Raw genomic sequence first — 57,671 nt, forward strand, 5'->3', positions numbered from 1 at the left:
TCAGCGGCAATACCGTCTTCATCACCGGCGGCACCTCCGGCATCGGCCGCGCGCTCGCGATCGCGCTCGAGCGGCGTGGCAACAAGGTGATCGTCGCCGGCCGGCGCAAGGCGCTGCTCGACGAGATAGCAAAGCTGCACCCGAATATCGACACGGTCGAGCTCGATGTCGGCGACGGCGCGCAGATTCGCGCGGTCGCCGCCCGATTGATCGACCGCTATCCGGCGCTGAACGTCGTGATCAACAACGCGGGCATCATGCCGTTCGACGACGCGGGCGGCCCGCTCGACGACGCACAGGCCGTCCGCCTCGTCGATACCAACCTGCTCGGCCCCGTGCGCGTCAGCGCGGCATTCGTCGAGCACCTGAAGCGGCAACCCGACGCGACGATCATCAACAACAGCTCGGTGCTCGCGTATGTGCCGCTCGCGTCGACGGCGCTCTATTCGGCAACGAAGGCCGCGATTCACTCCTACACGCTGTCGCAGCGCTTCGCGCTGCGCGACACCGGCGTGCGCGTGCTCGAAATCGCACCGCCGTGGGTCGACACCGATCTCGTGCACAAGAGCGGCGACCCGCGCGCGATGCCGGTCGACGCGTTCGTCGCCGAAACGCTGGCGCTGCTCGAAACCGCGACGACGGAGGTCGTCGTCGAGGCGGCCAGGCCATTGCGCGACAACGCCGGGCCGAACGAGCACGCATTCGTCGAACAATTCAACCAGTTCATCGTCGACAACCCGATTCCCGTCGAATGACGTCGTCCGGGAACCCCGTCATCGGAGCACACATCATGACGACCGCACTGGAAGAGAAAAACACGACCTTCGTCCTCGAAGCGCTGGATACGCTGTTCAACCGGAAAGACTACGAGCGCGCCGCGCAATTCCGGGCCGACGATTACGTGCAGCACAGCCGGTACGTTCCGGCTGGCCGCGCGGGGCTGTTCAGCCTCGTCGATTCGATGCCCGACCTGCGTTTCGAATCCGACAGGATCTCCGCCAACGGCGACTTCGTGTGGGTGCACAGCCGGTACACGAACTCGGCAAGCCCCGTCGCGCTGATCGCCGTCGAGATCCTGCGGATCGAGGGCGGCAAGCTGGTCGAGCACTGGGACGTGCTGCAAGACGAGGCGACGCGCGCCGAATCGGCCGGCGGCCATCCGATGTTCGGCGACGCATTTCCGGACGCGGGTTGATGCGGTCGTTCGTCTGACGAAAAGCCCGGCGCCGGCGCGTCGGGATGCCGCCGGGGATTCATTCCCCCAGCGGCACCAATAGGCGCCGTCGAACGCCGATTCCCGCCCGCTTGCCAGGTATTTTTCGCAACAGTAAGCTCTACCGCTGCAGTTTCCGAAGCAGCGCCATATCGGGCGCAATCCGTCCGATCATCCGGGCAATCGACCGTTGCGGAATTCGACCATGCGGCTTCGTAGGTTCACCACCGAGACCGGCAGCGTGCCTGTCTCACCGCCTGTCTCACCGCCTGTTTCCCCGCGCGTATCGGCGGGCCATTCGCCGGATCTTCCGCCACTCCCCGAACTCGAAACCGTATGCCGCGTGGCACGCGCGCATTTCGGCACGGCCGGCGCGTTCGTCGTGCGCGCGCAAGCCGGCGCGCAATGCTTGCTGGCGTCCGACGGGACGCTCCCCGAAACGCTTCCGCCGGATACCCTCCCGCCAGGCGTCGAGCGAGATTCGCCTGTCGGCAGACGACTCGTCGTGCCCGACGTGGGCAACGGCCCGTTTCACACGCCGCAGGTCGTCGCAGCCTGCGAACTGGCCGCGCCTGACGGCACCGCGCTCGGCACGCTATGCCTTGCCAGTTGCACGGGCCTGGCACTCGACGCCACCCGGCGCGCATTCCTGCACGACCTCGCGTCGCTCGCGGAACGTGCATTCGCCCGCGCCATCGCGGAAGCCGCGTTGCGCGAACGGCTCGGCATCGTCGAGGAGCACAGCACGCTGACGACGCTCGCGCTGACCGAAAGCGGCACCGGCGTGTGGGATCGCAACGTGGAAACCGGCGAGATCCATTACTCGCCGACCTGGAAGGCGATGCTCGGCTACGCGCCGCACGAGCTGAGCTGCCGGATCGAGGACGCGTACGAACGGCTGCATCCGGACGATGCCGACGACGTGAAGACGGCCATGCTCGCGCACTTCGAGCGCCGGACCGACAGCTACGAGGTCGAGCACCGCATCCGCTGCAAGGACGGCACGTACAAGTGGATCCGCAGCCGCGGCAAGGTGATCAGCCGCGACGGCAACGGCCGCGCGCTGCGCATGGTCGGCACGACCACCGACATCACGGCGCTGCGCGAGCTTGCCGCCCGGCTGCGCGACTCGGCCGCGCTCGTTACGGATCTCACCGACCAGGTTCCCGGGCTCGTATTCCAGCTACGGCAGGCGGCCGACGGGCGCCGCACCTTTACCTATGCGAGTGCGGGTATCAGCGACATCTACGAACTCACGCCCGAGCAGATCGCCCGCAACGCGGAGGCGGTCGAGACGCGGATCCATCCGGCCGACCTGATCGCGTATCGGCAATCGCTGCATGAATCGTCCGCAAGACTGACGCCGTGGCGCCTCGAATATCGCGTGCTGCTGCCCGGCCAGGGACTGCGTTGGCGCGAAGGCGATGCGCGCCCGCAACGCATGGCCGACGGCGGCACCGTGTGGCACGGCTTCATCACCGATGCGACCGAGCGCAAGCGCATCGAGGCCGAACTGCAGCGGATGGCGACGACCGACCATTTGACGCAACTGTCGAACCGCCACGCGTTCATGCGGCAAAGCGAAGCCGCACTGCGCGGCGTGCGCGCGACCGGCCGGGCCGCCGCGGTGCTGATGCTCGATCTCGATCACTTCAAGGCGCTGAACGACCGCTGGGGCCATCCGCTCGGCGACCGCGCACTCCGGCATTTCGCGCGGCTGCTGCTCGCGGAAACCGGGCCGGACGGCATCGTCGGCCGGATCGGCGGCGAGGAATTCGCGATCGTGCTGCCGGGCTCGGATCTCGACACGGCGATTGCGTTTGCGCGGCGCCTGCAGCAACGCGCGATGCTGGCGCGGCTCATGCATGAGGATCAGCAGGTCGAGCTGACCGTCAGCATCGGCATCGACGCGATGCGCGAGTCCGACTTCGGCGCGTACCAGGCGCTGTCGCGCGCCGACAAGGCGCTCTATCTCGCGAAGGATCGCGGCCGCAACCGGATCGAGGTGTATCAGGCGTAATCGAAGCGGTACGGGCCACCCGCGCCGAACCCGACGGCGACAACACCAGCCGCGCGATCGCCCGACCTCACTCTCGACGCTGCGCGCCCGCGTCGCCGCGCGGCACGCCCAGCAACATCGCGACCGCGCACGCGGCCAGCAGCGCCGCGATCATCAGCATCGCCGGATCCATGCTGCCGGTACGCGTGCGGATCAGCCCGACGATCCACGGCGTGATCATCCCGCTCGACACGCCGATGCTGCTGATCAGCGCGATCCCGCCCGCCGCGCCGGCGCCCGAGAAATACGCGGACGGCACGGCCCAGAACACCGGATGCGCAGCGAAGATCAGCAGCGCCGCGACCGACAGCAACGCCATCATCGCGACGATGCTCGGCAGGTGCAGCGTCAGCAGCACGAGCGCCGCCGCGCCGCCGAACGCGCACGCGGCGAAATGCCGGCGCCGTTCGCGCTTGCGGTCCGAGCGCCGCGCGATCGCGATCAGGCCGGCCGCGCCGATCGCGTTCGGCACGATCGACAGCAGGCTGATCTGCACGACGTCGTGAATGCCGAATTCGCGGATCATCAGCGGCATCCAGAACAGCAGCATCAGCAGCGCGGTGGTCAGCGAAAAATAGATGAACGCGAACAGGTATGTGCGCGGTTCGGCCAGCACCTGCCGCAGCGAACGCGGCGCATGCGCGCCGGCACCGGCGTGGTCGGCGGCCAGGTCGGCCGCGAGCCGCTGGCGGTCGGCGTCGGACAGCCAGCGTGCGTGCTCCGGACGATCGCACAGCCAGAACCACGCGATCACGCCGAGCAGGATCGCGGGCGCGCCCTCGATCGCGAACATCCATTGCCAGCCGTGCAGCCCGAGCACGCCCGACATCCCGCGCATCAGCCAGCCCGACAGCAGCCCGCCGACCATCCCGGCCACCGCGACGCCCGCATAGAAGATCGACAGCACCGACGCGCGCCGCCGCGCCGGATACCAGTACGTCAGGTAGAACACCACGCCCGGGAAGAATCCGGCCTCGAACAGCCCGAGCAGGAAGCGCAGCACGTAGAAATGCTTCGCGCTGTCGACGGTAATCATCGCGACCGACACCGCGCCCCACAGGATCATGATCCGCGCGAACGTGCGGCGCGCGCCGAAGCGGCGCAGCAGCGCGTTGCTCGGCACCTCGAACAGCACGTAGCCGACGAAGAACAGCACCGCGCCGAGGCTGTACATCGCGTCGGTCAGGCCGAGATCCTGCCGCATCTGCAACTGCGCGAAGCCGATGTTGCTGCGATCGAGGATCGACACGATGTAGCAGATGAACAGGAACGGCACGATCCGCATGCCGATGCGGCGGTACAGTGCGTCGTCGTCCGTCGAGCCGGCACCGGACGCGGGGGCGCGCGCGGCGTCCGCTTGAAGAGGGGCTGACATCGATCGTCTCCTCGATGGATTCGGATGCGGGACGCTCACGAGGTACCGGCCGCCGCCGCCCGCGGGCAGCGGCCGGCCGTCGTTCAGCCGCGCTGCGCGGCTTCGCCCTTCACGCCGAGCATCAGCGCGACGCCGCTGGCAACCAGCAGTGCCGCCAGCAGGTACACGGCGAGATCCATGCTGCCCGTGCGCGTGCGAATGATCCCGATCACCCACGGGCTGACGATGCCGCTCGTGATCCCGATGCTGCTGATCAGCGCGATCCCGGCCGCGGCCGCGTTGCCCGACAGGTAGCGGGTCGGCACGGCCCAGAAGATCGGCAGCGCGGCAAAGATCAGCGTCGCCGCGATCGACAGGCACGCGAGCATCGCCGCGAAGCTGTGCAGGTGCAGCGTCAGCGCCGCGAGCGCGAGCCCGCCGCCGATCGTGCAGCACGCGAAATGCTTGCGGCGCTCGCCGGTGCGGTCCGAACGGCGCGCGATCAGGATCAGCCCGACCGCGCCGACAGCATTCGGCACGACCGTGTACAGGCTCACGGCGACGACGTCGGTCACGCCGAAGTCGCGGATCATCAGCGGCATCCAGAAATTGAGCGTCAGCGATGCGCAGGTCAGCGAGAAATAAATGAACGCGAACAGGTACACGCGCGGGTTCGCGAGCGCGGCCGCCAGGCTGCGCCCGTCGTGCGCGCCGCCGTGTCCGCGGCCGTCCGCGCACAGCGCGGCGACGCGCGCCTTTTCATCGGACGTGAGCCAGGCGGCGTCCTGCGGCCGGTCGACGAGGAACGTGAACGCGGCAAACGCGAGCAGGATCGCCGGTGCGCCTTCGATCGCGAACATCCATTGCCAGCCGTGCAGCCCGAGCACGCCGCTCATGTCGCGCATGATCCAGCCCGACATCAGGCCGCCGAGCACGCCTGCCACCGCGACGCCCGCGAAGAACACCGAGATCGCGGCCGCGCGCCGGTTCGCGGGGAACCACCAGGTCAGGTACAGCACGATGCCGGGGAAGAAACCGGCTTCGAACACGCCGAGCAGGAAGCGCAGCACGTAGAAATGCGACGGCTGCGACACGAACATCATCCCGGTCGACGCGATGCCCCACAGCAGCATGATCCGCGTGAACGTACGACGCGCGCCGAAACGCGCTAGCAGCAGGTTGCTCGGTACTTCGCAGAACACGTAGCCGACGTAGAACACCGCGGCGCCGAGGCCGTACATCGCATCGCTGAAGCCGAGATCGTGCTTCATCTGCAACTGCGCGAAGCCGATGTTGATGCGGTCGAGGAACGACACGACGTAGCAGAGGAACAGGAACGGGACGATCCGCCACGCGATCTTGCGGAACAGCAGCGCGTCGCCGGATTCGGACGTCGATGAGGATACCGAAGCGCTCGCGTGCGCGAGCGTCGCTTCGGCGGGAAGCGATTGGGGCATGTCTCTCTCCAAACGGGCCGCGCGATTCGAGCGCGCGGCAGTCTCCGAGGGCGTGCATGCGCCCTGCTTTCTTGTGAGACCGGATATGGCTGCGGGAACCGCGGCGCAACGCCGCCGCGAAACCCGCAGCCCTCAGGGAAACAGCGACGCGTTCAGACGAACGCCCCGCCGCCGCGTGCCGCTCAGTCCTGCAGCGCGGCCCACATTTCCTTGTCGCGCTGCGCCGTCCAGATGCGCGGATGCTTGATGCCGCTCGCCTCGTCGAACGCGCGCGACACGTCGAACGGCAGACAGTGCTCGTAGATGAACACGTGGCCGAACTTCGGATCCATCGCTTCGCGCGTGAGCGCCATCGACGCCTTCAGGTCGAGATTGCGCTCCACGGCCTTGCGGCCCTGCGCGAGCAGCGTCGTGACGAAATCCTTCGTGTAGTCGAGGCCCTTGTTCACGTCGGCCGGATTCAGCAGCGCGGGGCCGCGGCCCGGCACCAGCTTCTCGGCGCCGAGCGCGCGCAGCGCCTCGAGCGTGGCCGGCCATTGTTCGAGCTGCGCGTCGCCGCAGTAGCACGCGGCGTCGTATTCGACGAGGTCGCCCGAGAACAGCACCTTCTGCGACGGCAGCCAGACGATCGTGTCGCCCTTCGTGTGGCCCGAGCCGACATGCATGATCTTCACTTCGAGCTTGCCGAGGAACAGCGTGATCTCACGCTCGAACACAAGCGTCGGCCAGGTCAGGCCGGGCACCGTCTCGACGCCGGCGAACAGGCGCGGGAAACGCTCGATCTCCGACTTCATGTCGGCCTCGCCGCGCTCGACGATCATCTCGTAGGTGCCGCGGCTCGCGATCACGTGCTGCGCGCCTTCGTCGAAATACGCGGACGCGCCGAGCACGCGCACCGCGTGGTAGTGCGACAGCACCACGTGCTTGATCGGCTTGTCGGTCACGCTGCGGATCTTCGCGATCAGGTCCTGCGCCATCGCGGGCGTCGCGGTCGTGTCGACGATCAGCACGCTGTCGTCGCCGACGATCACGCCCGAGTTCGGGTCGCCCTCGGCGGTGTACGCGTATGCGTTCTCGGACAACTGCGTCCACGTGACTTTCTTCTCTTCCAGATCGGCTTGGGAGGCGAATGCTTTGGCCATGTTGCGTTCCGTGGCTGCGAGCCATGTGTTGAGGGGTGTGAACGGATGATCTTCCTGCATCGATTATTTGTCAATGACAAATCAACTTGCTATTGTCTAATACGGGTAAACCTGCGGGCTAGCGCGACAAATGGCGTCGGATACCATGCGGGGTTTCGTCAACGGAAGATTCATCGCGTGCAGAACCACGAAGTCAGCGCGGACGACGCGCCGCCCAAGGCGCAGCGCGGGATCCAGAGTGTCGAGGTCGGCGGCCGGCTGCTCGACGCGCTCGCGCGCCGGCGCAAGCCGCTCGGCCTGTCGGAGCTGGCTGCGGCAGCCGACCTGTCGACCGCGCAGGCGCACACCTATCTCGTCAGCTTGACGCGGCTCGCGCTCGTGAAGCGCGACGCGATCACCGGCAACTACGAGCCGGGCCCGTTGTCGCTGCGGCTGGGGCTGATGTCGATCGAGCGCCAGCCGGCCTACCGCGCGGCGCTGCCGCACGCGGCGCGGCTCGCGGAAGCGGTGGGCTTGAGCGTCGCGCTGTCGGTGCCGGGCGTGCTCGGCCCGACGATCGTGCGCATCGAGCACGGCGGCTATCCGTTGCACGTGAACCTGCACGTCGGTTCGGTGATGTCGCTCGACACGACGGCGACCGGCCGCGTGTTCCGCGCGTTCGGCGATCCCGCGCAACTCGACGCGATGGCGGCCAGCCAGGCCGGCGCGGGCGATACGCTCGCGGGCGCCGAAGGCACGCAGCCCGCGCCGGATGCCGCAGCGCAACTGGCCGAACTCGACGCGATCCGCGCTCGCGGCATCGAACGCAGCGTCGATCGGCCGAGCCCCGGCGTCAGTGCGATGTGCGTGCCGGTATTCGACACGCACGGGCGCCTGCAGCTCGCGTTGACGGTGATCGGTTCGAGCGGATCGATCGATGTCGGCTGGGACGGCCCGATCGCGACCGCCTTGCGCGATGCGGCGCGGCAGGCTACCGCGTCGCTTGGCGCGGCAGTTTCGGAACCGCCGCCAACCGCCCCCTCGGCGGGCGCACCGCGCATGCCGCCCGCGCTGGCCGACGACGCGAAAGCGCAGCGCGGAATCAACGCGCTCGACAGCACCGGCGAGCTGCTGCTCGCGCTGGTATCGGCGGGCCGTGCGCTGCCGCTGCGCGATCTCGCGGCGGCGGCCGGCATGCCGGCGGCAAAGGCGTTTCCGCATCTCGTCAGCCTGCAGAAGATCGGCCTGCTGAGCCGCGACGACGCCGGCTGCTTCGACGGCGGCCCGCTCGGGCAGGCGCTCGGCCTGATCGCGATGCAACGTGTGTCGCCGACGCGCGACGCGGAAGCCGAGATCGTCGCGCTGGCCGGCGCGACCGACATGAGCGTGGCCGCGGCGACGCTCGGGCCGCTCGGCCCGACCGTGATCCGCCTCGAGGAATCGGCACGGCCGCAGCACGTGAGCCTGCAGGTCGGCACCGTGATGTCGCTCGTCAATACGGCGATCGGGCGGATCTTCGCGGCCGGCATGTCCGACGACGTGCTGGCCGACCTGCTCGCCAACGAGCCCGTGCGCCTCGCGGGCGGCGGCCCCGCGCAGGCCGACGATGCATTCCGCGCGCGGCTCGCGGCGATCCGCGCGGACGAACTCGATTTCGCGTTCGACGCGCCGGTGCCCGGCATCGGGACGGTCGCCGCGCCCGTGTTCGATCACACCGGCAGCATCCGGCTCGTGATCGCGATCATCGGCTCGTCGCGCGGCTTCCCGCGCGGGCCGGACAGCGACCTCGCACAAACGCTGCTCGCCGCGACGCGGCGGCTGTCGTGGCGGTTCGGGTGGATCGGCCGGTAAGCGGCGCATCGCCGCCGTCTTCCGCGTCGCTCGATTCCTCTTCTTTTTCTCCTTGCAAGGCCGTGCTTGTCACGGCCTTGTCGCGTGTGCCCGCTATCCCGTGAGGCGCCAATTCATGTTGCGCAGCAGCAACATAAATTGTCAGTAATTCTCATATAACGAAATGGCATTTCACAAAGCGGTGGCGCTTCGCTATGATTAGGGTTATCCCTAACTCGCCACCTGAATGGGGCTTCGTCATGCAAACGTCTAATATCTCCGATCGTTCCACCCAATCCGCTGGCTGGCTCGCACGTGTTGGCGAGCTGCTTGCAGAAGCCTGGCAGCTCCACCTCGAGAACTGCGAAGTCATCGCCGAAGCACACGCGCGCCTTCCGCGCTGAACGGAATGGCTGGCCGCCAGTCGGCGGCGCGACAACCTGCCTGATCCGCTTGCCGGGACGCGCGCTCCAAGGCCGCTGCGTCCGGCATCGGAATACCGCGCAGGTCGTGTGGAAACGGGCCGAGCTTGTTCCGGCCGAATGCGCTCCCCGCGTCGGCAGTGTGTCAAGGTCGCGTTGAGGTCCGGCGCCGATCAGTATCGGCGCGGTTTTGTCTGCAGGTTGCCCGGACGGGCTACCGTTATCCGGTCGGCGCGCGATTGCGCCGGATCGTTGCGGACGGAAGATTCATCCGTTTTGTCCACCCGCGTACGGTTCCACGCCGAACGCCTTCCCTGGCGGCCGATCGCCGGATTTCTCCGCGCCATCGCGCAGTTGCATGCGCTGTCGGTTCAACGACGGCCGCGCCCCCCCCCTTCCCCCCTCACACCTGGATCGAGGGCACATCCTTCATGCAGCGCAACGCGAACATCGAGCGGCTGTGGCGGATGCTCGAGATCCTGTACAGCTTTTCGCGCAGGAACCGCTCGTAGCCGGCCGTGCCGTCCACCGCGACCTTGATCCAGTAGTCGTATTCTCCCGACACCAGATATGCCTCGAGCACTTCCGGCAGCGCGGCCAGTTCCGCGCCGAAACGCGCGAGCGCGTCGTCCTCGTGGCGATCGAGCGTGACTTCGAGGATCACGATGTCCGCGTAGCCGAGCATGCGCTGGTTGACCAGTGCGACGTAACCGTCGATGTAGCCGTCAACTTCGAGCTGCCGCGTGCGGTTCCAGCATGCGGTCGTCGACATGCCGATCTGTTCGGCCAGTTCGGCATTCGACAGCCTCGCATTTTTCTGCAATGCACCAAGGATCTTGCGGTCCTGATTGTCGAGCGTTTTAGGCGTGCGTTCGCGGGTTGCCATGACGAGAAGAATCTTCTACTGAAAATCGGCATTCTATCTGAACAGGATTCAGGTTTCGGGCCCGTTTTGCTGGAAAACAGGAAGCCTTTTAACCGGCCCGCTTGATACATTTTCACCATGCCTGTTGCCCGGCACGCTCCCAGCGACAACCCCTTCGCACCGGGACGCACGGCCGCAATCACGAGTTGCGGTGCCGGACAAGCAGGCATGCGATTCCCCGCCGCCCGCACGCCTATCCGATCGCGTGCGGAGCCGGTGCCTGCGTCCCCGTTCTTGCACTTCCCGTCATGTCGTTCAGGCTTTATCTGTCGTTCCTCGCTGCTTCCGTCGTTCTCATCTACGCGCCAGGCCCCGTCAACCTGCTCACGATGCACCACGCGCTGCGCGCCGGCTGGCGTCGTGCGCTGCCGTGCGTGTGGGGCGGCACGCTCGCCGTGCTGCTTCAACTCGCGCTGACCGCGCTGTGCCTGAATTCGCTGGTTCATATCGACGAACACGCGCTCACCGTGTTGCGCTGGGCCGGCGCCGCGTATCTCGTATGGCTCGGCGGCAAGCAATGGCTCGGCCGCGCGCCGGCGAACGCGCCCATGGCTTCGGCAGATGCCGCAGCCAGCGCGGGAGCCGGAGCCGGAGCCGGAGCCGGAGCCGCGATCGTCTCGCAGGACACCGACACCGGACGCGCGCTGTTCTGGCGCGGCGTCGCGACGTCGGGCCTGAATCCGAAGACGCTGCTGTTCTTCCCGTCATTCTTTCCGCAGTTCATCAGCCCGAACGCCGACTGGAGCCTGAACCTTCAATACCTGCTGCTCGCCGCGACGTTCGCGCTGCTGTTCGCGGGCGGCGTCGCGTCGATGGCACTGTTCTCGCACCGGCTGAGCCGCGCGTTGCAGCGGCCGGCGCGGATGCGCGCGATGAACCGCGTGACGGGCGGGCTGCTCGTCGGGATGGGCGCGCTCATGGTCGGCTGGAACTGAGCAAGCAGCGCAACCTCGAACGGCTGCGGCTGCCGAAACCCGACATGGTGTTTTCGCAGCAGCAGCTCGCGGGCGAACTGCTCGCGAGCACGCTCAACGACGAACCGGGCGACAAGTCGGTGATCTCGCATCTGGTGTTCGGAACCGCCGATGCCGCCTGCCCCAGTGAGCCGTTGAGCCGTTGAGCCGTTGAGCCGTTGAGCCGCTGAGCCGTTGAGCCGTTGAGCCGTTGAGCCGTTGAGCCGTTGAGCCGTTGAGCCGTTGAGCCGTTGAGCCGCTGAGCCGTTGAGCCGTTGAGCCGTTGAGCCGCTGAGCCGTTGAGCCGTTGAGCCGTTGAGCCGTTGAGCCGTTGAGCCGTTGAGCCGTTGAGCCGTTGAGCCGTTGAGCCGTTGAGCCGTTGAGCCGTTGAGCCGTTGAGCCGTTGAGCCGCTGGCAGTGTGCCCGACAGCGGCCGGCGCCCGGCCGGTACAATCGCGCGATGTCCGAATTGCTCACTTACGGCGGCCTGTTCGCCGTGTCGATGGTCGCCGCGACGCTGTTGCCGCTCCAGTCCGAAGCCGTGCTCGCCGGCCTGCTGCTCGCCGGGCGCGAACCCGTGTGGGCGCTGGTGCTCGTCGCGAGCCTCGGCAACGTCGCCGGCTCCGCGATCAACTGGGCGCTCGGGCGCGGCATCGAGCACTTCCGCGACCGCCGCTGGTTTCCGGTCAAGCCGTCTGCGCTCGCGCGCGCCGAGCGCTGGTATGCGCGCTACGGCCGCTGGTCGCTGCTGCTGAGCTGGGCGCCGGTGATCGGCGATCCGCTGACGATGATCGCCGGCGTGCTGCGCGAGCCGCTGCCGACCTTTCTCGCGATCGTCACGCTCGCGAAGGTCGGCCGCTATCTGGCGGTCGCGTGGCTCGTGACGTACTGACGATACTGACGCGACCTTGCCTCCGCCGACGGCGCCTGCTCGCGCCGCCACCGGCTTCGCACCGCTAAAGAATTCGCCGAAGCTGCCGTATTCCTTACAGTGTGCGGTGACGCGTGCGTTCCGCCCCTCTCCCTCCCCACTCAGGATGCCGTATGAGATTGACCCAATTGGGCCGGGTGAGCGTCGGCGCGCGTCTTGCCGCGCTGGCGTGCGCGCTCGTTGCACTGCTGTTCACCGTTTTCGCGTGGGCGCTCGCCCATTTCGCCAGCCAGCAACTCGCGGACGAGGCGCACGCGCGAATCACCGACAAGGAGCAGTCGATCCGTGCGATGGTCGAGATGTTCGACAAGGCGCTGTCGGCCGAAGCCAGTCGCGCGATGTCGCTGTTCGCGAGTTTCCTGCCGGCCGATTTCTCGCTCGACCCGGCACGCACCGTCGACATCGGCGGCGTCGCCGCGCCCACGCTGTCGGCAGGCGGCCAGCCGCTCGACCTCGACTACTCGATTCCCGATCAGTTCCTGAAGAAAAGCGGCGCGATCGCGACGATCTTCGCGCGCGACGGCGACGATTTCGTGCGCATCACGACGTCGCTGAAGAAGCAGGACGGGGCACGCGCGGTCGGCACGCGCCTCGATCGCGCGAGCCCCGCTTACGCGCCGCTCGCCGCCGGGCGCAGCTACACGGGCCTCGCCAAACTGTTCGGCCGGCAGTACATCACGCAGTACAAGCCGGTCACCGACGCAACCGGCCGCGTGATCGGCGCACTGTTCGTCGGCCTCGACGTCGGCGCCGAGCTGCAAGTCGTCCAGGACGGCATCCGTGCGTTGAAGGTCGGCGAGAACGGCTACTACTTCGTGCTCGACGCTTCGCCGGGCGCATCGCGCGGCACCTTCGTCGTCCATCCCGATGCAGCCGGCCAACGCGCCGACGACGCACGCGCGCCATACACTCAGATGCTCGCGGCCGGCCAGGGCCGGCTCGCGTATACGTCGGCCGACCCGGCCGCGCACGACAGCCAGCCAACCGAGAAATTCGTGTCGTTCACGACGATTCCGCAGTGGCAGTGGCTGGTCGGCGGCATCGCGATCGACGACGAACTGCTGGCCGGCATGCGCACCCTCCGCGACCGCTTCCTGATGATCGCAGCCGTGCTCGTCGCGGCGTTCGCGGCGCTGTTCGTCGTCGTGGTGAGGCGCGTCGTGAGCCGGCCGCTCGACGCGGCGGCACGCGCATCCGAACGCTACGCGGCGGGCGACCTCAGCGTGCGGATCCGCGACGGCAAGACGGCACGCGGCGCCACACGCAACGACGAAATCGGCCGGCTCGTGCAGGCCATCGACGGGATCGGCGACGGCCTGGCGCGGATCGTCGCGCAGGTGCGCAGCGGCTCGGCCGACATCGCACACGGCATGGTCGGCATCGCGGCCGGCAGCGGCGACATCGCCGCGCGGATCGCGGCGCAGGCGAGCAGCGTCGAACAGACGGCGGCCAGCATGGAGCAGATCACGGCCGCCGTGCAGCAGAACGCCGAGCACGCGGCGCAAGCGAATGCGCTGGTCGCGAACGCATCGACCGCCGCGACCGACGGCGACGCGGCGGTGCAGCGCGTGGTCGCGACGATGGACGAAATCGGCCGCGCAACGCGCCGGATCGCCGAAATCACGGGCGTGATCGAAGGCATCGCGTTCCAGACCAACATCCTGGCGCTGAACGCAGCCGTCGAGGCCGCGCGCGCGGGCGAGCACGGCAAGGGCTTCGCGGTGGTCGCGGCCGAAGTGCGCGCGCTCGCGCAGCGCAGTGCGGCCGCGGTCAAGGAAATCGACGCGCTGAGCGCCGAATCGTCCACGACCGTCGAACAGGGTTACCGAATCGCGGACGCGGCGCGCGGCACGATGCGCGACATCGTCGCCCGCGTCGATCAGGTCCGTACGCTGATCGGCGAGATCAGCGCCGCGTCGCGAGAGCAATCGGCCGGCATCGAGCAGGTGAACCAGGCCGTCACGCAGATCGGGGAAGCCACGCAGCAGAACGCGACACTGATCTCGGATGCCGAACGCGCGGCCGTCGCGCTGCGCGACCAGGCCGCGCAACTGTCGGAAGCCGTCAGCGTGTTCCGGCTCGAACGCGACGCATGAGCGTCGACCGGCGGCGGCCGACGGCCGCTCGCCGCCTACTTCTTGTCGCCCGCCAGGTCGATCGCCTTGTCCGATCCGACCGCATTGCGCAGCTGGAACTTCTGGATCTTGCCGGTCGACGTCTTCGGCAGCTCGCCGAAGCGCACGACCTTCGGCACCTTGAAGCCCGCGAGCAGTTGCCGGCAGTGCGCGACGATCTGCTCCTCGGTCGCGCGTGCGCCTTCGCGCAGCTCGACGAACGCGCACGGCACCTCGCCCCATTTCGGGTCGGGCATTGCTACGACGGCCGCAACGGCGACGGCCGGATGCCGGTACAGCGCGTCCTCGACCTCGATGCTCGAGATGTTCTCGCCGCCCGAGATGATGATGTCCTTGCGGCGATCCTTGATGCGGATATAGCCGTCCGGCGTCAGCACGCCGAGATCGCCGGTATGGAACCAGCCGCCGTGGAACGCCTCGTCGGTCGCATGCGGGTTCTTCAGGTAGCCCTTCATGCAGATGTTGCCGCGGAACATGATCTCGCCGAGCGTCTCGCCGTCGGCCGGCACCGGCACCATCGTGTCGGGATCGAGCACCGTCGCGCCCGCTTCGAGGTGGTAGCGCACGCCCTGGCGCGCATTGAGCCGCGCGCGCTCTTCATCGGGCAGCGCTTCCCAGTGCGACTGCTTCGCGCACACGGTCGCGGGGCCGTAGACCTCGGTCAGCCCGTACACGTGCAGCAAGTCGAAACCGATCTCCTTCATCTTCGCGATCACCGCCGGCGCGGGCGCCGCGCCCGCGACCATCGCGTGCACCGTGTGGTCGATCCATTCGCGGAATTCGGCCGGCGCGTTCGCGATCGCGCTCTGCACGATCGGCGCGCCGCAATAGTGCGTGATGCGTTCGCGGCGAATCAGGTCGAACACGGTCTTCGCGTCGAACTTGCGCAGGCACACGTTCACGCCCGCGCGCGCCGCGACGGCCCAAGGGAAGCACCAGCCGTTGCAGTGGAACATCGGCAGCGTCCACAGATACACCGCGTGCTTCGGCATGTCCCATTCGAGGATGTTGCTGATCGCCGCCAGATACGCGCCGCGATGGTGGTAGACCACGCCCTTCGGGTCGCCGGTCGTGCCGGACGTGTAATTCAGCGCGATCGCGTCCCATTCGTCGGCGGGCGGCGTCCATGCGTAGTCGGCATCGCCGCTTGCGACGAACGCGTCATAGTCGGTCGCGCCCGCGAAACGCTCGGGATCGGCCGGCATCGCATCGGCGACGCTGACGATCTTCAGGCCCGGCACCTCGAGCGCCGCGCGCTGCGCGAGCTCCGCGTATTCGGTGTCGACGATCAGCACCTTCGCCTCGCCGTGACGCAGCATGAAGATCACCGACGGCACGTCGAGCCGCGTGTTGATCGTGTTCAGCACCGCGCCGGCCATCGGCACGCCGAAGTGCGCCTCGACCATCGCAGGGATGTTCGGCAGCAGCGCCGCGACGGTGTCGCCGCGGCCGACGCCGGCCTGCGCGAGCGCACTCGCCAGCTGCTTCGCGCGCGTATAGGTCTCGCCCCACGTTTGCCGCACGTCGCCGTGCACGATCGCGAGGCGCTCGCCGTAGACTTCCGCCGTCCGGACCAGGAAGTCGATCGGGGTGAGCGGCACGTAATTGGCATCGCGGCGGCCGAGCCCGGCCTCGAACATCTGCGTCATGATCCTGTCTCCCGTGTTCTGTCGACCGGTGTGCACGCACCCCGGATCGTTTTGATGTGGTTCAATTGCCGACAGCCTAACGGGAGTTATTGTGAGCCGTCTGTCGTCGAAACGACAGAGTGCCTTTCGAGCGCTGCGCGTTATCCCTAACCTCGCAAACCCGCACCCATGCACGACCACCACGTTGCACCTCCCGACGCGGCCGCCCACCCGGCCGACGCGCTTCCCGAACCGGGCCCGCTGCCGGCGCTGTCGACGCTGTTCGGCCAGTGCGCGTGGTTCCGCACGCTCGCGCCCGAGCATCAGGCGCTGGCGCTCGCGCAGTCGCATGTCGAGCAGTGCGAGGCCGGCGACGTGATCGCGCACCGGCTCGCGCCGTCCGAATACTGGATCGGCGTGCATCGCGGTCTGCTGAAGCTCGCGATCTTCAATGCGTCGGGGCGCGGCTGCACGTTTTCGGGCGTGCCGTCGGGCGGCTGGTTCGGCGAAGGCAGCGTGATCAAGCGCGAGCTGCGCAAGTACGAGGTCGTCGCGATCCAGCGCTCGACCGTGCTGTTCGTGCCGGTCGACACGTTTCATGCGCTGCTCGATACGAGCCTGCCGTTCACGCGTTTCGTGATCCACCAGTTGAACAACCGGATGGGCGAATTCATCGCGTCGATCCAGAACAGCCGGCTGCTCGACGTCGATGCGCGCGTCGCGCAGGCGCTCGCGCAGCTCTTCAACCCGGACCTGTACCCGGACACCGGCCCGTCGCTGTCGATTTCGCAGGAGGAACTGGGGATGCTCGTCGGCGTGTCGCGGCAGCGGATCAACCAGGCGCTGCAACAGCTCGAGAAGCTCGGCGCACTGCGGCTCGCGTACAACCAGATCGAGGTCGTCGATCTGGGTGCGCTCGCGCGCTTCGGGATGGAGCAGATCTGAGCGCGGCGCGATGAGCGAAACCGTCGCCGGCACGACGCGCGCATCCGGTGCCGCGGCAGTTCGCCGGTCGCGGCATGCGCGCGCATTTCATCTGTGGAATCGGCCGGCGGCGACCGCGCGCCCAACCTGACAATTCCGCCAGTTTCGCGACAGTAACCGGTTCCACGCCGACGCCTATCATTCGGGTTCCCTTCACCGACGCCTGATCAACGCCTGTCCCGCTGCCTCCATGTGGATCGTCAATCTCGCGCTCAGGCGCCCCTACACGTTCATCGTCATGGCCATCATGATCGTGCTGGCCACGCCGCTTGCGCTGATGCGCACGCCGGTCGACGTGCTGCCCGCGATCAACATCCCCGTGATCAGCGTGATCTGGAATTACAGCGGCTTCTCCGCGACGGAGATGACGAACCGCATCACGGCCGTGCATGAACGGATCCTGACGACGACCGTCAACAACATCCAGCATGTCGAGTCGACGTCGCTGCCCGGCATCGCGGTCGTGAAGGTGTTCCTGCAGCCCGGCGCGAACGTGCAGACGGCGATCGCGCAGACGGTCTCGTCGGCGCAGGCGATCGTGCGGCAGATGCCGCAGGGCGCGACGCCGCCGCTCGTGATCACCTATTCCGCGTCGAGCATCCCGGTGATCCAGCTCGGGCTGTCGAGCACGACGCTCAGCGAACAGTCGCTCGCGGACATCGCGCTGAACTTCCTGCGCCCGCAACTGATCACGATTCCCGGCGCGCAGGTGCCGTTCCCGTACGGCGGCCGCACGCGCGTGGTCGCGATCGATCTCGATCCGCAGGCGCTGCTCGCGAAGGGCCTCACGCCGGCCGACATCGTCAACGCGGTCAACGCGCAGAACCTCGTGCTGCCGACCGGCACCGCGAAGATGGGCCAGACCGAATACCGGATCGACACGAACGCGTCGGCCGATACGGTCGCCGACATCAACAACCTGCCGATCCAGACCGTCAACGGCGCGACGACCTACCTGCGCGAGGTCGCGTCCGTGCGCGACGGCTTCGCGCCGCAGACCAACGTCGTGCGCCAGAACGGCCAGCGCGGCGTGCTCGTGTCGATCCTGAAAAGCGGCGACGCGTCGACGCTCAAGGTCGTGTCGGACCTGAAGGCGCTGCTGCCGAAGGTGATCCCGACGCTCCCCGAAGGGCTCACGATCACGCCGCTGTTCGACCAGTCGGTGTTCGTCAACGCGGCCGTGCAGGGCGTGATCCACGAGGCGCTGATCGCCGCCGTGCTGACCGCGATGATGATCCTGCTGTTCCTCGGCAACTGGCGCAGCACGCTGATCATCGCGATCTCGATTCCGCTGTCGATCTTCACGTCGCTGATCGCGCTGTCGGCGCTCGGCGAGACCATCAACATCATGACGCTCGGCGGGCTCGCGCTCGCGGTCGGGATCCTGGTCGACGACGCGACCGTCACGATCGAGAACATCGAACGCCACCTGCATCTCGGCATGCGCCGGGCCGCCCCAAGCGTGCCGAGCGCCCCCCTCGGGGGGCAGCGACCGAAGGGAGCGTGGGGGTCGTCGTTCAGCACGAACCTGCACGAGGCGATCCGCGAAGGCGCCGGCGAGATTGCGGTGCCCGCGTTCGTGTCGACGCTGTGCATCTGCATCGTGTTCGTGCCGATGTTTTTCCTGACGGGCGTCGCGCGCTTCCTGTTCGTGCCGCTCGCGGAAGCCGTCGTGTTCGCGATGCTCGCGTCGTACGTGCTGTCGCGCACGCTCGTGCCGACGCTCGCGATGCTGCTGTTCCGCCCGCAGCAGGCGAGCACCGGCCCCGATCATGCGACGTCGCGTTTTGCGCGCCTTCATCATGCGTTCAACAACGCGTTCGAGCGGCTGCGCGCGTGGTACATCGTGCTGCTGAGCATGCTGCTCGTGCGCCGCCGCTTCTACGCGATGTGCTTCCTCGGCTTCTGCGTGCTGTCGACCGGCCTCGTGTTCGCGCTCGGCCGAGACTTCTTCCCGAACGCCGATTCCGGCAACATCCGGCTGCACATGCGCGCGCCGACCGGCTACCGGATCGAGGAAACCGCGCGCCTCGCCGACCGGGTCGAGCGCGTGATCCGCGAAGTCGTGCCGCCCGACGAGCTCGGCGCGATCGTCGACAACCTCGGCCTGCCCGTCAGCGGCATCAACCTGTCGTACAGCAATGCCGGCACCATCGGCACGCTCGACGGCGAGCTGCTGATCGCGCTGAAGCCCGGACACCGCGCGACGACGCACTACGTGCAGACGCTGCGCAAGCTGCTGCCCGAACGCTTCCCCGGCGTCGAATTCTTCTTCCAGCCGTCGGACATCATCACGCAGATCCTCAACTTCGGTCAGCCGGCCGCGATCGACGTGCAGGTGCTCGGCAACGATCTCGCGAGTAACATGACTATCGCGAGCAACCTGATGAAAAAGATCAGGCAAATCCCCGGCGCCGTCGACGTGCACGTGCTGCAACGCAACGACGAGCCGACCCTGCTGGCCGACATGGATCGTACGCGCATGCAGCAGCTCAACCTCTCCGCGCAGAACGTCGCGCAGAACATGCTGATCTCGCTGTCCGGCAGTTCGCAGACGACGCCGTCGTTCTGGATCAACCCCAAGACGGGCGTCCAGTACCCGCTGCAGATCCAGACCCCGCAATACAACATCTCGTCAGTCGACGACCTGCTCGGCACGCCGATCTCGGCCAGCGGCCGCACGGGCATGCCGCCGCAACTGCTCGGCAACCTCGTGCAGGTGCGCACCGCCGCGAATCCGGCCGTGATCACGCACTACAACATCCGCCCGGCGATCGACCTGTACGTAAGCGTCGAGGGCCGCGACCTCGGCTCGGTCGCGGGCGAGATCGACCGCATCGTGTCCGACATGCGCGCGAGCCTGCCGCGCGGCACCGACCTGACGATGCGCGGCCAGATCGAGACGATGCGCACGTCGTATATCGGGCTCGGCTCGGGTGTCGCGATGGCGATCGTGCTCGTCTACCTGCTGATCGTCGTCAATTTCCAGTCGTGGCTCGACCCGCTGATCATCATCAGCGCGATGCCGGCCGCGCTCGCCGGCATCGCGTGGATGCTGTTCATCACCGGCACGCACCTGAGCGTGCCCGCGCTGACAGGCGCGATCATGACGGTGGGCGTCGCGACCGCGAACAGCATTCTCGTGGTGTCGTTCGCGCGCCAGCGGCTCGCGGCCGGCGCGGCGCCGCTCACGGCCGCGCTGGAGGCCGGCGCGACGCGGATCCGGCCGGTGCTGATGACGGCGCTCGCGATGATCATCGGCATGGTGCCGATGGCGCTCGGTCTCGGCGAAGGCGCCGAGCAGAACGCGCCGCTCGGCCGCGCGGTGATCGGCGGGCTGCTGTTCGCGACCGTTTCGACCTTGCTGTTCGTGCCGCTCGTGTTCGGCGGCGTGCATTCGCGGCTGGCCCGCCGGCGCGCGCGCCAGGCCGGACACTGACTTTCGCCTATAGACCCGGTCAATTCATGGAAGAGAAACATCACAGCTCCGTCGGCATCCAGGTGGACGAACACGGCATGCACCTGCCGACCCGCACGTCGGTGTCGCGGCGAGGAAGAATCGTGCTGGTCGTGATCGGCGTGCTGCTGGCCGCCGGCGCCGCGCGCACGATCGTCGTCAACGTGCTGAACCGCAACCGGCTCGACGCGATCGCCGAGCAGAACACGCGCCAGTACGTGAACGTCGTGCGCCCGGTCGACGCGGCCGCCGGCGGCAAGCTGACGCTGCCCGGCACGCTGCGCGGCTTCGTCGAGGCGCCGATCTACGCGCGCGCGAGCGGCTATGTGCTGCGCTGGCAGGCCGACATCGGCGCGCACGTGAAGCAGGGGCAAGTGCTCGCCGAACTCGACACGCCCGAGCTGAACCAGGAGCTCGCGCAGGCGACCGCGCAGCGCCAGCAGGCGCAGGCGGCGCTCGCGCTCGCGAAGACGTCGTTCGACCGCGCGCAACAGTTGCGCCAGCGCGATGCGGTGTCGCAGCAGGAACTCGACGATCGCCAGGGCGCATTCAACCAGGGCACCGCGAACCTCGCCGCGGCCGATGCGAACATGCGCCGGCTCACCGAACTGAAGGGCTTCCAGCGAATCGTCGCGCCGATCGACGGGATCGTCACGCAGCGCAACGTCGACGTCGGCGATCTCGTCAGCTCCGGCAACGCGGGCCGCTCGCTGTTCACGGTCGTGCAGGCCGACCGGCTGCGCCTCTACGTACAGGTGCCGCAGGCGTACGCGCAGCAGGTGAAGGTCGGCCAGCACGTGAGCGTCGCGCAGGCCGAGCTGCCGGGCCGACGCTTCGACGGCACGATCACGCGCACGTCCGGGTCGATCGATGTCGCGACGCGTTCGCTGCAGATCGAGATCACGCTGCCGAACCCGGATGCACGACTGCTGCCCGGCGCGTACGTGCAGGCGACGCTGCCGATGACGCCGGTCGGCCGCCTGCAGATCCCGGCCAATACGCTGCTGTTCCGCGCCGAAGGCCCGACGGTCGCGTCCGTCGACGCGAACGGCCAGGTCCGCCTGAAACCGGTGACGGTCGTGCGCACGATCGGGCAGACGCTCGAAGTCGACGGGCCGCTCACGCCGAACGACCGCCTGGTCGCGAACCCGAGCGACGCGCTCGCGAACGGCGACCCGGTCGTCGTGTCGACGCCGGCGGCCAAACCCGCCTCGGCCGTCGCGGGAGCGAAGTCGTGATCGCGATGCGCGCCCGCGTGCGGCCCGCGGCGCTCGCCGCCGTCATCGCGGCAGCCGCCCTCGCCGGCTGCACGGTCGGCCCCGACTACCGGCGCCCGGCCGTCGATACGCCGGCCGCGTGGCGGCTCGACCCGGCCGACGCGTACTGGCACCCGGCCGCGCCGGCCCGCGCGCCGCTCGATCCCGCGTGGTGGACCGCGTTCGGCGATCCGCAGCTCGACGCGCTCGAAACCGACGCGCTGCGCAACAACCAGAACCTGAAGGCCGTCGCCGCGCGCTACGACCAGGCGAAAGCCACGCTCGCATCGGTCGCGTCCGCGCAGTATCCGGCGGTCGGCCTGAACGCGAGCGGCCAGCGCTTCAAGATCTCCGCCGACCGGCCGCAGACCAACTACGCGACGCGCAGCATGTCGACCGTGCAGAACGAGATCCAGGTCGGCGCGAGCGTCAGCTACGAACTCGACCTGTTCGGCCGCGTGCGGCGCAGCGTCGAATCCGCGCAGGCGAGCACCGAGCAGGCGCACGACGACTTCGCGAACGCGCGCCTCGTGCTGACCGCCGATCTCGCGTCGAGCTATTTCGCGCTGCGCGAGTTCGACAGCGAGATCGACGTCGTCAAGCGCTCGATCGACCTGCAGCAGAAGGCGCTCGACTACGTGAGCGCGCGCCACGAACTCGGCGCAGTGTCGGGCCTCGATCTGCTGCAGCAGCGCTCGCAGCTCGATGCGACGCGCACGCAGGCGCAATTGCTGATCCAGCAGCGCGCGCAGGTCGAAACCGCGATCGCGACGCTGGTCGGCACGCCGGCCCCCGAATTCTCGCTGCCGCCGCGCGTGGTGCCGATCAACGCGCCCGCACTGCCGACCGGCATGCCGAGCAATCTGCTGCAGCGGCGCCCCGACGTCGCGTCGGCCGAGCGTGCGATGGCCGCCGCCAACGCGCAGATCGGCGTCGCGCGCGCCGCATATTTCCCGCGCATCGCGCTGTCGCCGGACATCGGCTGGGATGCGACGCGCTTCGCAAGCCTGTTCACCGTGCCGGCGCTGCTGTGGTCGGTCGGCGCGTCGGTCAGCCAGCCGCTGTTCGAAGGCGGCAAGCTGAAGGCCGGCGTCGATTTCGCGCAGGCCGGCTATGCCGCCGCGCAGGCCAGCTACCGGCAGACCGTGCTCACCGCGTTCCAGGAGGTGCAAAATGCGGTGACGGGCCTGTCGGTGCTGGCCGACGCCGCACAGCAGGCATCGGCGGCCGTCGACGACGCGCGCAAGCTCGTGTCGCTCGCGCAGGATCGCTACGCGGGCGGCCTGACGCCGTTCATCGACGTGCTGACGGCCCAGCAGCAACTGCTGACGAGCGAGCGCCAGGCCGTGCAGATCCAGGGCCAGCGTGCGGCGCTCGTCGTCTTTCTCGCGAAGGCGCTCGGCGGCGGCTGGGACGGCGGCGCGACCGGCGGCCCCGCGCCGTCCGGCGTCGCGGCGGCCGGCCCGCAGCGCACCGCGGGCGTTGGCCCTTAACCCGGTTACGCGGAACAACAACATGAAAGTGCTGATCGTCGAAGACGAACCGAAAGTCGTCGAATACCTGAAGAGCGGCCTGACCGAGGAAGGCTGGGTCGTCGATACCGCGCTCGACGGCGAGGACGGCGCGTGGAAGGCCGTCGAATTCGACTACGACGTGGTCGTGCTCGACGTGATGCTGCCGAAGCTCGACGGCTTCGGCGTGCTGCGCGCGTTGCGCGCGCAGAAGCAGACGCCCGTCATCATGCTGACCGCGCGCGACCGTGTGGACGACCGCGTGCGCGGGCTGCGCGGCGGCGCCGACGACTACCTGACCAAGCCCTTCTCGTTCCTCGAACTGATCGAACGGCTGCGCGCGCTGACGCGCCGCGCGCGCGTGCAGGAATCGACGCTGATCTCGATCGGCGACCTGCGCGTCGACTTGATCGGCCGCCGCGCGACCCGCGACGGCACGCGCCTCGACCTGACCGCGCAGGAATTCCAGCTGCTCGGCGTGCTCGCGCGGCGCAGCGGCGAGGTGCTGTCGAAGACGACGATCGCCGAACTCGTGTGGGACGTGAACTTCGACAGCAACGCGAACGTCGTCGAGACGGCGATCAAGCGCCTGCGCGCGAAACTCGACGGCCCGTTCGCGGACAAGCTGCTGCACACGATCCGCGGCATGGGCTACGTGCTCGAGGCACGCGAGGACGGCGACACCGAGAGGCAGGCATGAAGCGCTCGATCGTCCTGCGGCTGTCGGCGATGTTCGGCATCGTGTCGCTGCTCGTGTTCACGCTGGTCGGCTGCGGGCTGTTCGTGATGATGGAGCGGCAGTTGTTCGCCGAGCTGCGCGCGACGCTCGATACGCGCACCAAGGTCGCCGAGATGATCGTGTCGCATTCGACCACGGCCGCACGCGGTCGCCTGATGCAGGAAAAGCTGGCCGACCTCGAACCGCCCGACGGCTCGACGCGCTACCAGGTCGACAGCACGAACCCGGCATTCCGCTTCGGTACGCCGGTGAACGGCGTGCCCGTCGATCCGCCGTTCGGCGCGTTCCAGCGCTATGCGCTGAACGACAGCAGCTACGACGTGATGACGAAGACCGTCACCGTGGCCGGCAGCGGTGAGCGGCCGACGCTGAAGCTGATCGTCGCCAGCTCGTGCGAGCGCACGCAGCGGATGCTGCGCCGTTTCGGCTTGACGCTCGCCGCGCTGATTGCCACCGCCACCGTCATCACGCTGCTGCTGAGCCGCGCCGTCGCGCGCTTCGGGCTCGCGCCGCTCGACCGGCTGTCGCAGGATGCATCGGCGATCAGCCTCGCGAACCGCCGCCAGCGGCTGCAGACCGACGCGCTGCCCGCCGAGCTGCGCGACCTCGCCACCTCGTTCAACGGCGCGCTCGAACGCATCCAGCAAACCTACGCGCGGCTCGAGGCCTTCAACGCGGATGTCGCGCACGAGCTGCGCACGCCGGTCAGCATCCTGATCGGCCAGACCCAGGTCGCGCTGACGAGCCGCGATCGCTCGGTCGACCGGATGCGCCAGACGCTGCAGTCGAACCTCGAGGAATTCGAGCGGCTGCGCGTGATCATCAACGACATGCTGTTCCTGTCGCGCAGCGACCGCGGCGAACGCGCGACCGACCTGAAGGACGTGTCGCTCGCCGACGAGGTGCGGCGCATGCTCGATTTCCTCGAAATCCCGCTCGACGAAGCGCAACTGCGCGCCGAACTGCACGGCGATGCGCGCGCGGCCGTCGATCCGTCGCTGTTCCGCCGCGCGATGACGAACCTGCTGATCAACGCAATCCAGCATTCGGCGCCCGGCGCGACGGTGAACGTGACGATCGCGCGCCGCGACACGCTCGTCGAAATGTCTGTGGCGAATCCCGGCGAACCGATCGATCCCGTGCAGCGTTCGCATGTGTTCGAACGCTTCTACCGGCTCGAGGAAGCGCGCGCGAACAGCAAGGAAAACCACGGGCTCGGGCTGTCGATCGTCAAGGCCGTGGCCGAGATGCACGGCGGCAGCGTGTTCGTCGCATGCTCGGGCGGCGTCAATACGTTCGGCTTTTCGGTGTCGACGCAACCCTGCGCGGGCGGCCAGCTGCGCCCGGCCGATGCCGCCGATGCCGCCGGTTCGGCCGGGCCGCACGACACGCGGCCGGCGCCCGCGCCGCGCGCATTGCACTGACGGCGGCCGCGCGCCGCCGAGGGTTGTTTTCTTCAATACGGGCCGGTGCGGCTCCCGTAGTCTCGATGCGACTTTCGACATTTCGCATGGAGACACCTGATGAGCATGCTGGTTTCGATGGCCGCGTTCGCGCTCGCCTCGTCGATCACCCCCGGTCCCGTCAACATCGTCGCGCTCAGTGCCGGCGCACGCCACGGCCTCGGCGCGAGCCTGCGTTATGCGGCCGGCGCGACGCTAGGCTTCGTCGCGCTGTTCCTGCTGATCGGCCTCGGCCTGCACGCGGCGCTGGTGCGCTGGCCCGTGCTGACGACCGCCACGCAGTGGTCGGGAATCGCGTTCCTGCTCTATATGGCGCTGCGGCTCGCGCTCGACGACGGCCGGCTGTCGGCCGACCCGAACGTGGCCGGCCCGTCGGCGGCGGCCGGCGCGGCGATGCAATGGCTGAATCCGAAGGCCTGGCTCGCGTGCGTGGCCGCGATGGGCGCGTATGCGGCCGATGGCGACCGCGCGCAGGTCTGGTTATTCGCCGCGCTGTATCTGGTGATCTGTTTCGCGTCGATCGCGTGCTGGGCGTATGCGGGCGCATCGCTGCGGCACCGGCTCGCGAACGCGCGGCGCATGCGCGTGTTCAACCGGCTGATGGCATTGCTGCTCGCGGGCAGCGCGCTCTTTCTGCTGGACGTATAGCCGGCCGGCTCGCGGGGCCGGTGCTTCGGCGCATCGACGGCGCAAGCCCACTCCGCGTTCCGAGTTCCCCCGCCCTGGCGCTCAGCTCATCGCGCTACGGTACTGCCCGGGCGTCGCGGCCGCGATCCGCCGGAATGCGCGCTGGAAATGCGCCTGGTCCGCGAAGCCCGCGTCGAGCGCGACGTCGGCGATCGGCCGGCCGCGGCGCAGCTCGGTGCGACCGTACTGCACGCGGCGATCGATCAGGAACGCATGCGGCGTCATCCCGTAGCGCGCGTTGAACGCGCGGATCAGGTACGACGACGACAGGTCGGCCGCCGCGCAGATCGCATCGAGCGTGACGCCCTCGCGGCAATGCGCGGCGATGTAGTCGGCCGCACGCGCGAGTTTTGCGTTGTCGTCCGCGGCGCGCATGCCGGGCAGCTCGCGATCGAGCGCGCCGTGCAGTTGCGTGAAGAACTCGACCGCCGCGCTCTCCTTGCCGAGCGGATCGATGCCGGGCGACACGAGCGTGCGGTAGAAGCCGCCAAATTGCGCGAACAGGTCTCGCCGCTCCGTCAACTTCGGCGAAAACCCGTGAAAATCGCGGTTCGGATCGCGACCCAGCGAATGCTGCAGCCGCGCGAGCCATGGCACGTCGACATAGACCATCCGGTACGCCCATGCGTCGGGACCGTACGGATTGCACGCGTGCACCTGCTCCGGATCGATGATCACGAGCACGCCGCGCCCGACGTGTTCGTTCGTCGCGCCGTTCACGTAGGTGCTCGTGCCGCCGACGATCGCGCCCACCGAAAACGTGTCGTGCGTGTGCTTCGCGTAGCAGATCGCGCGCCCGTCGTCGACGGTGCGCGCCTCGATGAACGGCAGCGCGGCATCGCGCCAGAACGGCGACGGTACGGCGGATCGGTTGGAGATACGGCTCACGCGGCGGGCTCCTGGTTCGGGCGGCGAACGCTCACCGTACAAGACTGTGCGGGCCGATGCAACCGGCGCTTTGCAGCTTCGAAGCCGAATCGCGCCGTTTCGCCTAAGCTTTGGATTCCAGCCGCCGCGGCACGCGCGGCGGTTCCCGTTCACTCTTCCCCCGTCACGCTCATGCACATCGATCTGAAAGGCAAGACCGCGGTCGTCACCGCCTCCACCGCCGGCATCGGGCTCGCGATCGCCGAAGGGCTCGCACGCGCCGGTGCGCGCGTCGTCGTCAACGGCCGCAGCGACGCATCGGTGCAGTCCGCGCTCATGCAACTGCGCGCCGCCGTGCCCGACGCGAGCTTCGACGGCGTCGCCGCCGACCTGTCCGACGCGGCCGGCGTCGCGCGCGTCACGCAGCACACGCCCGATGCGGACATCCTCGTCAACAACGCGGGCATCTATGGCCTGAAGGCGTTCTTCGATATCGACGACGCCGAATGGGAACATTACTTCCAGATGAACGTGATGTCCGGCGTGCGGCTCGCGCGGCATTACCTGAAGGGGATGATCGAACGCAACGCCGGGCGCGTCGTGTTCATTTCATCGGAATCGGGCCTGAACATCCCGGTCGACATGATTCACTACGGGTTCACGAAAACCGCGCAACTGTCGATCGCACGCGGCCTCGCGAAGCTCGCGGCCGGCACCCATGTGACCGTCAACTCGGTGCTGCCGGGGCCGACGCTGTCGGAAGGCGTGCGCGCGCTGCTGAAGGAAACGGCCGACAAAACGGGCCGCAGTGTCGAAGACGTGGCCGTGGATTTCGTGCGCGATCATCGCTCGAGCTCGATCATCCAGCGACCGGCGACACCCGAGGAAGTCGCGAACCTGGTCGTGTACGTATGCTCGCCGCAGGCTTCGGCCACCACGGGTGCGGCGTTGCGCGTCGATGGCGGCGTGGTCGACACGCTCGCATGACAGCTCGCGCTCGGCGCACGCCGCCGCGCTAGCGCGAAGCGGCCTTGTCCGGCTGGAGCCTGCCCTTGCGATCGGCGTCCATGCAGGTATCGAAGCCGTACTGCGTGACGACGCCGGCCTTGTCGAATACGACGAAGTAAGGCCGGTGATCGTTGCCGTGTTCGATGAAGTAGTTGTAGCAGACGCCGCTGCCGTTGCGGACCATCCATACGCTGCGCGGGTTGCCGCCGGCACGCACGACATCGGCGCGCGTCGCGCCATGCCGCGATGCGGCCCGCGCGAGCGGCGTACGCGAATACGAGAACGGTAGCCACGAGTCGAACCACGCGCAGCCGTGCAACATCAGGCAACCGGCGGCAAGGGACAGCGTCGCTGCGGGACGGGACATCTGAATCAATCGCATGCTTGGGGAATTCTGCTGCGCCATGCCGGCGTGATCGAAAGCCCCATGCTACTCGACCTTTGGGTCCGGATCGAAAAGAAATGTAGAGCGCCTCATGCGAACCCCTGCCCGGCATGCCCCGCGCGCCGGCCGGATCGTTGCCGACCGTTGCGGACGGCGCATGCTTGCATGCGCACCCATCCCGTCGCGCCGATCCATCGAAGCGGCACGACGGCGGGCATCATCACGCGATCCATTCGGCCCACAGCATCGTCAGCACCGTCATCAGCGCGGGGCCGACGAACAGGCCGATCAGGCCGAACGTCTCGGCGCCGCCGAGGATGCCGAACAGCACGAGCAGGAACGGCAGTCGCGCCGAACTGCCGATCAGCACCGGCCGCACGAAATGCTCGGCGACGAACACGACGACGAAACCGAGCACCGCCACCACGACGGCCCACGCCGTCGCCCCCTGCACGAACAGCCAGAGCGCCGCGCCGCAGAACACGATCGGCGCGCAGAACGGCAGCATCGCGGCAATCGCCGTGACGAGGCCGAGCAGCGCCGCATGCGGGACGCCCGCGAGCGCATAGGCGACGCCGAGCAGCGCACCCTCGCCGAGCCCGACGACGACGAGCCCCGTCACCGTGCCGTATACGGCCTTGACCATGCGCTCGATCAGTTCCGCGCCGTTGCGCCCGAACGCGCGCTGCCCGCCCTGCAGCAATGCGCCCGACAGCTTGTGGCCCGCGCGCAGGATCACGAACAGCGTGACGAGCATGAAGCCGAATTCGAGCAGCGCATGTGCGAGCTTCGTGCCGAACTGCCGGCCGAACGCGAGGAATTTCTCGCTGTTGACGCCGTGCATCGCACTGGCCGCATGCAGCGGATGACCGAGATTGGCCTGCCACCACTCGGTGATCTGCGCCGAACCGTAAGGCAGCCGGCCGACGACCTCGGGCAGCGGAATGCCGTTGTCCTGGATCGTACGCAGCCACTCGCGCAGGTCGTGCGCCTGCCCGATCGCCTGGATTGCCGCGACGGCGATCGGCAGCACGACAAGCAGCGAAATCGCCGCCGTGATGACGAGCGCGGTGATCGTCGGCCGGTTGCGGAACAGCCGGTGCGATTCGAAGCGTTTCAGCAGCGGCCACATCGCGATGGCGCTCACGCAGGCCCACGCGATGGCGGGAATGAAGTCGCGGATCACCCACAGCGCAAGCACCAGCAGCGCCGCATACAGCACGACGCGGGCGATCTGCTGCGCGCGCGGCTGAGCGGCGGACTCGTGAGACGACGGCACATGTGCGTCCATGGCACCCCTGTCGAAATGGAAAAATGGCGGTTCGCGCAGGCAACCGGCCTGCACGAACCGCCATTCTATCCATCGGCCCCGGATCGGCGGCGCGCGTCATGCACGAGCCGCCCCGACGCTACGTTGCCGCGCCCGCTCAGGCCACCTTGTCGGCGATCCGGTAACGCTCGAGCCAGTGCGCATACGGCGCGGGCAGCGTCCACGACGGACGCTCGACGCCGAGCTGCTGCGCCGCGTAGTACGGCCAGTGCGGATCGGCGAGATGCGCGCGGCCGACCATCACGAGATCGAGCTGTTCTTCCGCCACCACGCGGTTCGCCAGTTGCGGCGTGTCGATCCCCCACGCGGACGACACCGGCAGCCCGGCCTCGCGGCGCACGCGCTCGGCGATCGGCGCGAGGAACGCCGGGCCCCACGGAATCCGTGCGTCGGGCGTCGAGAAGCCGACCGACACGCTCAGCATGTCGAGCCCTTCCCGCTTCATCCGCTGCGTGAGCGCGATCGACTCGGCGAGCGTCTCCTCATCGCGGCCGTCGTATTCGATCACGCCCAGGCGCGCGGTCAGCGGCAGATGCTCGGGCCACACCTTGCGGACGGCCGCGAGCGTTTCGACGAGGAAGCGGCCGCGGTTCTCGGCCGAACCGCCGTATTCGTCGTCGCGCCGGTTCGAATGCACCGAGAAGAAGCTCTGGCCGAGATAACCGTGCGCGAAGTGCAGTTCGAGCCATTCGAAGCCCAGGTCGCGCGCACGCTTCGCCGCTGCGACGAAGTCGGCCTGCACGCGGGCGATGTCGTCGTGCGTCATTTCACGCGGCACCTTCGGCAGATGCGCGCCGAACGGCACGGCCGACGGCGCGATGGTCTGCCAGCCGCGCGGATCGCCGTCGGCGATATGGTCGTCGCCTTCCCACGGACGGTTCGCGCTCGCCTTGCGGCCCGCGTGCGCGATCTGGATGCCGGGCACCGAGCCGGCCGCCTTGATCGCCGCGACCGACGGCGCGAACGCTTCGGCCTGTGCATCGTTCCACAGCCCCGCGCAGCCCGGCGTGATGCGCCCTTCCGGCGACACGGCCGTCGCCTCCGCGATCACGAGGCCCGCGCCGCCGCGCGCGATGCCGGCCAGATGCACGTGATGCCAGTCGTTGACGACGCCGTCTTCGGCGACGTACTGGCACATCGGCGGCACCGCGATGCGGTTGCGCAGCGTGACATCCTTGAGTTTGAACGGTTCGAACAGGGCAGACATCCACGACTCCTTTGCTTGGTTCTGCAAAACGACTGGGAACTCGCCGGGCAATGCGCACGGCGGAACGATTCGGGCCATCGTCGGGCCAGCTGCGCCCGGCGACGAATACGGAACGGCGCCGGCCCGGCCGACGCCAACCAGGTAGTTACCGGTGACCGAGCTTCGCGAGCAGCGCCTCGGCAGCGGGCGCCGACGACGCGGGGTTCTGCCCCGTGATCAGCAGCCCGTCGGTGACGACATGCGGCGCCCAGTCGGCGCTGCGCTCGAATTCCGCGCCGTTGGTCTTCAGCATGTCCTCGACGAGGAACGGCACGACTTCCGTCAGCTCGACGGCCGCTTCCTCGCTGTTGGTAAAGCCCGTCGCGCGCTTGCCGCGCACGACCGATTCGCCGGTTGCCGGGTTCTTCACGTGACGCAGCACGCCCGGCGCGTGACAGACGGCCGCGACCGGCTTGCCGGCCGCGAGCGTGCGTTCGATCAGGCCGATCGAATGCAGATCCTCGGCGAGATCCCACAGCGGGCCGTGGCCGCCCGGGTAGAACACCGCGTCGTAGTCGTCGGCCGACACGTCGGTCAGCTTGCGCGTCGAGGCGAGTTCGGCCTTGGCCGCCGGATCGGCGTCGAAGCGGCGCGTCGCATCGGTCTGCGCGGACGGATCGCTGCTTTTCGGGTCGAGCGGCGGCTGGCCGCCCTTCGGCGAAACCAGCGTCAGCTCGACGCCCGCATCCTTGAACGCGTAGTACGGCGCGGCCAGTTCCTCGAGCCAGAAGCCGGTCTTCTTGCCGGTGTCGCCGAGCGTGTCGTGCGAGGTCAGGACAACCAGAATCTTCATGATCGAAACTCCTTCGAAAATGGACGGGAACGCTGCCGCGCAACCGGGGGCGGTCGGCACGACGCGCCTGTCGGTTAGTCCGCTATGGCGCGTCAACGTGCGACTCGCGTATCCGAATGCCGCATGCGTCTATTAGACCAGTCGTCTAGAAAATTCCCAAATAAAACGACGGCGTACGCTGCACGATCAGCATCGCAGCGCGAAATGGCAATTTCGCGTCTTCGTTGCACGCGCCAGCGGACGTCGTCGCATTCACGAGGACGGATGATACCCATGGATTAGACCAGTCGTCTAGAAAATGGCCGTTCGCCCCTGTCGCCGTCATGGCCTTTCGACCGGGCGCGATCCGGCAACGTCCGCCACCGATCGCGCCCCGCCCGTGTCCGTCGCACCGGCTAGCCGCGCAACGGACCGTCCGTATCGCCGGCCTCGATTACCGGCGCCTCGAGCCGATGCTCACGTATGCCGTTGTCCAGCCGCCTCAGCATCAACTCCGCCAGCGCGCGCCCCGACGCGTGCCCGGTCGGCTGCATGACCGCCGTCACGCGATGCGGATGCGCGATGTCCGGCGGCACGCCGTCGTAGACGATCAGCGACATGTCCTGCCCCAGCCTCAGCCCGCTGTCCACCATCGCCTGAAACACGCCGCCGCCCGCGATATTGTTGTCGACCAGCAGCGCCGTCGGCCGCTCGGCACGCGCGAGCAGCGCCCGCGCGGCCTGCAGCCCGCCGTCGTGCGTAAACGTGCATTCGACGAGCAGCGCCGGATCCGGCTCGATACCGGCCTCGCGCAATGCCGACAGATAGCCGGCGCGACGCTGCGCGGCGAAATTCAGCGCCAGCGGCGCGCTGATCATCGCAATGCGCCGATGTCCGAAACCGGTCAGCCGACGGACGGCATCGCGCGCGCCCGCCTCGTTGTCGAAATCGAACCACGCATACGGCTCGGACGTTTGCGTGCGGCCGTACGCGACGTACGGAAACGCGTTCGACTGCAGGTACGCAATGCGCGGATCGTCGACGAGCGTGCGTGCGACGATCAGCCCGTCGACGAGCTTGCCGTCGACGATCCGCCGGTAGGTGTCCAGTTCCGCATTCGGACGCGCCGACGCAATGATGAAATCGAGATTGCGCTCGGCCAGCCGCTCGGTGATGCCCGCGACGACCTCGCCGAAACGCGGATCGCCGAGATCGCCCGCACCGAACGGATAGACGATCCCGATCACGTCCGCCCGCCCGGTCGCGAGCCGGCGCGCGGTCGGATCCGCCACATAGCCCATTTCCCGGGCGGCCTTCGCCACGCGTTCGCGGGTCGCCTCGCTGACGTCGTCGTAACCGTTCAATGCACGGCTGACCGTCGTCCGCGACAGCCCGAGCGCATCCGACAGCGCCTTCAGATTCACTTTCACCGTCGCTCCCCGTTTTCGCCGGTCCGCCCGGTCGCCCGGATGCCCGGACGCATCAATCGGGTAATTATTTCCATTTGGTAATCATTACCGTCAAATAAATATCTTTTGCGTTCCAAACCGGTTTGAAATAGTATCCAAACCGGTTTGGACATCGATGCCACCTTCATCCGTTCCCTTTCACCGTCAATTGAAATAACGCCGAGATGACACACTTTCCTTTTTGCCGCGCGACTGCGGCCAAACGTTTGCTGTTCGCTGGCGCGGCACTGGCCGCCTTCGCGTCCGCTTCGTCCGTCACGCACGCGCAGAGCGCCGGCGCCCCCGCGCCCACGCCGCACACGCAGCAGGCCTACGATCCCGAAGGCAACTTCACGATGCGCTGGACCCGCGCGGACATCCGCCAGATCGTCGCACAGTCGCACACGGCCGGCGCCGACAAGAACTCGCTGCCGCAAGCGCTGACGATGCCCGACATCCCGCAGGATTTCCCGCTGATCAACTCGAACGTGTGGGTCTGGGACACCTGGCCGCTGGCCGACCTCCGCGCGAACCAGCTCAGCTACAAGGGCTGGGAGGTGATCTTCTCGCTCACCGCCGATCCGCACGCGGGCTACACGTTCGATGACCGCCACGTCCACGCGCGCATCGGCTTCTTCTACCGCCGCGCGGGCGTCCCCGCGTCGCAGCGCCCCGCGAACGGCGGCTGGACCTGGGGCGGCCACCTGTTCCCGGACGGCGCGAGCGCCAGGGTGTTCGGCACCGCGCCGATGACCAACAACGCCGAATGGTCGGGTTCGGCGCGCCTCACGCACGGCGACAACGTCAGCCTTTACTACACCGCGACGTCGTTCAACCGCTCGGCGCCCGGCGGTGCCGACATCACGCCGCCGCAGGCGATCATCACGCGCGCCGACGGCCACATCCACGCCGACGACAAGCACGTGTGGTTCAGCGGCTTCGACGATCACAAGGCGCTGCTGCAGCCGGACGGCAACTACTACCAGACGGGCCAGCAGAATACCTACTTCTCGTTCCGCGATCCGTTCGTGTTCACCGATCCCGCGCATCCGGGCAAGACCTACATGGTGTTCGAAGGCAATACGGGCGGCCAGCGCGGCGCACGCACCTGCACCGAGGCCGATCTCGGCTACGCGCCGAACGATCCGTACAAGGAAGATCTCAACGCGGTGATGAATTCGGGCGCAGTGTATCAAAAGGCCAATGTCGGCCTCGCGGTCGCGACGAACCCGCAGTTGACGGAATGGAAGTTCCTGCCGCCGATCCTGTCGGCGAACTGCGTCGACGACCAGACCGAGCGCCCGCAGATCTACCTGAAGGACGGCAAGTACTACCTGTTCACGATCAGCCACCGTACGACGATGGCCGCGGGCGTCGACGGGCCGGACGGCGTGTACGGCTTCGTCGGCAACGGCATCCGCAGCGACTTCCTGCCGCTGAACGGCGGCAGCGGCCTCGTGCTCGGCAACCCGACCGACTTCTCCGCACCGGCCGGCGCGCCGTATTCGCAGGATCCGAACCAGAACCCGCGCGAATTCCAGTCGTATTCGCACTACGTGATGCCGGGCGGGCTTGTCGAGTCGTTCATCGATGCGATCGGCCCGCGGCGCGGCGGCACGCTCGCGCCGACGGTGAAGGTCAACATCAACGGCACGTCGACGGCGGTCGACCGCGCGTACGGACGCGGCGGGCTCGGCGGTTACGGCGACATCCCGGCGAACCTGCCGGCGACGGGCGCCGACCACAACGGCGGCCCGGGCACCCGCCCGTAACGGCCGCGGCGGGCACCGCCCGCAAGCGCTGAGGCGGCGCACATCGCGCGTGTCGCGTGCGCGCCGCTTTTTTCTTCCGCAGATCGCGCGTGCCGCCTTTGCAAGCGGCACGCGCCCTCCTTTCCCGCTTCGCGCGTCGGAGCACGGAACCCCGCATGAGATCGACGTTTTTCCGCTTTTCCTTCCGGATCGCCCGGCTGCTGCTCGCCTGTGCGGCGGGCGCGGCCTGCACGCAGGCCGCCGCCGCGCCCTGCGCAGCATCGACCGAAAACGGCACGCCGCAATGGCGCCCCGCGCTGCATTACACGCCGCAGCGCAACTGGATGAACGATCCGAACGGGCTCGTCTACGACAACGGCCGCTACCACCTGTTTTATCAGTACAACCCGCTCGGCAACGATTGGGGCAACATGTCGTGGGGCCATGCGACCAGCACCGATCTCGTGCACTGGCGCGAGCAGCCGGTCGCGATGCGCGCGAACGCCACCGAGGAAATCTTCTCCGGCTCGATCGTCGCCGACACGCACAACACGTCCGGCCTCGGGTCGCCAGGCAAGACACCGCTGGTTGCGCTCTACACCAGCGTCTACAAGGACGGCTCCGGCCATGCGCCCGGCACGCAGGCGCAGTCGCTCGCCTACAGCGTCGACCATGGCGCGACGTGGCAGCCCTACGCACACAACCCCGTGCTCACGCTCGATCCCGAATCGAAGCAGTTCCGTGACCCCAAGGTGTCGTGGTACGCGCCCGGGCACCACTGGCTGATGACGACGGTCGTCGCCGACGCGCAGGTCGTCAAGCTCTATCGCTCCGACGACCTGATCCACTGGTCGTTCCTGAGCGACTTCACGTTACCGGACGTGCCGCACGCAGGCGCACTGTGGGAGATGCCCGACCTCGTGCCGCTGCCGCTCGACGGCGATCCTCGGCACATCAAGTGGGTGATGATCGTCAACGTGAATCCGTGGTCGATCGCGGGCGGCTCGGGCGCGATGTATTTCGTCGGCGACTTCGACGGCCGCACGTTCACGCCCGATCGCGTCGCGCCGTCCGGTTCCGATCCCGCCCGATTCCGCTGGGTCGATCACGGCGCCGACTTTTATGCCGCAGGCACCTTCTCGGGCGCGCCCGGCACTCGGCCGGTCGCGATTGCGTGGATGAGCAACTGGGATTACGCGGCAAAAGTGCCGACCACGCCGTGGCGCGGCGCGACGACCCTGCCGCGCGAGCTGGCGCTGAAGACGATCGACGGCGAACCCCGCCTCGTCGCCGCGCCGGCCGCCGCGTTCGACGCGTGGGCGGACGGCCGGCCCGCCGTGCACGAAGGCGAGCTTGCGGTCGAATCCGCCACGCGCGAGCTGTCGGCTGCGACGCGCGGCGTCGTGCAACGCATCACGGTGACGATCACGCCGCAGCGCGCGGCGCGCGCGGGCCTGATCGTCCGGCGCTCGGCGGACGGCACGACCGGTACCCGGATCGTGTACGACACGGCGAAACGCACGCTGACGCTCGACCGCTCGCAGTCCGGCGAAGCGAATTTCGCCGGCACGTTCAGCCGCGAGCATATCGTCGATCTGCCGCTCGAACACGGGCAACTGCGGCTCGAAATCGTCGTCGATCGCGGGTCGGTCGAGGTGTTTGCGAACGGCGGCCGCGTCACGCTCACCGACCTGGTCTTTCCGCCGCTCGACGCGAACCGCGTCGCGGTGTTTGCCGAGCACGGCCGCGCGACGTTCTCGGGGCTCACGGTGACGCAGCTCGAAGCCGGCGGCGATACGCGCAGCGCCTGCACGACGCGATAGGTGCGGTTCGAGAGCGTCGCCCTTCCCGCATGCGACGGGGACCGTCCGCCCGGCGCTGCGTCGGCCGGTGCGGTCCCCGCCGGTATTACGGCTCAGAGCAATCCCATCCCGCCCGACGCGATGATCTCCGCGCCGACGATGAACGCGGATTCCGGCGCGCTGAGGTGCAGCACCGTCGACGCGATTTCATCCGGCGTGCCGAACCGGCCGATCGGGACGAGGCCCTTGATCTTCCCGGCCGTTTCGTCGAGCGTCGCCGCGTCGAGCCCGAGCTTGCCGTACAGCGGCGTCTGAACCGGCCCCGGGCTCACGACATTCACGCGCACGCCGTGCGGCAGCAGTTCCGTCGACAGCGTCTTCGCGAACGAATTGACGGCCGCCTTGCTCGCCGCGTACACCGACGAGCCGGGCATCCCGATGTGCGCGTTGATCGAGCCGTTGATCACGATCGATGCGCCGCGGTTCAACAGCGGCACCAGCGACTGGATCTGGAAATACGCGCCCTTCACATTGGTGTTGAACACGAGGTCCCACATCGCCTCGTCGCTGTCGGCAAACGGCGCGAGTTTCGCGACGCCCGCGTTGATGAACACGGCGTCGAGCCGCGCGCCCGCGGCAGCGATCGCGTCCGCCAGTGCCCGCGCCGACGCGACGCTGCCGGCCTCGTTGCGGATCGCGAGCGCCCCTTCGCCGAGCGTTTGCCGTGCGGCTTCCAGCGTCTGCGCGTCGCGCCCGGTGATGATGACCCGCGCGCCTTCGGCCGCGAATGCGTTGGCGGCCGCCAGGCCGATGCCGCTGTTGCCGCCCGTGACGAGGACCGTTTTTCCTTCGAAGCGTTGCATGATGTTCTCCTGTGAACCGGTGAGTTGACCGTGAACACAGGATGCGCGCGGCGACCTGTGTTGCCGTACGACGCGCGCGGCGAACATGTTCGAAATCGTCGAACGTGTTTGAGTGGGCGATCCCCCCCCTTTTCCAGGCTCAGCCGGTCACGTCGATCCCGTCGAGCAGGCGCTGCGCGAGTCTGGGCTCGCGCAATTGCTCCAGCCACCATTGCAGCGCGCGGCCGTCGCGGTCGCCGTGCCACGCGACATACAGCACGTTCGGTTCGCGCGGGTTGGCCGTCTGTTTCTCGACGAGTTCGCCGCGCGCGAGCAGCGACGCCACGCGCCGGCGCGGCACCCAGCCGACGCCGAGCGCGTCGCGCTGCGCGAGGATCTTCGCGCGCATCGACGGCACCGCGAGCACGGCTTGCCCGCCGAGCAGGCCATACGCGCGGCCGGCCGCGCGCCGCGACGAATCGGCGACGACGACCGCGCGATGCGCGCCGATCGCGTCGCGCGTCAGTGCGTCGCGCACGGACGCCAGCGGATGGCGCGGCGACACCGCGAACACCCACTCCATCGCACCCAGCTCGAACCATTTGAAGCCGGGGATCGCCGGCGGCTCGTTGGTCGCGCCGACCACCAGATCCGCGCGACCGTCGCGCAGCGCTTCCCAGGTGCCGCCGAGCACCTCGTGCGTGAAGCGCAGCGACACGCCCGAATCGAGCGCGTCGAACGCGCGGACGACCGGCAGCAGCGTGTCGAACTCCAGCACCTCGTCGCTGACGATCCACAGCCGGTCCTCCCAGCCGCTCGCGACCTGCCGCACGCGCTGCGTCAGCCGCGCGACGTCCAGCGCCAGCCGCGACGCTTCGTCGGCCAGCAATTGTCCGGCCGGCGTGAGCTGCAGCCGGTAGCCGCGCCGGTCGAACAGCAGCGCGTCGAAACGGGTTTCGAGCTGGCGCGCGGCGTGCGACACGGTCGACGGCGCCTTGCCGAGCCGCGCGGCGGCGCGCGACAGGCTGCCGGTCGCGCGGATCGCGTCGAGCAGCGCAAGTTCGTCTTCGGACAGCATGGGGACGCTCCGGTGCGGGTTGGTCTGGGGTTGTCGTGGCTCCCGTGGATCGTAAGGGGATCCGGGGAGCAATGGAACAGCCAACCGACTTAGAGGCCGCTCATTACCGTTCCTCCATCCCGCTTACGCCGCCAGCTGGTGCTCGCAGTAGGGCCGGTCGCGATCGGCAAGGATCTCGCGCAGTTGCGCACGACGGGATGGATCCGGAACCAGCCAGGCGTCGACATTCAAGGCAGCTCCTTTTTGCATGAACTTAATCGTACACCCTCTCATTTTCGACGATATAGCCAAAGCACGTCATTTTTGCCTCATATCGATACCCGCCGAATCGATAGTGGATTTTCCATTGATTGAGGTCGGTTGAATACTTGAAATTTTCGTCAACCTCAACGTCAGACATATTATTGTGTTTGATGTACTTCTGCATGTAGGCGGAAATCTCTGATTTGCCCATGTTGGGGCAAACGCCGTCACCGCCATCCCAATTCTTAACGTAAACGAAAATCGCAAATAAAACCAGTGCGAAAACGAGCAATGCGACAATTGCGACGACTAAGTATTTTAATGATTTTCTTGTCAAATTTCCTTCCATGATTGTAGGTCCAATTTATTGGCATGAGGAAAGTTGTTTAGATATCCTCATGCCGAGTCAATGGTTAGTGAATCAAAATGGTGGCCTGCGCCCGAAACCGCCGATCCTTGCTCGAGGATCCGCGACTGGAACCGGGGTGCCGTCTGGATTCATTGCCTTGATGTCGGCTCTTTTCCCGTTAACATTAAGTGGTTGGGTCCCTGAGAAGTAGATCATGAAATCTTTGTGATTGGTGAACTCACCGATACGACGTACAAGCGTCGTCAGGGCTTCTTGTATTTTCGGGCGCGAATTGGATGCATCAAAATCAAACTTGTCCGGGTTGAGCCTATACTCCCCTCGGAAGTAAAAACTTCCATCACTGCCCAAAAATAGTTCCCCGTTTACGTGTCCACTAACTCGTCCGAGAGCCGATCCCACGATCAACTCTTGATCGTTCAGCAAGTTCGTACTGAATTCAGCGTCAATTGGATAACTTCCGGCCCCCATTGCATCGTTGACGATAATATTTCGAATTGGAGAGATTTGTTGCACTCCAATTCCCAATTTCAATGATTTTAGATCGACGACCTTGTTGTCACCCTTGCCATTTATCCAATTATAGTAGGCGCCGAGTGTAAAAAATGGCGTCGAATAGAATTTAAAATCGGTAATGGATGGTGCGGGAAGGTGGCTAAAATAGTAGTCACTAAACAACCCAAAAAGAGTAGTCAACCCGCTAAATGTCGTCTCGGAAAGTCCATATTGATCCAGGCCAACGATACTTTGCCATCCGATGTCAGCCATCCACTGTGTAAAGAGACCATAAGTTGCAATTTGTGATTGTATTATTTGTTTGCTCGCGAGTTCGAGTCCGTACCCAAATTCCGAAAGTACATCGCGCGACTTTCCACCGGCGGCTGCCTCAAGAATTTTCTTCCCGTTGACCAGGCGCAGTCTGCCGATTTGGAAGATCCCGCCACGAATGTTGTCGCCGTTTACTGCCCAGTAGCATCCCCCAGCCGGACCACCTGGAGATGGTAATGGTAGGCTGATGTTGTTGGGGGCAGTGATGTTAATCGGTGGCAAAAGATCATCTGCGGGGCCATGCCCTTGTGCCATAGATCGAATAGGACTACTTACTAATGCAATTGCTGAAGCGCCAAGAAAATCTCTTCTTTTCATCTAACAACCCCTATATCATGTGGCCTTGTTCACGGCGCTTCCGAATATCCGGGTCAAGACTATTTTGAAATTGGCAGATTTGGTTCGCTCTGCCCCATGCAAGTTGCACAAGCCCCGGTTTGTTCCACGGAGGCCGGCGAGCGCCAGCGACCTATACACCGTCACTTTTGCAACCTTTCATATATCTAACGCATATTACGAAAAATTACAAGCCCGCCCCTTTCTACTCCGACATGGGGCTGGGGAGTAACGGAACAGGGAAGTCAGTTAAGCCCAGCGAATGCTTGACGGGAGAGTGACCTATCGAGTTCGCGCTATCGACCTTCAGGTTGACGAGCGAGGGTTCGGTACACGGTTGGACGCGAAACCGAGAACAGCTCGGCGAGATCGCTGACGGAGTGATTGCCGTCGCCATACAAGCGACGCAACTCCTTTTGCTGCTTAACGGAAAGCTTCGGCTGCTTGCCTCGCAGTTTGCCTTTGGCCCGCGCGATGGCCATGCCCTCGCGAGTGCGCATGCGGATCAGATCGGCCTCGAACTCCGCAACGGTGGCGAGGATGTTGAAGAACATCTTGCCCATCGGGTCGGCCGGATCGTACACGCTCGAGCCGATGGCGAGTTTCACGCCGCGAGCGACCAGCGAGTCGGCAATATCACGCGCATCCGGGACTGATCGGGCTAAGCGATCGAGCTTCGGCACGACCAGCGTGTCGCCGCGACGGACGGCGGCAAGCGCCTGATCCAAGCCTGGCCGTGATCGATGGGTGCCGCTCAGTCCGTGATCCGTATAAACCCGATCCGGCGACACGCCGAGTTCAGCGAGCGCTTTTTGCTGGGCGCTCAGATCCTGTTTGTCTGTCGAACAGCGCGCGTAGCCGATCAGGGTTTTGGCCATACTAATGATGTACGATTAAGGGGCGTTGATCGATAAACATATCGTACCACCTTAATGAGACATCGACAGGCTTGGTTTGTATCGAGCCATGGCGCCTCGTCCAGGCGTCCGTTGAACGATCCTCTTACGGACAGGATTTCAGGGTGCAGACGTAACCCGGAGCAATCTCAATGGATCAGAATATTCCCGTTGATATCTCGGTGACGAAATGGATTGGCGAACTCCGGCCGCATCGGGATCATGCTAACCGCGTGCGGGTCGTTATCCTCGTCACGTGCAGCTCCGACGCGCGTTGATGCTATGCCGGTCAGCTTTCTGTCCACCACGCAGCGGGAACGTTACGGCCGCTATCCAGAATCGCTTACCTCCGACGAGCTGGCGCGGTACTTCCACCTGGACGATGACGACCACGAATGGATCGCCACCAAGCGGCGTGACAGTACTCGCCTCGGTTATGCACTACAGCTGACGACGGTACGCTTTCTCGGCACTTTCCTGGAAGATCCGGTTGCCGTGCCCGGCGCCGTGCTGCATACACTATCGTCGCAACTCGGTATTGTTGCCTCGGATTGCGTTCTCGCCTACCGCGACGGCGAGCAGCGCTGGCGGCACACGGCAGAGATCCGCACTCGCTACGGCTATCGCGAGTTCGCCGACAGCGGCGTGCAGTTTCGGCTCGGGCGCTGGCTGTGCGCCCTGTGCTGGACCGGCACTGATCGTCCGAGCGTGCTGTTCGAGCATGCCAACGGCTGGCTGGTCGGTCACAAGATACTACTCCCCGGCGTCACGGTGCTGGAGCGCTTCATCGCCGAAGTGCGCTCGCGAATGGAAGCGCGTTTATGGCAGTTGCTCGGGCGCGACGTAACGGAGGCGCAGCGGCGACGCCTGGACGAATTGCTCAAACCCGCCGAAGGCAGCCGTCAGTCCTGGATGGATCGATTGCGCAAAGGCCCGGTGCGGGTCAGCGCGCCGGCGCTCGTCCTGGCGTTGCACCGCATTGAGACCGTGCGCGGCCTGGGCATCAAGCTGCCCAGTACCCATGTGCCGCCAAGCCGCATCGCGGCGCTGGCGCGTTTCGCCGGCACGGTCAAGGTGTCGGCCGTGGCCCGGTTGCCCGACGCGCGCCGTATCGCCACGCTGGTGGCATTCGTTCACAGCCTGGAAGCGAGTGCGCACGACGACGCGCTCGATGTGCTCGACCTGCTGCTTCGCGAGTTGTTCAACAGGGCGCAGTTGGCCGACCGCAAGGCCCGGCTGCGCTCATTGAAGGATCTGGATCAGGCTGCTTCGACGCTGGCCGACGCGTGCCGGATGCTGCTCGATCCCGATCTGCCCGAGATCGAACTGCGTCAGCGCATCTACACGGCGATCGGGCATGACAAACTGGCTCAGGCCCTGAAGGATGTCGGTGGCCTGGTGCGGCCACCTGACGATGTGTTCTACACGGAACTGGCGACCAGGAAGAGCACGATCATGCGGTTTCTTCCCGTGCTGCTGCGCGTCATTCAGTTCAATGCCAACCCCACGGCGCAGCCGCTGATGCAGGCGTTGCACTGGCTGCAGTGGCGACCCGATCACGATCCGCCCACGACCCATTGTTGGCAAAGCATGGCAGCGCCATGTCGTGCAGGAGAATGGGCAGATCGATGCGGCGGCGTTCGCTTTCTGCGCCCTCGACAGGCTGGCCGTGGCGATGCGTCGGCGCGATGTGTTCGTCAGCCCGAGCTGGCGCTACGCCGATCCGCGTGCGGGGCTGCTGGCCGGCACCGAGTGGGAGGCGGCCCGCCCCATCGTTTGCCGTTCACTGGGCCTGAGCGCGCAACCCTCGGCCACCCTGGCCGCGCTGACGCAGGAACTGGACGAAACCTACCGACGCGTCGCCGCACGACTGCCCGAGAACGACGCCGTACGTTTCGAGACCGTCGGCGACAAGACCGAACTGGTGCTCAGCCCCTTGGAAGCACTGGAGGAACCGCCATCGCTGATCGAGCTACGCAACGAAATCAAGGCGCGCATGCCGCGCGTCGATCTGCCGGAAATCCTGCTGGAGATCGCTGCACGCACGGGCTGCATGGAGGCATTTACGCACCTGACCGAACGCACGGCGCGCGCGGCCGATCTGACGACCAGTCTATGCGCGGTGTTGATGGCCGAAGCCTGTAATACCGGCCCCGAACCGTTCGTGCGACAAGACACGCCGGCACTCAAGCGCGACCGGCTGTTGTGGGTCGATCAGAACTATGTGCGTGAAGACACGCTGATCGCTTGCAATGCCGTGCTGGTTGCCGCGCAGAACCGCATCGCGCTGGCGCGCACATGGGGCGGTGGTGACGTGGCCTCGGCCGACGGCATGCGTTTCGTGGTGCCGGTACGCACCATTCACGCCGCGCCGAACCCGAAATACTTCAATCGCGGGCGCGGCGTCACCTGGTACAACCTGCTGTCGGATCAGGGCACCGGGTTGAACGCGATCACCGTTCCCGGCACGTTGCGCGATAGCCTGGTGCTCCTGGCCGTCGTACTGGAACAACAAAGCGAGTTGCAGCCCACGCAGATCATGACCGACACCGGCGCGTACAGCGACGTGGTATTCGGCCTGTTCCGACTGCTGGGCTACCGCTTCTGCCCGCGTCTGGCCGACATTGGCGGTACACGCTTCTGGCGCATCGATGCCCAGGCCGACTACGGCGAGTTGAACGCGTTGGCACGGCAGCGGGTGAACCTCGAGCGCATCACGCGACATTGGGACGACGTACTTCGCCTGATCGGCTCGCTCAAGCTCGGCATGGTGCCGGCGATGGGCATCATGCGCACCTTGCAGGTCGATGAGCGTCCGACCAGCCTGGCGCAGGCTATCGCCGAAATTGGCCGCATCGACAAGACCATCCATACGCTGAACTTCATCGATGATGAGGCACGTCGCCGCGGCACCTTACTCCAGCTCAATCTCGGCGAAGGCCGTCACGCATTGGCGCGCGACGTCTTCCACGGAAAGCGCGGCGAACTGTTCCAGCGCTACCGCGAAGGACAGGAAGACCAGTTGAGCGCGCTCGGCCTGGTTGTGAACATGATCGTGCTGTGGAACACGTTGTACATGGACGCGGTGCTGACGCAATTGCGTAGCGAAGGCTATCCGGTGCGTCCCGAGGATGAAATCCGGCTGTCGCCGTTCGGCCACGAGTACATCAATATGCTTGGACGCTATTCGTTCTCGGTACCCGAGGCGGTCGCGCGGGGTGAACTACGGCCGCTGGGGAGGGCAAACGACAGTTAAGCGGCCCCTAAGTCGGTTGGCTGTTCCATCGCTCCCCGGACCCCGTAAGGCAGCGGCGGGCGGCGGTCCAATCGGACGGCGTTCGATGCGGCGGATGGGCGGATCAGTGTCGTGCGCACCATCCCGCCAACCCGAATCCGCGCGCCGGCGGCATACTGGCGGTACACCGATTCCGGCAACACAGCATCAATCGAGGTAACCACTGCGATGGATATCGCGATCCGCATCGAAGGACGTCACGACCTGACCGGGCAAATCTTCCGGCAACTGCGCACCGCGATCGTCGACGGGCGACTGGCAGGCGGCGCGCGGCTGCCGTCGACGCGCGATCTCGCGAAGCAGCTCGGCGTATCGCGCAAGACGACGCTCGACGCGTTCGAGCGTCTCGTCGCCGAGGGCTACCTGAATACGCGTGCGGGCGACGGCACGTTCGTCGCCGACGGCCTCGCGCGCGTGCCGCACGCCGCGGCCATGTCGGCGCCGTCGATCGTCGAGGACACGCCGCGCATCGACGCGGTCGACGCACGCGCGCTGTGGAACGACCTGCCCGACGCGCTCGCGATGCCCGCGCCGCAGGATTCGCCCGGCTTCGACTTCCGCGGCGGCGTGACCGACAAGACGCTGTTCCCGTTCGACGCATGGCGGCGCTGCCTGCACCACGCGCTGCGCCAGCAGGCGCGCGGCCCCGGCCAGTATCACGACCCGGCCGGCGACCCGCAGCTGCGCGGCGCGATCGCGCGCTACGTCGCGTTCAGCCGCGCGGTCGCGTGCAGCTGGGACGACGTGCTCGTCACGCAAGGCGCGCAACAGGCGCTCGACCTGCTCGCGCGCGTCGTCGTGCGGCCCGGCGACGTCGTCGCGGTCGAGGACCCCGGCTATCCGCCCGCGCGCGCCGCGTTCGCGTCGCTCGGCGCGACGGTGATCGGCGTGCCGGTCGACGCGCACGGCCTCGTCACGGAACGGCTGCCCGACGAAGCGCGCCTCGTCTACGTGACGCCGTCGCACCAGTTCCCGCTCGGGATGCCGATGACGCTGGAGCGGCGCATCGCACTGCTCGAATGGGCGCAGCGCCGCCGCGCGGTGATCATCGAGGACGACTACGACGGCGAGTTCCGCTTCGAAGGCCGGCCGGTGGAATCGCTGAAGAGCCTCGACCGCACAGGCCTCGTCGCATACGTCGGCACGTTCTCGAAGACGATCTTTCCCGAACTGCGGATCGGCTACACGATTCCGCCGCGCGCGCTGCGCGGTGCGCTCGCCAAGGCGAAGCAGATCGTCGACTGGCACACCTGCACGCTGACGCAGGCGGCGCTCGCACGCTTCATGCTCGAAGGCGATTTCGCGCGGCACCTGAAGCGCGTGCAGAAGCACTACGACGCACGCCGCAAGATGCTGCTCGCGCATCTGCGCGGCGAACTCGCGCCGTGGTTCGACGCGATCGTGCCGACCGCCGGCATCCACCTCGCCGCGCACCTGAAGCCGGGGCTCGACGAAGCGGCGCTGGTCCGCGCGGCGCGCGAGCAGGACATCGGCCTGTACGGGATCTCGGCGTTCCATGTCGGCGTGCCGGTCCGTGCGGGGCTGCTGTTCGGCTATGGCGGGATCGACGCGTTGCGCATCGATGCGGCGCTCGCGAAGCTGGCCAGATTGCTGGGTTCGGGCAGTGTGGGAAGGTTTCAGAAAACGGAAAATATCGCACGCTAAGGCCGGTCGGGTTTGGTGCTAACGTCTTCCCAACACATAAAACGGGGCGTAGCCGGCAATAACATCGGGAATTGCCCCTCGAGCCGCCCCCCCAAGTCGGACGTGCGATTAGCTGGAGGAACGCTTTCGCCTACAGTGGCGAGCCGTCCATGCTGCGGCATGAACCGCAGAACCTGCCAGGACACCCAAGACCCCCACGCCGGCAATCAGCATCCCCAGCGACGCCAACGCGGTCGCATCGGGCGTTCGCCTGGCAACGTCGATAGTAATTGCCGTACCTAACACCATCACCGACGCACAAACAATCCAGTAAATCCGGACCGCGCGCTTCGGTCGGACTCTACCCCGTCCGAATGCATGAAACAGCGCATAACCAAGACTAAACAGATAGATCAACGCCGGAAGCCCCATCGATAAAAGCCACGCTTTTGTCATCTCCATGTCCCTAACACTCCTAATAAACAAATGCCGGGTTTGTCGTGGTTTGAAAACCATACGGGCCTGACAGCTCGGTTGTAGCGATTTTTCTTGCAACTACGACTACCTTACATTGCCCTTCGAATTCCTGTCAAATTACATTTCCCAGGAATCACCGCTATGGATAAGAAATTGTAAAAGCAGGTACGATCGGTTGATACAAATCACATCCGACGTCTCATGTTGCTTGCTTCGGGGTCGGCGTCACTGGTGGGGCTCTTGAGATCCGCGAAAAGCTTCGCCGCAGGCGACCCCACGTTGCCCGCTATTACGGTCTCAGCCTCTCCCATTACGGACCCATACTATCCCGGCTCCGGGACGCTAGGAACTGGCGAAGTATCTCCGCTCAGACTTCCTCCCGTGCTGACGAACGGCAACATCACTGGTCCGGTATTCAAGGTCGGCGATTTTTTCTGGTCAACGGCAAAAAGATACTTGACGCCATCGAACGCGGAGATTCCACCGGCGCCCTGGTTGAGTTTGCTACAGGCTTGCAGCACGCCACCGAAGCTGCCGTGCGCTCTCAGGCAGCAGTTTATGGATTGATAACACTTTGGCTTGCGGACCGCGGTTATACCAATCAACCCGGCGCGACCGAGTACGCATTCACAAACGTCGGAAGCATGAGTACGCTATTCGGCACATTCAGTACTTGGTATTTTAGTCACCTGCCTTCGCGACCGGCGACAGAGTTCAAATTCTATGGCACGCCGTTCATGTCTATCGCGGCGATTTATTACTGGATGTTTGGTGACGGTTCCCAGCGAACCATGAATATCGCATCTCTTAATTTAAAAATGAGCCTGGACGATTTCGACCCAATAAAAAAGGCCGTAGAAAATCCAGCATACGGACCGGGAACCTACCCATTCGATGCCGAGTTTTCAACCAATTTATTTAATCACGCAACCAAAGACCTTTGGGCCGCCGGAGTAATTGGTCGAGTCGGTGGCCGGGTCACTGGGACGCTGAAAGTAGGTGCAACGGGCGACTACGTCTTCAATGGTAGTTTTACGCTCAATCCAGATCGATACAAGGCATACGACTCAAATCGGACAATTACACAAGAAGCGCTCACCAAATTTCTCGGTCTACTTGGTACTTTCGGACACAAAGACTACGATATCCTTTTCACTGGCGGTCAGAACATACAATTCTCCGGCAAGAAACCCGTAGCCTATCAACAGCCGACTAATCCCGGGGATGCTGTTCATCGCCCATCGTTTGGCGGTCGCCAACGTCCTCCCCGTTAGCCCATAAACGCCTTCGCATCGCAACTCATAGTGCGCCCACATTAGAAATGTGCGGCGCACTGTCGCCCGTCAAGTTGATGTGTTCCCAGCCCAGCGGCGACAGATAAGGCAGCAGCGTAGAATCGGCCGGCCCACCCCGCGCCTGCATAGCCTCGATCGCGCGCTCGCGATAGGCCGTGTTCCAGAGCACGATCGCGACCGTGACAAGGTTCAGGTCGCCGGCCCGATCGCGCCGCGCCCCGACCAGCCTTGGCGTGCAGTACTTCCCGTTTTTTGAAGTCACCCCAGTGTCGGCGCCATGTTACTGGTTACCTGAATTTTCCAGAAATTGGTCATTCAAGCAGGCCAATGTACGTCTTAAAGTGGGTCCTGTCGCGCCACCGTGCGCACCAACCGAACAAGGACCTGCCATGCAACCGCGCCTGAACTTCTATACCGCCAGCCCGAATGCGATCAAGGTGATGCGCAACGCCGAGGAATTCCTCGCGAAGAGCTCGATCGAGAAGCCGCTCGCCGAACTCGTCCGCTTGCGCGCGTCGCAGATCAACGGCTGCGCGTTCTGCGTCGACATGCACACGACCGACGCGCGCAAGGGCGGTGAAACCGACCGCCGGCTTGCAACCGTCGTCACGTGGCGCGAAACGCCGTTCTTCACCGAGCGCGAGCGCGCGGCGCTGGAATGGACCGAGGCGCTGACGCTGGTGGCCAGCAACCACGTGCCCGACGCCGTCTGGGAAGCCGTGAAGCCGCACTTCAGCGACGAGGAACTGTTCGATCTGTCGATGCTGATCGCGACGATCAACTCGTGGAACCGCTTCGCGATCGCCTTCCGCAAGATGCCCGAGTAAGGAGACGACGATGATCCGCTCCACGCTCCATCGCGCCGCCCTTTACGCGGGGCTCGTGCTCGGCGCCACGCTGCCGGCCGCCGTCCATGCGCACGACGCCGGCGACAACGTGCACGCGATCATGCAGCAGGCCGTGCCCGAAGCGCCCGGCAAGCTCGCCGTCGTCGCGACCGTCGACTATGCGCCCGGCCAGGCTTCCGAAGCGCACCGGCACCTCGGCTCGGTGTTCGCGGTCGTGTCGAAAGGCGAAGTGCTGTCGCAGGTCAACGGCGGCCCGCTGCATCGCTATCGCGCCGGCGAAGGCTGGTACGAGGCGCCCGGCTCGCGTCACCAGGTGTCGCGCAACGCGAGTGCGACCGAGCCCGCGCAGCTCGTCGTGTTCGGGCTGACCGGCGAACACGAGCCGCTGAAGTCGCCGATCGATCAGTGACGACGTTTCGGAGGCGCGTGCCGTGTAAGGGCTGTGCCTTCGTTTCGCGACCGGTTTTCCCTCCGGTTCCGTGCAGTTTCGCCGCGTTTCGCCGGCCCCCTGCGCCGTTCCCCGTTAGCCGCTCCCTACACTCTGCCGCAGGCACACTGCCCTCGGCCCCGCGTGCCGCTTTCACGCTCGTCCGCGCCGCCATTCGACGCGCATCTGATCTCGATCAACGCCGGCGAAAACCCTTCCTTGAAATTAACTAACTCATCAATTAGCGTCGTCTGCATGAACGCGAAATCCACCGTCGCCAAGCCGCGCGGGCGCCGCCCGTCGGTGGACGATTTCGACCTGCGCGACCACATGCTCGACGTCGCGATGCAGTTGTTCGCCGAGCGCGGCATCGCCGCGACGACGGTCGCGCAGATCGCCGCCGCCGCCGGCGTCACGTCCGCGATGGTCCACTACTACTTCACGAACCGCGAGCAACTGCTCGACGCGATCGTCGAGGAGCGGCTCGCACAGGTCATCGCGTTCGTGTGGCGGCCGACCGAGCCGCAGATCGAGAACGATCCGTTCGCGCTCGTCGCCGAACTCGTCGACCGCTTCTTCGACGTCACGCATCGCATGCCTTGGCTGCCGTCGATCTGGCTGCGCGAGATCGTCCATGAAGGCGGGCTGCTGCGCGAGCGGATGCTGCGGCGGATTCCGCTCGAGCATGTCGGGCGTTTCGCCGAACGCGTCCGCGCCGCGCAGCAGGCCGGCACGCTGAATCCGGCGCTCGAACCCGCGTTCCTGTTTCATTCGATCATCGCGCTCGTGATGCTGCCGCTCGCGACCGCGAAGCTGTGGCAAAGCGCGCGCGGCCTGCCGCCGATCGACCGCGACGTGCTGCACCGGCACGTCCGTGCGCTGCTCGGTTCCGGCCTGCAGCCGCCGGCCGCCGCGCCGCGTGCGCGGACGCGCTCGCCGCGGAGGCCGTCGTGAACGCAGCCCGCGCGCTGCCGCTCGCGCTCGCCGCCTTCGCGCTGCTCGCCGGTTGCGGACGGTCGACGGACAACGGCACGACCTACCAGGGTTACGTCGAAGGCGAATTCGTGTACCTGTCGTCGTCGCAATCGGGCACGCTGACGCAGTTGTCGGTCGCACGCGGCCAGGCCGTCGTCGCCGGCGCGCCGGCGTTCTCGCTCGAAGCCGTGAACGAAACGGCCGCGCTGATGCAGGCACAGCATCAACTTGCCGCGGCACGTGCACAGCTTGCCGACCTGCAGACCGGCAAGCGCCCGCCGGAAGTCGCCGTCACGCAGGCGCAACTCGCGCAGGCCACCGCACAGGCCGCCCGGGCCGCCACGCAACTCGCGCGCGACGAACGCCAGTACGCGGCCGGCGGCCTGTCGAAGCAGCAACTCGACGATTCGCGCACGTCCGTGCAGACCACCGCCGCGCAGATGCGCGAGTTGCAGAAGCAGGTCGACGTCGCGCGCCTGCCGGGCCGCGCGCAGCAGGTCGCCGCGCAGGCCGCGCAGGTCGACGCCGCGCAGGCGGCGGTCGCGGAAGCGCAGTGGAAGCTCGACCAGAAGCGCGTCGCCGCGCCCGCCGCCGGGCGCGTGTACGACACGCTGTACCGCGTCGGCGAATGGGTGCAGGCCGGCAATCCGGTCGTGCAGATGCTGCCGCCGCAGAACCTGAAGGTGCGCTTCTTCGTGCCGGAAGCCGCCATCGCATCGCTCGCACCGGGGCGCGCGGTCGCGATCCGCTGCGATGGCTGCGCGGCCGACGTGCCCGCGCGCATCACCTACGTGTCGAGCGAGGCCGAATACACGCCGCCCGTGATCTACAGCAACGAGAGCCGCACCAAGCTCGTGTTCATGATCGAGGCGCACCCCGCCGTCGCGGATGCGCCGAAGCTGCATCCGGGCCAGCCCGTCGCCGTGAGGGTGCAATGAACGCGCCGGCCGCTCCGTACGCGATCGACGTCGATCGCCTGAACAAGCGCTTCGGCGACAAGCACGTCGTGAAGGACGTCTCGCTGCGCGTCGCGCGCGGCGAGATCTTCGGCTTTCTCGGGCCGAACGGCAGCGGCAAGACGACGTCGATCCGGATGATGTGCGGCCTGCTCACGCCCGACTCGGGCAGCGGCACCTGCCTCGGCTACGACATCGTGCGCGACAGCGCGCAGATCAAGCGGCACGTCGGCTACATGACGCAGCGCTTCTCGTACTGGGAAGACCTGTCGATCCGCGAGAACCTCGATTTCGTCGCGCGCGTGTACGGGATGCCCGACCGCAAGGCGGCCGTCGCGCGCGCGCTCGACGGGCTCGGCCTCGCGGCCCGCGCGGACCAGCTCACGGGCGCGCTGTCGGGCGGCTGGAAACAGCGCCTCGCGCTGGCCGCGTGCATGCTGCACGAGCCCGAACTGCTGCTGCTCGACGAGCCGACCGCCGGCGTCGATCCGGCCGCGCGCCGCGACTTCTGGGAGGAACTGCACCGGCTGGCCGCGCAGGGGATCTCGGTGCTCGTCAGCACGCATTACATGGACGAAGCCGAGCGCTGCCACAAGCTTGCGTATATCGCGTCCGGCGAACTGCTTGCACAAGGCACGTCGGCGGAGATCATCGCGTCGCAGCACCTGTCGACCCGCACGATCACCGGCGAGCGCCTGACCGAACTGTCCGCGCGGCTGCGCACGATGCCGGGCGTCGATCAAACCGTCGTGTTCGGTTCCGCGCTGCACGTGAGCGGCCGCGATCGCGCCGCGCTCGACGCGACGCTCGCGCGGGTCGCGAGCGACGATGCGTCGCTGCAGGTCGCGCCGATCGACACCGGGCTCGAGGACGTCTTCATCTTCATGATGGGCCGCGCATCCGCGCCGCCCGGCGGAGCATCGTCATGAACGCGTGGGCGCGCCTGCGCGAATCGTTCTCGGTCGCGCGCTGGTGGAGCATCGTGCTGAAGGAATTCCTGCAGTTGCGCCGCGACCGCGTGACGTTCGCGATGATCGTCGGCGTGCCGATCATCCAGCTCACGCTGTTCGGCTTTGCGATCAACACCGATCCGAAGCACCTGCCGACCGCGGTGATCGTCGCCGATTCGAGCCCGTTCGCGCGCAGCTTCATCGCCGCGATGCGCAATTCCGCGTACTTCGACATCGTCGCGACGCTGCCGGACGAAGCGGCGGGCCGGCATGCGCTCGCCCGCGGCGACGTGCAGTTCGTGCTGAGCGTGCCGGCCGATTTCTCGCGGCGGCTGCTGCGCGGCGAGCGTCCGTCGCTGCTCGTCGAGGCGGACGCGACCGATCCCGTCGCGACCGCATCGGCGATCGGCGCGCTGCCGGGCCTCGTGCAGCCCGTCGCGGACAAGGACCTGACGGGGCCGCTCGCGCACCTGAAGAACGGCCGCCCGGCCGCGTTCGACGTCGTGCTGCACCGGCTGTACAACCCTGAAGGGATCACGCAGTACAACGTCGTGCCGGGCCTGATGGGCGTGATCCTGACGATGACGATGGTGATGATGACGGGCCTCGCGATCACGCGCGAACGCGAGCGCGGCACGATGGAGAACCTGCTCGCGACGCCCGTGCGACCGCTCGAGGTGATGACGGGCAAGATCGTCCCGTACGTGCTGATCGGGCTGATCCAGGTGTCGATCATCCTCGCCGCGGCGCGGTTCGTGTTCGTCGTGCCGTTCGTCGGCGGCGTGTTCGCGATCTACCTGTCCGCGCTGCTGTTCATCGCCGCGAACCTGACCGTCGGCATCACGCTTTCATCGCTCGCGCAGAACCAGTTGCAGGCGATGCAGCTCGCGGTGTTCTATTTCCTGCCGAACATCCTGCTGTCCGGTTTCATGTTCCCGTTCGCCGGGATGCCGAAGTGGGCGCAGTTCATCGGCAACCTGCTGCCGCTCACCTACTTCAACCGCCTCGTGCGCGGCATCCTGCTGAAGGGCAACGGCTGGGCCGACCTGTGGCCGTCCGTGTGGCCGGTTGCGCTGTTCACCGTCGTCGTGATGGGCATCGCGCTGCGCTTCTACCGGCGCACGCTCGATTAGGTGCCACGCAATGAAACCGGCTTCGCATCGCACCTCCATCACTGCCCGCGGCTTTACGCTGGCCGCCGCTGCGCTGCTCGTCGCCGGTTGCGCGGTCGGCCCGGATTTCCGCACGCCGGATGCACCGGCCACGCAGCAGTACACGCGCGATGAGCCTCCCGTCACGACGGCGGCCGCCGGCGGCCCGGCCGGCGCCGCGCAGACGTTCGCATCGGCCGTGCACACGCCGCAACACTGGTGGACCGAGTTCGGCTCCGAACCGCTGAACCGGCTCGTCGACACCGCATGGCAAAACAGCCCGACGCTCGCCGAGGCCCGCGCCCGCCTCGACGAAGCACGGCAGAACCATGCGGCCGAAGCCGGCGCGACGATGCTGCCGCGTGTCGACGCGAACCTGTCCGCCACGCGCGAGAAGGTCGACATCGCTGCGTTCGGGCTGCCGGCCAACGTGCCGAATCCGGGACCGTTCACGCTGTACGACGCGTCGGTGAGCGTGTCGTACGTACTCGACGTGTTCGGCGGCAACCGGCGTGCGCTCGAAGCGTTGCGCGCGCAGGTCGACTATCAGGCGTACACGCTCGACGCCGCGCGCCTGACGCTCGCGGGCAACGTGGTCGCCACCGCGATCCTGCGCGCGTCGCTCGCGCAGCAGGTCGCACTTACGCAGCAACTGGTCGACGCGCAGGCGCGGCAGTTGCGTATCGTCGACGCACGCTTCGCGGCGGGCGGCGTGTCGCAGGCCGACGTGCATGCGCAGCGCGCACTGCTCGCACAGACGCAGGCATCGCTGCCGCCGCTCGCGGCCCGCCTCGCGCAAGCCGGCCACCGGCTCGCGCTTCTGCTCGGCGCACCGCCGTCCAGCGCCGTGCTGCCCGATCTCACGCTCGATGCGCTCGCACTGCCGCGCACGCTGCCCGTCACGCTGCCGTCGACGCTCGCGCACGAACGGCCCGACATCCGTGCGGCGGAAGCCGTGCTGCACCAGGCGAGCGCGAACGTCGGCGTGGCCACCGCGAACCTGTATCCGCGTTTTTCGATTTCGGCGGGGATCGGCTCGGAACGCACGCGCATCGCGGATATCGTGAGCGGGTTGAACGTCTGGAATGTCGGCCTTGGTCTTGCGCAGCCGCTCTTTCACGGCGGTGAGCTGCGCGCGAAAAAACGTGCGGCCGAAGCGGCGTACGACGCCGCATTCGCGAGCTATCGGGAAACCGTGCTGCAGGCGCTTCAGCAGGTAGCCGACGCGATGCGCGCGGTCGAACACGATGCGGCCGAGTTGCAGGCGCGGGACACGGCCGCGCAGGAAGCGGCAGCACGCAACGCGATTGCCGGCGACCGTTACGCGGCGGGCGGGATCAGCACGTTCGACCTGCTCGACACGCAGCGGCAGACGTTGCAGACGGCACTCGACCGCACTCGCGCGCAGGCCGACCGGCTTGCCGATACGGCGGCGCTGTTTCAGGCGCTGGCAGGGAGCTGGATGGATGATGCGGCGAAGTGACCGTCAGGATGGTGCCGGCACCGGCCGAACACCGGCGGCCTGCACGCCAGGCACCGCGTGAGCCGCGCGCTTGTCGGGCTCGGCTTCCATCGCCGCCCGCTTCCGTTCGATGCCGCCGGCGACGGAACCCGCAATAAGCACAACGCGTACCGCCAAAAAAAAAAAAACCGGCCCGAAGGCCGGTTTTTTCATACCGCATGCCGTAAGCGGCGCTCGCGCGCCGCACGACATCAGAAGCGGTGGATCAGGCCGACGCCAGCGCCGATCTGGTTCTGCTTCGAACCTGCGCCCACGCCGTCGCCGATCGACGTCGTTGCATTGACGATGCCGCCGGTAAGGCCGCTGATCGTGTTGCCGCTAGCGTGCTGGTACGCTTCAACCGCGTACAGGCCCGTGCGCTTCGACAGGCTGTAGTACTGCGACAGCGTGACCTGGTGGTACTTGGCCGAGCTCGAAATACCGTTCGACTGCGTTGCCGCCGTGTACGAGTAGCCTGCCGCGAAATCCCACTGCGGAGATGCCTTCCAGTGCAGCACGGCGCCAGCCGTGTTGAAGATCGCCGTGTTGCGGAATGCCGACAGCGTGCCCGGGATGTACTGGACGTTCGAGTACGACACCGAGATGTCCCATGCCGGCGTGAACTGGTAACCGGCCGTCACGGCGAGACGCTGTTGCGACTGTGCCGTCTTGTAACCGCCGTTGATCGACGACACGGCCTGCTCCGCACCGTTGCCGGCCGTATCCAGGCCGTTTTGCGCGGTCGAGTTCGCGCCCCACACGCCGCCGCCGAGCGTCGCGTTGTTGATGCGCTGATAGCCGACCGCGATGCCTGCCGGGCCGTTCAGGTACTGGACCGCGGCGCTCCACGTCGAGCCGCGGTTGAAGCTGCCTGCCACGCCGCCGAGCGAGTACGAACCGCCGACCGTGAAGCCGTAGAACTTCGGCGACATGTAGACGAGCGAGTTGTTCGCGCGGTAGCTGGTATCCAGCGAGTCGATGTCGCCCGGGTGCGCGCCGTAGTAACCGGTCAGCCAGGTCGTCGGGCTATACGGCGACAGCAGCGTGTAGTACGCGGTGTACTGGCGGCCGGCCGTCAGCGTACCGTACGCTGCGTTGCTCAGACCCACCCACGCCTGACGCGTGAAGATGCCGTTCGTCCACTGCGACGAGCCGTTGTTTGCGTTGAAGCCGGCTTCCAACTGGAAAATCGCCTTCGTGCCGCCGCCGAGATCTTCGCTGCCCTTCAGGCCGAAGCGGCTGCCTGCCCAAATGCCGGTGGCCATCTGCACCTTCGAGTGACCGCCCGAGATCGCGCTGGTCGCCGACGAGTTGTTCTGCCAAGCGATAGCGTTATCGACGATACCGTACAGGGTCACGCTGCTCTGGGCGTGGGCGGCGGTAGCGGCTGCAAGGCCCGCTGCCGTCATGGCGAAAGCGACGCGCTTTTTCATTGATTCTCCGTCCTCAAAGAATGATTTCTTTTCTGGTGTGGTTTTATGACTGACACATGTGCGAGTACATGCCGGGGCAATTCTGACGGATTACCGATTATTTCCCAACACGCGCAGTCGGTCATCGTATGATCGACGCAACGCGCGGGTTCACCAAGCAGTTACATAACACCTGAAAACGCTTACGCGGCGGGCACTTCCGGCATTTCCCGGTGAAAACCCTAGCTTTACATTTTTACGGGTGCAACGCGACCGCCCCATGTCGTCAGACGCCTTCGGCAAAAATCATCTTACAAATGCGCGATGGCAGCTGACGCCGCGATTCACACCGCCGCGCAGGATCGCTGACGTTCATGACACCAACATTTCGAGAAACGAAATCATGAAAACGTTTCAGTCCGCGCGCGGGAGATCGGACGGGAGCGGCCCGGCGAACGCGGGCCGAGGGACGATGCCGGCGCGGCGCGCCGGCGACAATCAACGCGATGCCGGCGAGGCAAGCCGCGCGTTCACAGCATCGGCGAGCGCGGTCATGCGCGCACGGATCGCCGTGTTCGAGCCGACCAGCGCGAGCGACGACGCCATGATCCGGTAGATGCGTTTTCTCGGCACCTTGGCCGGCTTCGCCGGGTCGAGCCAAGCATCGTGACCGGCCAGCAGCTCGAGCGTTTCGAGGCCGATCATGATCGGCCACAGGCACGCGAGCCGCAGCCGCACGAAGCGGCGCGGAATTGCGAGCGTATACAGGCACGCGTCGCGATACTGGTCGAGCGCGATGCGCAGCAGGTCGACCAGCACGCCGCGCGCACGTGCCGACGCGTCGGGCTGCATCAGGTCGGCAACGCCGAGCCCGTGCGCGCGCAGCACGTCGTCGGGCAGGTAGCAGCGGCCGATGCGCAGGTCCTTCGCGCAGTCGCGCAGGATGTTGGTCATCTGCAGCGCCTTGCCGAAACGAATGCCCTTCTCGCGCATGTCCGGCAAATCCCAACCGCGCGCGGCACGCGTGTGCGCGCCCGTCATGTCGGTCCAGAACTCGCCGACGCAGCCCGCGACGAGATACGTGTAGCGATCGAGCAGGTCGCGCGTCGGCAGCGATGCGACCTGCCCCGACTGCTCATCCGGAAACGTGCGCAGGTCGAATTCCATGCCCGAAGTCAGCGTCGCGACGACCTTGCGGATCGACGCGCGGTCGGCGTCCGGCTGCGCGCGCAGCAGCGCGAGCATCGGCTCCATCGAGCCGAGCAGCACGTGCTCGTGCGAATCCGTCTGCATCCGCGTCACGTCGTCGAGCGAACGCGACAGGGCCGCGCCGTCGCCGAGCCGCTCGACCTCGTCGCGCAGGTCGGTCAGCAACGCCGCGCGGCGATCGGGCGCGACGAGGGCGGTATCGGCAAT

At 66.7% G+C, this 57,671-nt stretch carries 46 protein-coding genes and 3 pseudogenes (2 of these 49 only partly in view); 28 read left to right on the forward strand and 21 right to left on the reverse strand.

From position 1 onward, the window contains the following. From DM992_RS18715 to DM992_RS18725, 3 genes are all read left to right on the forward strand, one after another. A protein-coding gene (locus DM992_RS18715; RefSeq protein WP_111018121.1) for an SDR family NAD(P)-dependent oxidoreductase crosses the window boundary here: on the forward strand, positions 1-755 show its 3' portion. The gene continues 7 nt to the left of window position 1, outside the view; 755 of the gene's 762 nt are visible here — the last part of the coding sequence; the start codon falls outside the window, past its left edge; its stop codon occupies positions 753-755. A gap of 35 nt (positions 756-790) precedes the next feature. Beyond that, complete coding sequence (locus DM992_RS18720; RefSeq protein ID WP_111020285.1) at positions 791-1,195, forward strand: nuclear transport factor 2 family protein; 405 nt, start codon at positions 791-793, stop codon at positions 1,193-1,195. A gap of 361 nt (positions 1,196-1,556) precedes the next feature. Beyond that, positions 1,557-3,233 (forward strand): diguanylate cyclase, encoded by a 1,677-nt coding sequence (locus DM992_RS18725; protein ID WP_343212465.1) that lies wholly within the window; start codon positions 1,557-1,559, stop codon positions 3,231-3,233. A gap of 67 nt (positions 3,234-3,300) precedes the next feature. Here DM992_RS18725 and DM992_RS18730 read toward each other — a convergent pair whose 3' ends face one another. The 3 genes from DM992_RS18730 to DM992_RS18740 all read right to left on the reverse strand — a co-directional run bounded on the left by DM992_RS18730 (position 3,301) and on the right by DM992_RS18740 (position 7,225). Further along, a complete protein-coding gene (locus DM992_RS18730; RefSeq protein WP_111018123.1) occupies positions 3,301-4,647 on the reverse strand; it encodes an MFS transporter in 1,347 nt (448 codons plus the stop codon). 83 nt (positions 4,648-4,730) lie between these two features. Continuing rightward, on the reverse strand, positions 4,731-6,083 hold the full coding sequence (locus tag DM992_RS18735; RefSeq protein WP_111018124.1) for an MFS transporter: 1,353 nt from the start codon (positions 6,081-6,083) through the stop codon (positions 4,731-4,733). A 182-nt stretch (positions 6,084-6,265) separates the two neighbouring features. Beyond that, entirely contained in the window at positions 6,266-7,225 is a 960-nt protein-coding gene (locus DM992_RS18740; protein ID WP_111020286.1) for an MBL fold metallo-hydrolase, read from the reverse strand. Positions 7,226-7,402: 177 nt separating this feature from the next. On the opposite strand from DM992_RS18740, the gene DM992_RS18745 reads away from it, so the two are divergent. Then, positions 7,403-9,055: an IclR family transcriptional regulator C-terminal domain-containing protein gene (locus tag DM992_RS18745; protein WP_111018125.1), complete on the forward strand. Its 1,653-nt coding sequence runs from the start codon at positions 7,403-7,405 to the stop codon at positions 9,053-9,055. A gap of 804 nt (positions 9,056-9,859) precedes the next feature. Here the strand turns inward: DM992_RS18745 and DM992_RS18755 are convergent. Next, complete coding sequence (locus DM992_RS18755) at positions 9,860-10,342, reverse strand: Lrp/AsnC family transcriptional regulator (RefSeq protein ID WP_111018127.1); 483 nt, start codon at positions 10,340-10,342, stop codon at positions 9,860-9,862. 287 nt (positions 10,343-10,629) lie between these two features. Between DM992_RS18755 and DM992_RS18760 the strand changes: the two genes are divergently transcribed. The 4 genes and pseudogenes from DM992_RS18760 (at position 10,630) to DM992_RS18775 (ending at position 14,361) form a co-directional block, all read left to right on the forward strand. Next, a complete protein-coding gene (locus DM992_RS18760; protein ID WP_111018128.1) occupies positions 10,630-11,316 on the forward strand; it encodes a LysE family translocator in 687 nt (228 codons plus the stop codon). Further along, a pseudogene (locus DM992_RS18765) lies at positions 11,316-11,501 on the forward strand (hypothetical protein); the annotation flags it as partial. The gene DM992_RS18760 and the pseudogene DM992_RS18765, both read left to right, overlap by 1 nt. Positions 11,502-11,794: 293 nt before the next feature. After that, a complete protein-coding gene (locus DM992_RS18770) occupies positions 11,795-12,226 on the forward strand; it encodes a YqaA family protein (protein ID WP_072436722.1) in 432 nt (143 codons plus the stop codon). A 152-nt stretch (positions 12,227-12,378) separates the two neighbouring features. Next, complete coding sequence (locus tag DM992_RS18775) at positions 12,379-14,361, forward strand: methyl-accepting chemotaxis protein (RefSeq protein WP_111018129.1); 1,983 nt, start codon at positions 12,379-12,381, stop codon at positions 14,359-14,361. A gap of 35 nt (positions 14,362-14,396) precedes the next feature. On the opposite strand, the gene DM992_RS18780 is transcribed toward DM992_RS18775, so the two are convergent. Next, positions 14,397-16,049, reverse strand: a complete 1,653-nt coding sequence (locus DM992_RS18780) for an acyl-CoA synthetase (protein ID WP_111018130.1) — start codon at positions 16,047-16,049, stop codon at positions 14,397-14,399. A gap of 168 nt (positions 16,050-16,217) precedes the next feature. Here DM992_RS18780 and DM992_RS18785 point away from each other — a divergent pair, with 168 nt between their 5' ends. The 7 genes from DM992_RS18785 (at position 16,218) to DM992_RS18815 (ending at position 26,086) form a co-directional block, all read left to right on the forward strand. Continuing rightward, positions 16,218-16,973 carry a Crp/Fnr family transcriptional regulator gene (locus DM992_RS18785; protein ID WP_111018131.1) on the forward strand — a complete coding sequence of 252 codons (756 nt, stop codon included), beginning with the start codon at positions 16,218-16,220 and terminating at the stop codon, positions 16,971-16,973. Between the two features lie 229 nt (positions 16,974-17,202). Continuing rightward, complete coding sequence (locus DM992_RS18790) at positions 17,203-20,451, forward strand: efflux RND transporter permease subunit (RefSeq protein ID WP_111018132.1); 3,249 nt, start codon at positions 17,203-17,205, stop codon at positions 20,449-20,451. 26 nt (positions 20,452-20,477) lie between these two features. Next, on the forward strand, positions 20,478-21,707 hold the full coding sequence (locus DM992_RS18795) for an efflux RND transporter periplasmic adaptor subunit (protein WP_111018133.1): 1,230 nt from the start codon (positions 20,478-20,480) through the stop codon (positions 21,705-21,707). A gap of 5 nt (positions 21,708-21,712) precedes the next feature. Then, complete coding sequence (locus DM992_RS18800; protein WP_111020287.1) at positions 21,713-23,218, forward strand: efflux transporter outer membrane subunit; 1,506 nt, start codon at positions 21,713-21,715, stop codon at positions 23,216-23,218. 22 nt (positions 23,219-23,240) lie between these two features. Next, the gene (locus DM992_RS18805; protein WP_034179625.1) at positions 23,241-23,936 is read left to right on the forward strand and encodes a heavy metal response regulator transcription factor; all 696 of its coding nucleotides are present in this window, start codon (positions 23,241-23,243) and stop codon (positions 23,934-23,936) included. Continuing rightward, entirely contained in the window at positions 23,933-25,399 is a 1,467-nt protein-coding gene (locus DM992_RS18810; RefSeq protein WP_111018134.1) for a heavy metal sensor histidine kinase, read from the forward strand. Before DM992_RS18805 ends, DM992_RS18810 begins: the two co-directional genes overlap by 4 nt. A gap of 99 nt (positions 25,400-25,498) precedes the next feature. After that, positions 25,499-26,086, forward strand: a complete 588-nt coding sequence (locus tag DM992_RS18815; RefSeq protein ID WP_111018135.1) for a LysE family translocator — start codon at positions 25,499-25,501, stop codon at positions 26,084-26,086. Between the two features lie 81 nt (positions 26,087-26,167). On the opposite strand, the gene DM992_RS18820 is transcribed toward DM992_RS18815, so the two are convergent. Then, positions 26,168-27,013, reverse strand: coding sequence for an AraC family transcriptional regulator (locus tag DM992_RS18820; protein ID WP_111018136.1), 846 nt, complete (start codon positions 27,011-27,013; stop codon positions 26,168-26,170). Positions 27,014-27,184: 171 nt separating this feature from the next. On the opposite strand from DM992_RS18820, the gene DM992_RS18825 reads away from it, so the two are divergent. Beyond that, positions 27,185-27,979 carry an SDR family NAD(P)-dependent oxidoreductase gene (locus DM992_RS18825; RefSeq protein WP_111018137.1) on the forward strand — a complete coding sequence of 265 codons (795 nt, stop codon included), beginning with the start codon at positions 27,185-27,187 and terminating at the stop codon, positions 27,977-27,979. 28 nt (positions 27,980-28,007) lie between these two features. Here DM992_RS18825 and DM992_RS18830 read toward each other — a convergent pair whose 3' ends face one another. The 5 genes from DM992_RS18830 to DM992_RS18850 form a co-directional block, all read right to left on the reverse strand. Next, complete coding sequence (locus DM992_RS18830; RefSeq protein ID WP_111018138.1) at positions 28,008-28,382, reverse strand: hypothetical protein; 375 nt, start codon at positions 28,380-28,382, stop codon at positions 28,008-28,010. Between the two features lie 223 nt (positions 28,383-28,605). Beyond that, positions 28,606-29,676, reverse strand: coding sequence for an AI-2E family transporter (locus DM992_RS18835; protein WP_111018139.1), 1,071 nt, complete (start codon positions 29,674-29,676; stop codon positions 28,606-28,608). 136 nt (positions 29,677-29,812) lie between these two features. Next, positions 29,813-30,922 carry an NADH:flavin oxidoreductase/NADH oxidase gene (locus tag DM992_RS18840; protein ID WP_111018140.1) on the reverse strand — a complete coding sequence of 370 codons (1,110 nt, stop codon included), beginning with the start codon at positions 30,920-30,922 and terminating at the stop codon, positions 29,813-29,815. Positions 30,923-31,067: 145 nt separating this feature from the next. Next, positions 31,068-31,754, reverse strand: a complete 687-nt coding sequence (locus DM992_RS18845; RefSeq protein ID WP_111018141.1) for a type 1 glutamine amidotransferase domain-containing protein — start codon at positions 31,752-31,754, stop codon at positions 31,068-31,070. Positions 31,755-32,149: 395 nt separating this feature from the next. Beyond that, the gene (locus tag DM992_RS18850; protein WP_111018142.1) at positions 32,150-33,163 is read right to left on the reverse strand and encodes a substrate-binding domain-containing protein; all 1,014 of its coding nucleotides are present in this window, start codon (positions 33,161-33,163) and stop codon (positions 32,150-32,152) included. A gap of 203 nt (positions 33,164-33,366) precedes the next feature. On the opposite strand from DM992_RS18850, the gene DM992_RS18855 reads away from it, so the two are divergent. Together DM992_RS18855 and DM992_RS18860 are read left to right on the forward strand one after the other, a co-directional pair. Beyond that, entirely contained in the window at positions 33,367-34,953 is a 1,587-nt protein-coding gene (locus tag DM992_RS18855; RefSeq protein ID WP_111018143.1) for a glycoside hydrolase family 68 protein, read from the forward strand. A gap of 155 nt (positions 34,954-35,108) precedes the next feature. Further along, positions 35,109-36,755 (forward strand): glycoside hydrolase family 32 protein, encoded by a 1,647-nt coding sequence (locus tag DM992_RS18860; RefSeq protein ID WP_111018144.1) that lies wholly within the window; start codon positions 35,109-35,111, stop codon positions 36,753-36,755. Between the two features lie 92 nt (positions 36,756-36,847). Here the strand turns inward: DM992_RS18860 and DM992_RS18865 are convergent, their stop codons facing one another. From DM992_RS18865 to DM992_RS18885, 5 genes are all read right to left on the reverse strand, one after another. After that, positions 36,848-37,597, reverse strand: a complete 750-nt coding sequence (locus tag DM992_RS18865) for an SDR family oxidoreductase (protein ID WP_111018145.1) — start codon at positions 37,595-37,597, stop codon at positions 36,848-36,850. A gap of 139 nt (positions 37,598-37,736) precedes the next feature. After that, the gene (locus DM992_RS18870) at positions 37,737-38,654 is read right to left on the reverse strand and encodes a LysR family transcriptional regulator (protein WP_111018146.1); all 918 of its coding nucleotides are present in this window, start codon (positions 38,652-38,654) and stop codon (positions 37,737-37,739) included. Positions 38,655-38,907: 253 nt separating this feature from the next. After that, positions 38,908-39,246, reverse strand: coding sequence for a hypothetical protein (locus DM992_RS18875; RefSeq protein ID WP_162631689.1), 339 nt, complete (start codon positions 39,244-39,246; stop codon positions 38,908-38,910). A 72-nt stretch (positions 39,247-39,318) separates the two neighbouring features. Beyond that, the gene (locus tag DM992_RS18880; protein ID WP_111018148.1) at positions 39,319-40,410 is read right to left on the reverse strand and encodes a lipid II-degrading bacteriocin; all 1,092 of its coding nucleotides are present in this window, start codon (positions 40,408-40,410) and stop codon (positions 39,319-39,321) included. A 314-nt stretch (positions 40,411-40,724) separates the two neighbouring features. Then, positions 40,725-41,306, reverse strand: a complete 582-nt coding sequence (locus DM992_RS18885) for a recombinase family protein (protein ID WP_111018149.1) — start codon at positions 41,304-41,306, stop codon at positions 40,725-40,727. A gap of 300 nt (positions 41,307-41,606) precedes the next feature. Between DM992_RS18885 and DM992_RS18890 the strand changes: the two are divergent. Together DM992_RS18890 and DM992_RS18895 are read left to right on the forward strand one after the other, a co-directional pair. After that, positions 41,607-44,580: pseudogene (locus tag DM992_RS18890) on the forward strand (Tn3 family transposase). A 207-nt stretch (positions 44,581-44,787) separates the two neighbouring features. Then, positions 44,788-46,284: a PLP-dependent aminotransferase family protein gene (locus DM992_RS18895; RefSeq protein ID WP_111018150.1), complete on the forward strand. Its 1,497-nt coding sequence runs from the start codon at positions 44,788-44,790 to the stop codon at positions 46,282-46,284. A gap of 108 nt (positions 46,285-46,392) precedes the next feature. Here the strand turns inward: DM992_RS18895 and DM992_RS18900 are convergent, their stop codons facing one another. Then, positions 46,393-46,725, reverse strand: a complete 333-nt coding sequence (locus DM992_RS18900; protein WP_204356156.1) for a hypothetical protein — start codon at positions 46,723-46,725, stop codon at positions 46,393-46,395. A 527-nt stretch (positions 46,726-47,252) separates the two neighbouring features. Between DM992_RS18900 and DM992_RS18905 the strand changes: the two genes are divergently transcribed. Next, positions 47,253-48,014: a lipid II-degrading bacteriocin gene (locus DM992_RS18905; protein ID WP_162631690.1), complete on the forward strand. Its 762-nt coding sequence runs from the start codon at positions 47,253-47,255 to the stop codon at positions 48,012-48,014. A 61-nt stretch (positions 48,015-48,075) separates the two neighbouring features. On the opposite strand, the pseudogene DM992_RS18910 reads toward DM992_RS18905, so the two are convergent. Continuing rightward, positions 48,076-48,249 (reverse strand): annotated as a pseudogene (locus DM992_RS18910) (Tn3 family transposase); the annotation flags it as partial. A gap of 175 nt (positions 48,250-48,424) precedes the next feature. Between DM992_RS18910 and DM992_RS18915 the strand changes: the two are divergent. The 7 genes from DM992_RS18915 (at position 48,425) to DM992_RS18945 (ending at position 54,825) form a co-directional block, all read left to right on the forward strand. Then, positions 48,425-48,862, forward strand: coding sequence for a carboxymuconolactone decarboxylase family protein (locus DM992_RS18915; protein ID WP_096474487.1), 438 nt, complete (start codon positions 48,425-48,427; stop codon positions 48,860-48,862). A 10-nt stretch (positions 48,863-48,872) separates the two neighbouring features. After that, entirely contained in the window at positions 48,873-49,292 is a 420-nt protein-coding gene (locus DM992_RS18920; protein WP_111018152.1) for a cupin domain-containing protein, read from the forward strand. A 273-nt stretch (positions 49,293-49,565) separates the two neighbouring features. Continuing rightward, positions 49,566-50,264: a TetR/AcrR family transcriptional regulator gene (locus tag DM992_RS18925; RefSeq protein WP_111018153.1), complete on the forward strand. Its 699-nt coding sequence runs from the start codon at positions 49,566-49,568 to the stop codon at positions 50,262-50,264. Beyond that, a complete protein-coding gene (locus tag DM992_RS18930) occupies positions 50,261-51,223 on the forward strand; it encodes an HlyD family efflux transporter periplasmic adaptor subunit (protein WP_111018154.1) in 963 nt (320 codons plus the stop codon). The genes DM992_RS18925 and DM992_RS18930 overlap by 4 nt, the downstream gene beginning before the upstream one ends. Further along, complete coding sequence (locus DM992_RS18935) at positions 51,220-52,170, forward strand: ABC transporter ATP-binding protein (protein ID WP_111018155.1); 951 nt, start codon at positions 51,220-51,222, stop codon at positions 52,168-52,170. The genes DM992_RS18930 and DM992_RS18935 overlap by 4 nt, the downstream gene beginning before the upstream one ends. Continuing rightward, a complete protein-coding gene (locus DM992_RS18940) occupies positions 52,167-53,324 on the forward strand; it encodes an ABC transporter permease (protein WP_111018156.1) in 1,158 nt (385 codons plus the stop codon). The genes DM992_RS18935 and DM992_RS18940 overlap by 4 nt, the downstream gene beginning before the upstream one ends. A gap of 10 nt (positions 53,325-53,334) precedes the next feature. Continuing rightward, complete coding sequence (locus DM992_RS18945; RefSeq protein WP_111018157.1) at positions 53,335-54,825, forward strand: efflux transporter outer membrane subunit; 1,491 nt, start codon at positions 53,335-53,337, stop codon at positions 54,823-54,825. A gap of 3 nt (positions 54,826-54,828) precedes the next feature. Here the strand turns inward: DM992_RS18945 and DM992_RS18950 are convergent, their stop codons facing one another. From DM992_RS18950 to DM992_RS18960, 3 genes are all read right to left on the reverse strand, one after another. Continuing rightward, entirely contained in the window at positions 54,829-55,017 is a 189-nt protein-coding gene (locus tag DM992_RS18950; protein WP_162631678.1) for a hypothetical protein, read from the reverse strand. A gap of 38 nt (positions 55,018-55,055) precedes the next feature. Next, positions 55,056-56,276: a porin gene (locus DM992_RS18955; RefSeq protein ID WP_111018159.1), complete on the reverse strand. Its 1,221-nt coding sequence runs from the start codon at positions 56,274-56,276 to the stop codon at positions 55,056-55,058. A gap of 477 nt (positions 56,277-56,753) precedes the next feature. Continuing rightward, positions 56,754-57,671: the 3' portion of a phytoene/squalene synthase family protein gene (locus DM992_RS18960; protein ID WP_111018160.1), read on the reverse strand. The gene runs 147 nt beyond the window's last position; the window shows 918 of its 1,065 coding nt (coding positions 148-1,065); the start codon falls outside the window, past its right edge; the stop codon is at positions 56,754-56,756.

It is taken from the genome of Burkholderia sp. JP2-270 (assembly GCF_003233675.1).
GTDB classification, from domain to species: domain Bacteria; phylum Pseudomonadota; class Gammaproteobacteria; order Burkholderiales; family Burkholderiaceae; genus Burkholderia; species Burkholderia pyrrocinia_C.

What these genes read in the sequence shown, in the direction of transcription:
- DM992_RS18720 (WP_111020285.1), top strand. Translation starts at nt 791, where the DNA reads ATGACGACCGCACTGGAAGAGAAAAACACGACCTTCGTCCTCGAAGCG.
- DM992_RS18730 (WP_111018123.1), bottom strand. Translation starts at nt 4,647, where the DNA reads ATGTCAGCCCCTCTTCAAGCGGACGCCGCGCGCGCCCCCGCGTCCGGT.
- DM992_RS18735 (WP_111018124.1), bottom strand. Translation starts at nt 6,083, where the DNA reads ATGCCCCAATCGCTTCCCGCCGAAGCGACGCTCGCGCACGCGAGCGCT.
- DM992_RS18740 (WP_111020286.1), bottom strand. Translation starts at nt 7,225, where the DNA reads ATGGCCAAAGCATTCGCCTCCCAAGCCGATCTGGAAGAGAAGAAAGTC.
- DM992_RS18755 (WP_111018127.1), bottom strand. Translation starts at nt 10,342, where the DNA reads ATGGCAACCCGCGAACGCACGCCTAAAACGCTCGACAATCAGGACCGC.
- DM992_RS18760 (WP_111018128.1), top strand. Translation starts at nt 10,630, where the DNA reads ATGTCGTTCAGGCTTTATCTGTCGTTCCTCGCTGCTTCCGTCGTTCTC.
- DM992_RS18770 (WP_072436722.1), top strand. Translation starts at nt 11,795, where the DNA reads ATGTCCGAATTGCTCACTTACGGCGGCCTGTTCGCCGTGTCGATGGTC.
- DM992_RS18775 (WP_111018129.1), top strand. Translation starts at nt 12,379, where the DNA reads ATGAGATTGACCCAATTGGGCCGGGTGAGCGTCGGCGCGCGTCTTGCC.
- DM992_RS18780 (WP_111018130.1), bottom strand. Translation starts at nt 16,049, where the DNA reads ATGACGCAGATGTTCGAGGCCGGGCTCGGCCGCCGCGATGCCAATTAC.
- DM992_RS18785 (WP_111018131.1), top strand. Translation starts at nt 16,218, where the DNA reads ATGCACGACCACCACGTTGCACCTCCCGACGCGGCCGCCCACCCGGCC.
- DM992_RS18790 (WP_111018132.1), top strand. Translation starts at nt 17,203, where the DNA reads ATGTGGATCGTCAATCTCGCGCTCAGGCGCCCCTACACGTTCATCGTC.
- DM992_RS18795 (WP_111018133.1), top strand. Translation starts at nt 20,478, where the DNA reads ATGGAAGAGAAACATCACAGCTCCGTCGGCATCCAGGTGGACGAACAC.
- DM992_RS18800 (WP_111020287.1), top strand. Translation starts at nt 21,713, where the DNA reads ATGCGCGCCCGCGTGCGGCCCGCGGCGCTCGCCGCCGTCATCGCGGCA.
- DM992_RS18805 (WP_034179625.1), top strand. Translation starts at nt 23,241, where the DNA reads ATGAAAGTGCTGATCGTCGAAGACGAACCGAAAGTCGTCGAATACCTG.
- DM992_RS18810 (WP_111018134.1), top strand. Translation starts at nt 23,933, where the DNA reads ATGAAGCGCTCGATCGTCCTGCGGCTGTCGGCGATGTTCGGCATCGTG.
- DM992_RS18815 (WP_111018135.1), top strand. Translation starts at nt 25,499, where the DNA reads ATGAGCATGCTGGTTTCGATGGCCGCGTTCGCGCTCGCCTCGTCGATC.
- DM992_RS18825 (WP_111018137.1), top strand. Translation starts at nt 27,185, where the DNA reads ATGCACATCGATCTGAAAGGCAAGACCGCGGTCGTCACCGCCTCCACC.
- DM992_RS18830 (WP_111018138.1), bottom strand. Translation starts at nt 28,382, where the DNA reads ATGCGATTGATTCAGATGTCCCGTCCCGCAGCGACGCTGTCCCTTGCC.
- DM992_RS18835 (WP_111018139.1), bottom strand. Translation starts at nt 29,676, where the DNA reads ATGGACGCACATGTGCCGTCGTCTCACGAGTCCGCCGCTCAGCCGCGC.
- DM992_RS18840 (WP_111018140.1), bottom strand. Translation starts at nt 30,922, where the DNA reads ATGTCTGCCCTGTTCGAACCGTTCAAACTCAAGGATGTCACGCTGCGC.
- DM992_RS18845 (WP_111018141.1), bottom strand. Translation starts at nt 31,754, where the DNA reads ATGAAGATTCTGGTTGTCCTGACCTCGCACGACACGCTCGGCGACACC.
- DM992_RS18855 (WP_111018143.1), top strand. Translation starts at nt 33,367, where the DNA reads ATGACACACTTTCCTTTTTGCCGCGCGACTGCGGCCAAACGTTTGCTG.
- DM992_RS18860 (WP_111018144.1), top strand. Translation starts at nt 35,109, where the DNA reads ATGAGATCGACGTTTTTCCGCTTTTCCTTCCGGATCGCCCGGCTGCTG.
- DM992_RS18865 (WP_111018145.1), bottom strand. Translation starts at nt 37,597, where the DNA reads ATGCAACGCTTCGAAGGAAAAACGGTCCTCGTCACGGGCGGCAACAGC.
- DM992_RS18870 (WP_111018146.1), bottom strand. Translation starts at nt 38,654, where the DNA reads ATGCTGTCCGAAGACGAACTTGCGCTGCTCGACGCGATCCGCGCGACC.
- DM992_RS18875 (WP_162631689.1), bottom strand. Translation starts at nt 39,246, where the DNA reads ATGGAAGGAAATTTGACAAGAAAATCATTAAAATACTTAGTCGTCGCA.
- DM992_RS18880 (WP_111018148.1), bottom strand. Translation starts at nt 40,410, where the DNA reads ATGAAAAGAAGAGATTTTCTTGGCGCTTCAGCAATTGCATTAGTAAGT.
- DM992_RS18885 (WP_111018149.1), bottom strand. Translation starts at nt 41,306, where the DNA reads ATGGCCAAAACCCTGATCGGCTACGCGCGCTGTTCGACAGACAAACAG.
- DM992_RS18895 (WP_111018150.1), top strand. Translation starts at nt 44,788, where the DNA reads ATGGATATCGCGATCCGCATCGAAGGACGTCACGACCTGACCGGGCAA.
- DM992_RS18900 (WP_204356156.1), bottom strand. Translation starts at nt 46,725, where the DNA reads ATGGAGATGACAAAAGCGTGGCTTTTATCGATGGGGCTTCCGGCGTTG.
- DM992_RS18915 (WP_096474487.1), top strand. Translation starts at nt 48,425, where the DNA reads ATGCAACCGCGCCTGAACTTCTATACCGCCAGCCCGAATGCGATCAAG.
- DM992_RS18920 (WP_111018152.1), top strand. Translation starts at nt 48,873, where the DNA reads ATGATCCGCTCCACGCTCCATCGCGCCGCCCTTTACGCGGGGCTCGTG.
- DM992_RS18925 (WP_111018153.1), top strand. Translation starts at nt 49,566, where the DNA reads ATGAACGCGAAATCCACCGTCGCCAAGCCGCGCGGGCGCCGCCCGTCG.
- DM992_RS18935 (WP_111018155.1), top strand. Translation starts at nt 51,220, where the DNA reads ATGAACGCGCCGGCCGCTCCGTACGCGATCGACGTCGATCGCCTGAAC.
- DM992_RS18940 (WP_111018156.1), top strand. Translation starts at nt 52,167, where the DNA reads ATGAACGCGTGGGCGCGCCTGCGCGAATCGTTCTCGGTCGCGCGCTGG.
- DM992_RS18945 (WP_111018157.1), top strand. Translation starts at nt 53,335, where the DNA reads ATGAAACCGGCTTCGCATCGCACCTCCATCACTGCCCGCGGCTTTACG.
- DM992_RS18950 (WP_162631678.1), bottom strand. Translation starts at nt 55,017, where the DNA reads ATGAAAAAACCGGCCTTCGGGCCGGTTTTTTTTTTTTTGGCGGTACGC.
- DM992_RS18955 (WP_111018159.1), bottom strand. Translation starts at nt 56,276, where the DNA reads ATGAAAAAGCGCGTCGCTTTCGCCATGACGGCAGCGGGCCTTGCAGCC.